Source organism: Sphingobium cupriresistens, assembly GCF_004152865.1.
GTDB classification, from domain to species: Bacteria; Pseudomonadota; Alphaproteobacteria; order Sphingomonadales; family Sphingomonadaceae; genus Sphingobium; species Sphingobium cupriresistens.
In genome coordinates this window covers 167907-223465 of sequence record NZ_SEOO01000002.1, presented here as the reverse complement: position 1 = coordinate 223465, position 55559 = coordinate 167907, and the positions used below count along the sequence as shown (strand labels likewise).

At 66.2% G+C, this 55559-nt stretch carries 59 protein-coding genes (2 of these 59 cut by a window edge); 36 read left to right on the top strand and 23 right to left on the bottom strand.

Annotated features, from left to right (window positions below; all coding sequences use genetic code 11):
* Both EWH12_RS02395 and EWH12_RS02390 read right to left on the bottom strand, forming a co-directional pair.
* On the bottom strand, positions 1–327 hold the 5' portion of the coding sequence (locus EWH12_RS02395) for a DUF3617 domain-containing protein (protein ID WP_066606795.1). The gene continues 180 nt to the left of window position 1, outside the view; the window shows 327 of its 507 coding nt (coding positions 1–327); its start codon is at positions 325–327; its stop codon lies off the left edge, out of view.
* A gap of 165 nt (positions 328–492) precedes the next feature.
* The gene (locus EWH12_RS02390) at positions 493–1056 is read right to left on the bottom strand and encodes a DUF3617 domain-containing protein (protein WP_066607496.1); all 564 of its coding nucleotides are present in this window, start codon (positions 1054–1056) and stop codon (positions 493–495) included.
* A 164-nt stretch (positions 1057–1220) separates the two neighbouring features.
* Between EWH12_RS02390 and EWH12_RS02385 the strand changes: the two genes are divergently transcribed.
* The 4 genes from EWH12_RS02385 to EWH12_RS02370 all read left to right on the top strand — a co-directional run bounded on the left by EWH12_RS02385 (position 1221) and on the right by EWH12_RS02370 (position 4393).
* Entirely contained in the window at positions 1221–1394 is a 174-nt protein-coding gene (locus tag EWH12_RS02385) for a hypothetical protein (RefSeq protein WP_201785531.1), read from the top strand.
* Between the two features lie 40 nt (positions 1395–1434).
* On the top strand, positions 1435–3618 hold the full coding sequence (gene uvrB, locus EWH12_RS02380) for an excinuclease ABC subunit UvrB (protein ID WP_066606797.1): 2184 nt from the start codon (positions 1435–1437) through the stop codon (positions 3616–3618).
* A gap of 201 nt (positions 3619–3819) precedes the next feature.
* A complete protein-coding gene (locus tag EWH12_RS02375) occupies positions 3820–4101 on the top strand; it encodes a type II toxin-antitoxin system RelE/ParE family toxin (RefSeq protein WP_082679155.1) in 282 nt (93 codons plus the stop codon).
* Positions 4076–4393 carry a HigA family addiction module antitoxin gene (locus EWH12_RS02370; RefSeq protein WP_066606800.1) on the top strand — a complete coding sequence of 106 codons (318 nt, stop codon included), beginning with the start codon at positions 4076–4078 and terminating at the stop codon, positions 4391–4393. Before EWH12_RS02375 ends, EWH12_RS02370 begins: the two co-directional genes overlap by 26 nt.
* Positions 4394–4397: 4 nt before the next feature.
* On the opposite strand, the gene EWH12_RS02365 is transcribed toward EWH12_RS02370, so the two are convergent.
* The 3 genes from EWH12_RS02365 to ruvA form a co-directional block, all read right to left on the bottom strand.
* Complete coding sequence (locus tag EWH12_RS02365) at positions 4398–6140, bottom strand: AMP-dependent synthetase/ligase (RefSeq protein ID WP_066606802.1); 1743 nt, start codon at positions 6138–6140, stop codon at positions 4398–4400.
* Positions 6141–6278: 138 nt separating this feature from the next.
* A complete protein-coding gene (gene ruvB / locus EWH12_RS02360; RefSeq protein WP_066606809.1) occupies positions 6279–7301 on the bottom strand; it encodes a Holliday junction branch migration DNA helicase RuvB in 1023 nt (340 codons plus the stop codon).
* Complete coding sequence (gene ruvA / locus EWH12_RS02355; RefSeq protein ID WP_066606812.1) at positions 7298–7906, bottom strand: Holliday junction branch migration protein RuvA; 609 nt, start codon at positions 7904–7906, stop codon at positions 7298–7300. Before ruvA ends, ruvB begins: the two co-directional genes overlap by 4 nt.
* 141 nt (positions 7907–8047) lie before the next feature.
* Between ruvA and EWH12_RS02350 the strand changes: the two genes are divergently transcribed.
* Positions 8048–8623: a Clp protease/crotonase-like domain-containing protein gene (locus tag EWH12_RS02350; RefSeq protein WP_066606814.1), complete on the top strand. Its 576-nt coding sequence runs from the start codon at positions 8048–8050 to the stop codon at positions 8621–8623.
* A gap of 40 nt (positions 8624–8663) precedes the next feature.
* Positions 8664–9290, top strand: a complete 627-nt coding sequence (locus EWH12_RS02345; RefSeq protein ID WP_129925571.1) for a DUF1345 domain-containing protein — start codon at positions 8664–8666, stop codon at positions 9288–9290.
* A 3-nt stretch (positions 9291–9293) separates the two neighbouring features.
* On the opposite strand, the gene thiL is transcribed toward EWH12_RS02345, so the two are convergent.
* The 5 genes from thiL to mnmA form a co-directional block, all read right to left on the bottom strand.
* Complete coding sequence (gene thiL / locus EWH12_RS02340) at positions 9294–10208, bottom strand: thiamine-phosphate kinase (RefSeq protein WP_129925570.1); 915 nt, start codon at positions 10206–10208, stop codon at positions 9294–9296.
* An 84-nt stretch (positions 10209–10292) separates the two neighbouring features.
* Entirely contained in the window at positions 10293–10739 is a 447-nt protein-coding gene (gene nusB, locus EWH12_RS02335) for a transcription antitermination factor NusB (RefSeq protein ID WP_066606826.1), read from the bottom strand.
* 9 nt (positions 10740–10748) lie between these two features.
* Positions 10749–12044 (bottom strand): histidinol dehydrogenase, encoded by a 1296-nt coding sequence (hisD, locus tag EWH12_RS02330; protein WP_129925569.1) that lies wholly within the window; start codon positions 12042–12044, stop codon positions 10749–10751.
* On the bottom strand, positions 12034–12696 hold the full coding sequence (gene hisG / locus EWH12_RS02325; protein WP_066606830.1) for an ATP phosphoribosyltransferase: 663 nt from the start codon (positions 12694–12696) through the stop codon (positions 12034–12036). Before hisG ends, hisD begins: the two co-directional genes overlap by 11 nt.
* 357 nt (positions 12697–13053) lie before the next feature.
* Positions 13054–14175 carry a tRNA 2-thiouridine(34) synthase MnmA gene (mnmA, locus tag EWH12_RS02320; protein WP_129925568.1) on the bottom strand — a complete coding sequence of 374 codons (1122 nt, stop codon included), beginning with the start codon at positions 14173–14175 and terminating at the stop codon, positions 13054–13056.
* Between the two features lie 232 nt (positions 14176–14407).
* Between mnmA and EWH12_RS02315 the strand changes: the two genes are divergently transcribed.
* From EWH12_RS02315 to EWH12_RS02305, 3 genes are all read left to right on the top strand, one after another.
* Entirely contained in the window at positions 14408–14635 is a 228-nt protein-coding gene (locus EWH12_RS02315) for a hypothetical protein (RefSeq protein ID WP_242495923.1), read from the top strand.
* Positions 14636–14741: 106 nt separating this feature from the next.
* On the top strand, positions 14742–15041 hold the full coding sequence (gene sciP / locus EWH12_RS02310; protein ID WP_066606838.1) for a CtrA inhibitor SciP: 300 nt from the start codon (positions 14742–14744) through the stop codon (positions 15039–15041).
* Between the two features lie 223 nt (positions 15042–15264).
* Positions 15265–15519: a GlsB/YeaQ/YmgE family stress response membrane protein gene (locus EWH12_RS02305; RefSeq protein ID WP_066607499.1), complete on the top strand. Its 255-nt coding sequence runs from the start codon at positions 15265–15267 to the stop codon at positions 15517–15519.
* A 61-nt stretch (positions 15520–15580) separates the two neighbouring features.
* On the opposite strand, the gene EWH12_RS02300 is transcribed toward EWH12_RS02305, so the two are convergent.
* The gene (locus tag EWH12_RS02300) at positions 15581–15829 is read right to left on the bottom strand and encodes a GlsB/YeaQ/YmgE family stress response membrane protein (protein WP_066606842.1); all 249 of its coding nucleotides are present in this window, start codon (positions 15827–15829) and stop codon (positions 15581–15583) included.
* Between the two features lie 231 nt (positions 15830–16060).
* Here EWH12_RS02300 and EWH12_RS02295 point away from each other — a divergent pair, with 231 nt between their 5' ends.
* From EWH12_RS02295 to EWH12_RS02285, 3 genes are all read left to right on the top strand, one after another.
* Positions 16061–17233: an efflux RND transporter periplasmic adaptor subunit gene (locus tag EWH12_RS02295; RefSeq protein ID WP_066606847.1), complete on the top strand. Its 1173-nt coding sequence runs from the start codon at positions 16061–16063 to the stop codon at positions 17231–17233.
* A 148-nt stretch (positions 17234–17381) separates the two neighbouring features.
* On the top strand, positions 17382–20546 hold the full coding sequence (locus EWH12_RS02290; protein ID WP_129925566.1) for an efflux RND transporter permease subunit: 3165 nt from the start codon (positions 17382–17384) through the stop codon (positions 20544–20546).
* Positions 20547–20602: 56 nt separating this feature from the next.
* Positions 20603–21874, top strand: coding sequence for a DUF445 domain-containing protein (locus EWH12_RS02285; protein ID WP_129925565.1), 1272 nt, complete (start codon positions 20603–20605; stop codon positions 21872–21874).
* A 116-nt stretch (positions 21875–21990) separates the two neighbouring features.
* Here EWH12_RS02285 and EWH12_RS02280 read toward each other — a convergent pair whose 3' ends face one another.
* On the bottom strand, positions 21991–22602 hold the full coding sequence (locus EWH12_RS02280) for an EF-hand domain-containing protein (RefSeq protein ID WP_129925564.1): 612 nt from the start codon (positions 22600–22602) through the stop codon (positions 21991–21993).
* 204 nt (positions 22603–22806) lie between these two features.
* On the opposite strand from EWH12_RS02280, the gene EWH12_RS02275 reads away from it, so the two are divergent.
* The 6 genes from EWH12_RS02275 (at position 22807) to ribH (ending at position 27625) form a co-directional block, all read left to right on the top strand.
* A complete protein-coding gene (locus tag EWH12_RS02275; RefSeq protein ID WP_129925563.1) occupies positions 22807–23529 on the top strand; it encodes an energy transducer TonB in 723 nt (240 codons plus the stop codon).
* 47 nt (positions 23530–23576) lie between these two features.
* On the top strand, positions 23577–24089 hold the full coding sequence (locus tag EWH12_RS02270) for a hypothetical protein (RefSeq protein ID WP_066606864.1): 513 nt from the start codon (positions 23577–23579) through the stop codon (positions 24087–24089).
* Complete coding sequence (ribD, locus tag EWH12_RS02265; RefSeq protein ID WP_272800213.1) at positions 24086–25093, top strand: bifunctional diaminohydroxyphosphoribosylaminopyrimidine deaminase/5-amino-6-(5-phosphoribosylamino)uracil reductase RibD; 1008 nt, start codon at positions 24086–24088, stop codon at positions 25091–25093. The genes EWH12_RS02270 and ribD overlap by 4 nt, the downstream gene beginning before the upstream one ends.
* A gap of 131 nt (positions 25094–25224) precedes the next feature.
* The gene (locus tag EWH12_RS02260; RefSeq protein WP_066606873.1) at positions 25225–25839 is read left to right on the top strand and encodes a riboflavin synthase; all 615 of its coding nucleotides are present in this window, start codon (positions 25225–25227) and stop codon (positions 25837–25839) included.
* Positions 25840–25909: 70 nt separating this feature from the next.
* The gene (ribB, locus tag EWH12_RS02255) at positions 25910–27190 is read left to right on the top strand and encodes a 3,4-dihydroxy-2-butanone-4-phosphate synthase (RefSeq protein WP_129925561.1); all 1281 of its coding nucleotides are present in this window, start codon (positions 25910–25912) and stop codon (positions 27188–27190) included.
* Between the two features lie 12 nt (positions 27191–27202).
* Positions 27203–27625 (top strand): 6,7-dimethyl-8-ribityllumazine synthase, encoded by a 423-nt coding sequence (gene ribH / locus EWH12_RS02250; protein ID WP_066606879.1) that lies wholly within the window; start codon positions 27203–27205, stop codon positions 27623–27625.
* A gap of 43 nt (positions 27626–27668) precedes the next feature.
* Here ribH and EWH12_RS02245 read toward each other — a convergent pair whose 3' ends face one another.
* The gene (locus tag EWH12_RS02245) at positions 27669–28763 is read right to left on the bottom strand and encodes an alkene reductase (protein WP_129925560.1); all 1095 of its coding nucleotides are present in this window, start codon (positions 28761–28763) and stop codon (positions 27669–27671) included.
* Between the two features lie 140 nt (positions 28764–28903).
* Between EWH12_RS02245 and EWH12_RS02240 the strand changes: the two genes are divergently transcribed.
* From EWH12_RS02240 to ssb, 4 genes are all read left to right on the top strand, one after another.
* Entirely contained in the window at positions 28904–29566 is a 663-nt protein-coding gene (locus tag EWH12_RS02240; protein WP_066606884.1) for a COQ9 family protein, read from the top strand.
* An 82-nt stretch (positions 29567–29648) separates the two neighbouring features.
* Positions 29649–29918 (top strand): FeoA family protein, encoded by a 270-nt coding sequence (locus EWH12_RS02235; RefSeq protein WP_129925559.1) that lies wholly within the window; start codon positions 29649–29651, stop codon positions 29916–29918.
* Entirely contained in the window at positions 29915–31771 is a 1857-nt protein-coding gene (gene feoB, locus EWH12_RS02230; RefSeq protein ID WP_066606889.1) for a ferrous iron transporter B, read from the top strand. Before EWH12_RS02235 ends, feoB begins: the two co-directional genes overlap by 4 nt.
* 27 nt (positions 31772–31798) lie before the next feature.
* Positions 31799–32359, top strand: a complete 561-nt coding sequence (ssb, locus tag EWH12_RS02225; RefSeq protein ID WP_129925558.1) for a single-stranded DNA-binding protein — start codon at positions 31799–31801, stop codon at positions 32357–32359.
* A gap of 75 nt (positions 32360–32434) precedes the next feature.
* On the opposite strand, the gene EWH12_RS02220 is transcribed toward ssb, so the two are convergent.
* From EWH12_RS02220 to EWH12_RS02210, 3 genes are all read right to left on the bottom strand, one after another.
* Positions 32435–33310: a UTP--glucose-1-phosphate uridylyltransferase gene (locus tag EWH12_RS02220; RefSeq protein WP_066606899.1), complete on the bottom strand. Its 876-nt coding sequence runs from the start codon at positions 33308–33310 to the stop codon at positions 32435–32437.
* Between the two features lie 171 nt (positions 33311–33481).
* A complete protein-coding gene (locus EWH12_RS02215; RefSeq protein WP_066607502.1) occupies positions 33482–33910 on the bottom strand; it encodes a hypothetical protein in 429 nt (142 codons plus the stop codon).
* A 199-nt stretch (positions 33911–34109) separates the two neighbouring features.
* Complete coding sequence (locus EWH12_RS02210; protein ID WP_082679177.1) at positions 34110–34283, bottom strand: DUF1674 domain-containing protein; 174 nt, start codon at positions 34281–34283, stop codon at positions 34110–34112.
* Between the two features lie 88 nt (positions 34284–34371).
* Between EWH12_RS02210 and htpX the strand changes: the two genes are divergently transcribed.
* The 11 genes from htpX to EWH12_RS02155 all read left to right on the top strand — a co-directional run bounded on the left by htpX (position 34372) and on the right by EWH12_RS02155 (position 46149).
* Entirely contained in the window at positions 34372–35301 is a 930-nt protein-coding gene (htpX, locus tag EWH12_RS02205; protein ID WP_201785532.1) for a zinc metalloprotease HtpX, read from the top strand.
* Positions 35301–35606, top strand: coding sequence for a hypothetical protein (locus EWH12_RS02200; protein ID WP_129925557.1), 306 nt, complete (start codon positions 35301–35303; stop codon positions 35604–35606). The genes htpX and EWH12_RS02200 overlap by 1 nt, the downstream gene beginning before the upstream one ends.
* A 25-nt stretch (positions 35607–35631) precedes the next feature.
* Positions 35632–36924 carry an RsmB/NOP family class I SAM-dependent RNA methyltransferase gene (locus tag EWH12_RS02195; protein WP_129925556.1) on the top strand — a complete coding sequence of 431 codons (1293 nt, stop codon included), beginning with the start codon at positions 35632–35634 and terminating at the stop codon, positions 36922–36924.
* A gap of 51 nt (positions 36925–36975) precedes the next feature.
* Positions 36976–37467 (top strand): diguanylate cyclase, encoded by a 492-nt coding sequence (locus EWH12_RS02190; RefSeq protein ID WP_066606917.1) that lies wholly within the window; start codon positions 36976–36978, stop codon positions 37465–37467.
* 78 nt (positions 37468–37545) lie between these two features.
* Positions 37546–38208 (top strand): ribulose-phosphate 3-epimerase, encoded by a 663-nt coding sequence (gene rpe, locus EWH12_RS02185; RefSeq protein ID WP_129925555.1) that lies wholly within the window; start codon positions 37546–37548, stop codon positions 38206–38208.
* A complete protein-coding gene (locus EWH12_RS02180) occupies positions 38205–39971 on the top strand; it encodes a heparinase II/III family protein (RefSeq protein WP_207212346.1) in 1767 nt (588 codons plus the stop codon). The genes rpe and EWH12_RS02180 overlap by 4 nt, the downstream gene beginning before the upstream one ends.
* Positions 39972–40138: 167 nt before the next feature.
* Positions 40139–41728 (top strand): bifunctional phosphoribosylaminoimidazolecarboxamide formyltransferase/IMP cyclohydrolase, encoded by a 1590-nt coding sequence (gene purH / locus EWH12_RS02175; protein WP_129925554.1) that lies wholly within the window; start codon positions 40139–40141, stop codon positions 41726–41728.
* Between the two features lie 232 nt (positions 41729–41960).
* Positions 41961–42293, top strand: a complete 333-nt coding sequence (locus tag EWH12_RS02170) for a UrcA family protein (RefSeq protein ID WP_066606931.1) — start codon at positions 41961–41963, stop codon at positions 42291–42293.
* A gap of 181 nt (positions 42294–42474) precedes the next feature.
* A complete protein-coding gene (locus tag EWH12_RS02165; RefSeq protein ID WP_129925553.1) occupies positions 42475–44010 on the top strand; it encodes an NAD(P)/FAD-dependent oxidoreductase in 1536 nt (511 codons plus the stop codon).
* A 5-nt stretch (positions 44011–44015) separates the two neighbouring features.
* The gene (locus EWH12_RS02160) at positions 44016–44414 is read left to right on the top strand and encodes a GtrA family protein (RefSeq protein WP_129925552.1); all 399 of its coding nucleotides are present in this window, start codon (positions 44016–44018) and stop codon (positions 44412–44414) included.
* A complete protein-coding gene (locus tag EWH12_RS02155; RefSeq protein ID WP_129925551.1) occupies positions 44392–46149 on the top strand; it encodes a hypothetical protein in 1758 nt (585 codons plus the stop codon). Before EWH12_RS02160 ends, EWH12_RS02155 begins: the two co-directional genes overlap by 23 nt.
* Here EWH12_RS02155 and msrB read toward each other — a convergent pair.
* The 3 genes from msrB to EWH12_RS02140 are packed head-to-tail and all read right to left on the bottom strand — an operon-like array spanning position 46136 to position 48820.
* Positions 46136–46612: a peptide-methionine (R)-S-oxide reductase MsrB gene (gene msrB, locus EWH12_RS02150; protein ID WP_066606950.1), complete on the bottom strand. Its 477-nt coding sequence runs from the start codon at positions 46610–46612 to the stop codon at positions 46136–46138. The two genes, EWH12_RS02155 and msrB, sit on opposite strands and share 14 nt — an antisense overlap.
* Positions 46613–46631: 19 nt before the next feature.
* On the bottom strand, positions 46632–47822 hold the full coding sequence (locus EWH12_RS02145) for an ABC transporter permease (protein ID WP_066606952.1): 1191 nt from the start codon (positions 47820–47822) through the stop codon (positions 46632–46634).
* Entirely contained in the window at positions 47819–48820 is a 1002-nt protein-coding gene (locus tag EWH12_RS02140) for an ABC transporter ATP-binding protein (protein WP_066607508.1), read from the bottom strand. Before EWH12_RS02140 ends, EWH12_RS02145 begins: the two co-directional genes overlap by 4 nt.
* A gap of 22 nt (positions 48821–48842) precedes the next feature.
* Here EWH12_RS02140 and queG point away from each other — a divergent pair, with 22 nt between their 5' ends.
* Positions 48843–49907 carry a tRNA epoxyqueuosine(34) reductase QueG gene (gene queG, locus EWH12_RS02135; protein ID WP_129925550.1) on the top strand — a complete coding sequence of 355 codons (1065 nt, stop codon included), beginning with the start codon at positions 48843–48845 and terminating at the stop codon, positions 49905–49907.
* Positions 49908–50448: 541 nt separating this feature from the next.
* Here the strand turns inward: queG and EWH12_RS02130 are convergent.
* The 4 genes from EWH12_RS02130 to hemC all read right to left on the bottom strand — a co-directional run bounded on the left by EWH12_RS02130 (position 50449) and on the right by hemC (position 53820).
* Positions 50449–51213, bottom strand: coding sequence for an esterase/lipase family protein (locus tag EWH12_RS02130; protein WP_129925595.1), 765 nt, complete (start codon positions 51211–51213; stop codon positions 50449–50451).
* A gap of 110 nt (positions 51214–51323) precedes the next feature.
* The gene (locus EWH12_RS02125; RefSeq protein ID WP_242495921.1) at positions 51324–52220 is read right to left on the bottom strand and encodes a hypothetical protein; all 897 of its coding nucleotides are present in this window, start codon (positions 52218–52220) and stop codon (positions 51324–51326) included.
* An 8-nt stretch (positions 52221–52228) separates the two neighbouring features.
* Positions 52229–52897 (bottom strand): uroporphyrinogen-III synthase, encoded by a 669-nt coding sequence (locus tag EWH12_RS02120; protein ID WP_129925548.1) that lies wholly within the window; start codon positions 52895–52897, stop codon positions 52229–52231.
* Entirely contained in the window at positions 52894–53820 is a 927-nt protein-coding gene (hemC, locus tag EWH12_RS02115; RefSeq protein ID WP_129925547.1) for a hydroxymethylbilane synthase, read from the bottom strand. Before hemC ends, EWH12_RS02120 begins: the two co-directional genes overlap by 4 nt.
* 44 nt (positions 53821–53864) lie before the next feature.
* Here hemC and tsaD point away from each other — a divergent pair, with 44 nt between their 5' ends.
* On the top strand, positions 53865–54899 hold the full coding sequence (gene tsaD / locus EWH12_RS02110; protein WP_129925546.1) for a tRNA (adenosine(37)-N6)-threonylcarbamoyltransferase complex transferase subunit TsaD: 1035 nt from the start codon (positions 53865–53867) through the stop codon (positions 54897–54899).
* Positions 54896–55559 carry the 5' portion of an NAD(P)H-dependent glycerol-3-phosphate dehydrogenase gene (locus tag EWH12_RS02105; protein ID WP_129925545.1) on the top strand. 308 nt of this gene lie beyond the right edge of the window, so the window shows 664 of its 972 coding nt (coding positions 1–664); its start codon is at positions 54896–54898; its stop codon lies off the right edge, out of view. Before tsaD ends, EWH12_RS02105 begins: the two co-directional genes overlap by 4 nt.

Here is a 55559-nt window from a genome sequence, read left to right as displayed (position 1 = left end):
GATCAACCGCCCCTTGCGCACCATCTTATCCTTGTAGGTGCAAGCCGTGCCCTCCTTGCCCGCCAGCGCATCCGCATCGGGCACGCCCTGCGCATTCACGGCGACGCATAATTTATCCTCGCCGATCTGCTTGAGCGCCGCCTGATATTCGGCTGGCGTGACGGTGGGCGTATTGTAGCCGGTGGTCTTGCGGATAATCGTCCATTCGCCCGCCTGCATCAGCACCGGCGCTTCCTCCGCCTGGGGCGCGGGGGCCGGATCGCCGCCACAGGCGCCAAGGCCAAGGGTCAATCCAAGCAGCGGCGCCGCCAGCAGTTTCATGCGCATATCCTCGTCCCCTGTCCTGTCGCTGTTCTCTGATCGGAACGGCGCCAAGGCTCTACCCGCCATCGCCAAAGCGCAAGCGGAAATGACGCATGTCCCCGATTATCGTGGAGGCGAGTGAGGCGTGGGAATCGGGGCGGCCGCGGCCTCAGCCATGGCGCGCCGCGATCATTTGTCAGCCACGCACGCCGGTCCGATCCACTTGCCCTCCGACCGGGCGGTCATCGCCATGGTCATGCCCTGCGGGCCGCCGACCATCTTCATGTCCATATCCATCGCATAGTTTTCCGGCGCATAGGTGCCGGACATGGTGGCGTTCATCGTGCCGCCCTCCGACTTGCACGACACCTGCCCCTGCACCGCGCCGCCTTTCGCCTCGAACCCGCCATAGGTGCAGTTCTTATTCTCCTGGCCGGCGAACATCTCGCCGCTCGGATTGGCGGCCTGCTCCGGCGTGACGCAATATTTAAGCGCGGTCTGGTTCATCGCGCTCTTCATCTGCTCCTTCATGTTCGCGGGCGCGCCGGGCATGTCGCCCAGGTCCAGATCCTTGACGGTGAAGCGGCCCTCCCACTGGCCGGGTTTGAGTTGCACCTTGTCGACCTGCGCCTTCACCTCCTGCTTGCTCATGGCGTCGGTGGCGGCGATATCGCCCGTTTTGTCGCCGGGCTTTTCGCTGCAGGCAGCGAGGCCGATCGTCAGAACCGCAAGCGTCAAGACTGTCCGGCGCATCATCATTCCTCCCTGTTTTCCCTGCCCTCGCCCCGATCATAACAGCGCCGCGCGGGGGTTCAATGACGGGATGCAAGGATTATAAGCTCTTGTTTTGTTCGTTCCTTCCTTGGGAAGCCTGGTAGGTCGAGTCCGACGAAGGCGGCATCAAGCGCTGGTCGATCATGGAATATGAGATCAAGGACGGGAAGTTCGACGTCAGCTTCCGATATTCTGACGAGGTGGATGTCGCAGTGATCGATGACGAACGCCGCCAAGCCGCCCTGCGCGCCCGTTTCGGCGACAAGCCGGTCATCTTTCCGCCCATGCCCAAGACCGCGTTCGAGCTGAAGCCCTGATCCCGATTGCGTCCCGGCCCAAAGACCCCATATTCGCCCCATGTCGATTCAGATCCGCACCACGCTCGATGAACCGGAAACTGGCGCAGGCTTCGTGCCCCATCGCCCGGCCCGCCCCGAAAAGAGCGAGGGCGGCCGGCCCTTCACTTTGGTCAGCGACTATGAACCGTCGGGCGACCAGCGGACCGCTATTCCCGAACTGGTCGAGCAGGCGCTGGCCGGGGAGCGGGACCAGGTTCTGCTGGGCGTCACCGGATCGGGCAAGACCTTCACCATGGCCAAGGTGATCGAGGCGTTGCAGCGTCCTGCGCTGATCCTGGCGCCCAACAAGATTTTGGCGGCGCAGTTGTACGGCGAGTTCAAGAGCTTCTTCCCCGACAATGCTGTCGAATATTTCGTCAGCTATTATGATTATTACCAGCCCGAAGCCTATGTCGCGCGGTCGGACACCTATATCGAGAAGGAAAGCAGCGTAAACGAGAGCATCGACCGGATGCGCCATTCGGCCACTCGCGCGCTGCTGGAGCGAGACGATTGCATCATCGTCGCGTCAGTATCCTGCCTCTATGGCATCGGGTCGGTCGAAACCTATTCTGCCATGACTTTCACGATGACGAAGGGGGGGATCGAGGACCAGCGTGAGATTATCCGCAAGCTGGTCGCGCTCCAATATAAGCGCAACGATGCGGGCTTCGCGCGCGGCAATTTCCGCGTAAAGGGCGACAATCTGGAGATTTTCCCGTCCCATTATGAGGATACCGCCTGGCGCATCAGCTTCTTTGGCAACGAAATTGAGGAGATTGTCGAATTCGACCCGCTGAGCGGCAAGAAGGTGGCGAGCCTCGATTATGTGAAGGTGTTCCCCAATTCGCACCATGTCACCCCCGGCCCGACGCTCAAGCAGGCGATGGAGGCAATCCGGCACGAACTGACCGAGCGGCTGAAGGAACTGGAGGCGGAGGGCAAGCTGCTGGAGGCGCAGCGGCTGGAGCAGCGCACCAATTTCGATCTGGAGATGATCGCCGCGACAGGCAGTTGCGCGGGGATCGAGAATTATTCCCGCTTCCTGACCGGCCGCCTTCCGGGCGAACCGCCGCCGACCCTGTTCGAATATCTGCCTGAAAATGCCCTGCTGTTCGTGGACGAAAGCCACCAGACCGTGCCGCAGATCGGCGCAATGGCGCGTGGCGACCACCGGCGCAAGATCAACCTGGCCGAATATGGTTTCCGCCTGCCCAGTTGCATCGACAACCGGCCGCTGCGTTTCAACGAATGGGATGCGATGCGGCCGCAGACGGTCAGCGTCTCCGCGACCCCCGGTCCGTGGGAAATGGAACAGACCGGCGGCGTGTTTTCCGAACAGGTGATCCGCCCCACCGGCCTCATCGACCCGCCGGTCGAAATCAAGCCGGTGGAAGATCAGGTCGACGACCTTATCAACGAGTGCCGCAAGGTCGCGGCGCAGGGCTATCGCACGCTCGTCACGACGCTGACCAAACGGATGGCCGAGGATTTGACCGAGTTCATGCACGAGGCGGGCATCAAGGTCCGCTATATGCACAGCGACGTCGAGACGCTGGAGCGGATCGAACTGATCCGCGATTTGCGGCTGGGCGTCTATGACGTGCTGATCGGCATCAACCTGCTGCGCGAGGGGCTGGACATTCCCGAATGCGGGCTGGTCGCGATTTTGGATGCGGACAAGGAGGGCTTTTTGCGCTCCGAAACCTCGCTGATCCAGACGATCGGCCGCGCCGCGCGCAATGTGGAGGGGCGCGTGATCCTCTATGCCGACCGCATCACCGGATCGATGGAGCGCGCGCTCAACGAAACCGGGCGGCGGCGCGAAAAGCAGGAAGCCTACAACCTCGAACATGGCATCACGCCGACCACGATCAAGCGCAACATCGGCGACATCATCGCCCATGTGTCCAGCCGCGATCAGGTGACGGTCGATACGGGGCTGGAGGATCGCCCGCATCTGGTGGGCCACAATCTGCGCGCCCATATCGAGGACCTGGAAAAGAAGATGCGCGCGGCGGCGGCCGACCTGGAGTTCGAGGAAGCCGGGCGGATTCGCGACGAAATCAGGAAACTGGAAGCGGAGGAGCTGGGGTTGCCGGTGGATCAGCAGGTCGCGGCGCCAAGGGGGCGGGCGACCGAGGGCAAGCCGGGAACGCGGAAGATGCGGTACGGGAAGACGCAGAAGAAATTTGGGCGGTGATAAATGACTTCGACAGCGACATTCGACCCTCGCCAGCTTGGCGTTCGCAAAGCAGTCTTTGATACAAGGCTCCGCTTTTCCATGACCGCTGTTCATGGTGGGCTATCTGTTTGCACTGCCTATGTCGCGGCGGGCGCGACCTACTGGACCACCGCGGCAGCGTGATTATTAGAAGGCTTGGTCTTTAGAAGAGAGCAAGCCGTGATTCGCAGCATCGATGACCCCGAAGCAGAGAAAATCTGGCACGGCCAGCGCAGCCGCAAATTGCCACCCAACATTCAGGATCGCGCACTTTATAAATTGAAGCTGCTCAACCGTGCGCGAACCCTCGACGACCTGCGCAATCCGCCTAGTAATCGGCTCCACCCGTTGAGCAGCGACCGCGCCGGGCAACATTCAATTTCCATCAACATGCAATGGCGTATATGCTTCGTTTGGAAGAACGGACACGCGCACAATGTCGAAATCACCGATTACCACTAATCCCGATTGGCTGCACAACGCCCATGCCGGCGAAATGCTGTGGCTGGAATTCATGGAGCCGCTGGGCATGACGGCTGCCGACTTGGCCGCTGCGATCGGCCTGTCCGTTGAGCGCGTGCAAACGGTGATCGACGGCGATCGGCCGATGGACGGCGAACTGGACCTGCGCCTTGCGCGCTATTTCCGCATGTCGGAAGGCTTTTTCCTCGGCCTCCAAATCGATTATGAACTGCTCGAAGCGAAGCGTGCGCTGAACGGGGAACTGGATCGCATCGTTCCCCGCGCCGCCTGACCCTTCACCCCTTATACAGCGCGTCCAGCCGGTCGGCGTACCGCTTGCGGATCACATGCCGCCTGATCTTCATCGACGGCGTCATTTCCTCATTGTCGATTCCGAACGGCTCATCGGCCAGGATGAAGCGGCGGACGCGCTCCAGCACCGACAGGTCGGCGTTCACCCGGTCCACCGCCGCGCGCAGCGCTGCCATATAGGCCGGGTTCGTCTCCACCCCGTCCACCGCCACGCCCTGCGCCGCCGCCCATTCGCGGGTCCATTCGGCGTCGGGCACGATCAAGCCGACCAGATAGGGGCGGCGATCGCCATGGACCATCGCCTGGCCGATCTCGCTCTGGAGCGTCAGCATCCCCTCGACCTTTTGCGGCGAGACATTGTCGCCCTTGTCGTTGACGATCAGATCCTTCTTGCGGTCGGTGATGCGAATGCGGCCCTTCGCGTCGAATTCGCCGATGTCGCCGGTGTGGAGCCAGCCATCCTGGAGCGCCTTTTCGGTTTCCGCCGGGTTGCGCCAATAGCCGTGCATGACCAGTTCGCCGCGGACCAATATCTCGCCATCCTCGGCGATCTTTACCTCCACCCCGTCAAGCGGCGGGCCGACCGTGTCCATCGCGATGCCCGCTCGCGGGCGATTGCAACTGACCACCGGCCCCGCTTCGGTCTGGCCATAACCCTGGAGCAGGGTCAGCCCCATGGCGTGGAAGAACAGGCCGACATCCGGGTTAAGCGGCGCCCCGCCCGACACCAATGCCTTCATCCGCCCGCCAAAGCGCGCGCGAATCTTGGGGATCAGAGTGCGCGACAGCAATAGTTTCATCGGCAGATCGAGCACCGAACCCTTGCCTGCTTGCTCCTTGGCCGCGATGCGCAACGCCTGGGCCAGCAGATAGGTTGGGAATTTTCCCTGCTTCTCGATCGACTTGATGATGCGGGTACGCAGCACTTCGAACAGACGCGGGACCACGACCATGATGGTCGGCCGCGCTTCCTCGATATTACTGGCGAGCTTCTCCAGCCCTTCGGCATAATAGATTTGCCCGCCCAGCAGGATGGGGAGGAACTGACCGCCGCTATGTTCATAGGCGTGGGACAGCGGCAGAAAGGACAGGAACACCTCATCGCCCCAGCCGAAATCCTCCGCTACGATCGTGCCCGCGCCCTCTACATTGGCCAGGATCGCGCCATGATGCTGCATCACCCCGCGCGGGGCACCGCCGGTGCCGCTGGTGTAGATGATGCAGGCTTGGTCGTTGCGGGTCGCGCACTGGGCCGCGGCGATGGCGTCCACGTCGGCCGGATGCGTCGCCAGAAGCTCGCGCCATAAATGGCAGGTGGACGTCCCCTGCGCCCCGCGCAGCGGCTCGATGCCGATGACGAAGCCGACCTGCGACCGGACGACCGCGGGCATCAGCGCCTGCGCCAACTTGGCGGTCGACACGATCACCGCGCGGGCGCCGCTATCGGTGAGGATATGCTGGTGATCGCGCGTCGTGTTGGTGGTGTAGGTCGGCACGGCGATGCACCCCGCCGCCATGATCGCCAGGTCGGCGATGCAGAATTCCGGCCGGTTTTCGCTGACCAGCATCACCGGATCGCCGGGCTTCAGACCCTGCGCCTTCAAGGCGGCGGCGAGCGACGCGACCTGCCGCGCGACCTCTGCCCAACTCTGGCTATGCCAGGCGCCGCCGCTCTTATGCCAAAGAAAGGGCGCATCCCCCTTTTCCGCCGCGCGGGCGAAGAACATGGTGACGAGGTTGGGAAATTTCTCAATGGCCCTCAAGGCTCGACTCCTGCGGTTTCCGGCGCATCTGACGCGCGCCTGAGCGTTCGGCAAGGCTATAGCGTCGCCCTGCCGTAACGGCCAAGGACTTTGACGGGTGTCTCAGTCAAAAAGCCCGTTCTGGACATCCTGCGGCGGATTGAGGCCCAGATGCTTCCAGCCCGGCCCGTTGAGGCAGCGGCCACGCGCAGTCCGGGCGATAAGACCGAGCTGGATCAGATAGGGTTCGACCACCTCCTCGATCGTGTCGCGCGCTTCGGAAAGTCCCGCGGCGAGCGTTTCGACACCCACCGGCCCGCCGCGATAGATATCGGCGATCATCATCAGGTAACGCCGGTCCATCAGGTCGAGGCCGAGATGATCGACCTCCAGCCGCATGAGCGAGGCGTCGGCGACCTTCGCATCGACCGCGGCCACACCCGCGACATTGGCGAAATCGCGCACCCGGCGCAGCAGGCGACCGGCGATGCGCGGGGTGCCGCGCGATCGGCGGGCGATCTCGACCGCGCCGTCGGATGTGATGGCAAGGTCAAGCAGCCGCGCGGCGCGGCGCACGACCAGTTCCAGTTCGTCCACCGTGTAGAATTGCAGCCGCACCGGGATGCCGAATCGGTCGCGCAGCGGCGTGGTGAGCAGCCCCTGCCGCGTGGTAGCGCCGACCAGGGTGAAGCGCGGCAGGTCGATGCGGACGGAGCGAGCGGACGGCCCCTCCCCGATCATCAGGTCGAGCGCCCGATCCTCCATCGCGGGATAGAGAACTTCCTCGACCGCGGGACTGAGCCGGTGGATTTCATCCACGAACAGGACGTCACCCTCGTCCAGATTGGTGAGCAAGGCGGCCAGATCGCCCGACTTGGCGATGACCGGGCCGGACGTCGCGCGAAAGCCCACGCCCATTTCCTTCGCGACGATCTGCGCCAGCGTGGTCTTGCCCAGGCCCGGCGGGCCGAAGAACAGCACATGGTCGAGCGCATCCCCGCGCGACCGCGCCGCCTGGATGAAGATGCGCAGATTTTCGCGCGCCGCCTGCTGGCCGATAAATTCGTCGAGCGATTTCGGACGCAGCGCCGCGTCGACATCTTCGGGACGACGCGCGGGGGTGAGGAGGCGATCATCGTCCGTCACTTCGCCGCCTTCCGCAACGCCAATCTGACCAGCGCGTCGAGACTGGCATTGTCGCCCAGTTCCTCTTCGGCGGCGGCGACGGCAGTGCTGGCCTCATGCGGTTTGAAGCCCAGATTCTGGAGCGCCGACAGGGCGTCGGCGGCGAACCCGCCAGTCGGGAGCGCGGCCAAGCCGCCGATGCCGATCGGGCCGCCGGCGGGCGCGGTGCCGATCTTGTCCTTCAATTCGTTGACGATGCGCTGGGCGAGTTTGGGGCCGACGCCGTTGGCGCGCGCGATCATCGCCTTGTCCCCCATCGCCACGGCGCGGTGCAGTTCCAGCGGTTCGAGCGCGGACAGGATCGCCAGCGCCACGCGCGATCCCACCCCTTGCACATGGGTGAGCAGCCGATACCAGTCGCGTTCCTCGGCGCGGGCGAAGCCGACCAGCCGGATCGAGTCCGCCGCGACCAGCATTTCGGTGTGGATCGTCACCGCTTCGCCGACCGACCCCAGCGCCGCCAGCGTGCGCGAGGAAGCGCCGACCAGATAGCCCACCCCGCCCACGTCGATGATGGCATGGTCGATGCCGGTGCTGTCCAGCAACCCTTTGAGTTTCGCGATCATCTGCCCTGCCCTTCGGCGTCCCGCCCTTTGGTCATGATCTGTTCTTTACAGCCTGTCGCGCCCCGCGCCAGTCAAAAGCGCGGCACCTTTTGCTGTCCCGTGCGTAGTGCAGCGCGACTTTATCGATTCAAGGACGAACAGATGCAAATGACAGCCCCCCTGCTTTCCCCCAAGGATTTCGAATTTCCCGCGATCATGCTGTCGGGCGTGGTCGACCATGGCATGTATCTGCATTTCAAGAATTGCCTCTCCACCGCTCCGCAACAGGGGCTGGTCGTGGTGGAGCTGTCCACTCTGGGCGGCGACCCGGAGATCGCCCGGCTGATGGGCGAGGATATCCGCTTTCATTCCGAACTCTATCCCGACCGGCGGCTGGTGTTCATGGGGCGCACCGCGGTCTATTCCGCCGGCGCGACCTTCATGAGCTTCTTTGCGACCGAAAATCGTTATCTGACGCGCGGCACCCGGCTGATGATCCACGAGCGGGTCATCACCAAGAATATCCAGTTGGCCGGCCCGCTTTCCACCTGCATCGCGACCCTGAAGGCGACGCTGAACGAGATCGAATCGTCGATCGCGATCCAGAATGAAGGCTTCGCCAACCTGATCCTGGGATCGCAGGTGACCATGGAGCAACTGCTCCAGCGGGCGCCGGAAAACTGGTATATGGAGGCGAATGAGGCGCAGGCGCTGGGGCTGATCGCGGCGGTTCTTTAAGCGCTTGCCAGATGGCGCGGCTGCGCCTTTGATGCGGGCCATGCGGTCCTCGTCCCTCTTCCCCTGGCGTTATGGCATGTTCCTGGCGCTGCTGGCGCTGGTCGCGCCGCTGGCCTTGTGGATGCCGTGGCATGAAGCGGTGATGGCGGGTTTCGACCTCGCCGCCATCGCCTTCATGATCGCGGTGGCGCCGCTGATCGGCGCGGCGCCCGCCACGATGCGCAAAAATGCCGCGTCCAACGACGCCAATCGCGAACTGATGCTATTGTTGACCGCGATCGTCAGCCTGGTGATCCTGGTCGCGGTGGGGGTGGCGATCAGTCAGCACGGCGGGCCGAACGGGGCGATGATCGCGCTGCTGCTGGCGACTTTGCTGATCGCCTGGCTTTTTTCCAACCTCGTCTATGCGATGCATTATGCCCATATATTCTATCTGCCGGACAAGAGCGGGAAAGATCGGGGCGGACTGGATTTCCCGGAGGAGGACGAGCCGGGCTATTGGGATTTCCTCTATTTCGCCTTCACCCTGGGCATGACCTTCCAGACGTCCGACGTGTCGGTGACGGCGACCGCGATGCGCCGGACGGTGTTGTTCCAGTGCCTGGCGGCTTTCCTGTTCAACTTGGGCATATTGGCCTTCACCATCAATGTGCTGGGCGGCAGTTAAGGCTTAGCCATGTTCCCAGCCGAGCGAGTCGGGCAACGGGATGACCGCGCCGTCGATCATCAGCGTCAGGCCCGATCCTTCCGCGACATGGCCGACCGGGATGGCCCGCACCGGCGGGGTCAGCCCGCGCGGCAGGGTGAAGAGCAGTTCATAATCGTCGCCCGCCCGCGCCGCGGCGATCTGGACCGCGGTGCTGGCGCCGCGCACCCGCTCCAGCGCCGGGGACAGCGGAATGTGGTCGATGGTGATCGCGACGCCGCTCGCTTGGCCCATGCGCGATGCGTCGATCAGCAGCCCGTCCGACACATCCATCATCGCGGTTGCATGAGGGGCCAGCAACGCGCCTTCGGCCAGGCGCGGGCGCGGGCGGCGATAGGCCTCCACCAGCGGCCCGGTCGCTGCCGGATCGGCGCTGGCGAGCGCGAGGCCGATGCCCGCATCGCCGACCGGTCCGCTCAGGTAGAGCCGGTCGCCCGGCTGCGCCCCGCTACGGGTGGGGACGGCGCCAGTCGCCTCGCCGATCGCGGTCAGGCTGTAGCTGCGGGCCGATCCGGCGGGCATCTTGACCGTGTCCCCGCCCAGCAGCGGCATGGCGTGGCGGTCGAGCGCCTCGCCCAGCCCCGCGACGAAGGCCTCATCCCACGCATCGTTGCCGGACAAGGCGTAGTTCAGCAGGCAACCGACCGGCTTCGCGCCCTTGGCGGCGAGATCGGACAGGTTTACCGCAGCAAGTTTCCAGCCGATGTCGGCGGGCGGATCGGTGGGCAGATAATGGACGCCCTCGACCATCGTGTCGCTGGTCAGGATCAGGCGGGCGTCGCCGACCGGCAGGATAGCGACATCGTCGACCAGCCCCTGCGCCGCGGGATCGTTCGCCAGCAGGCGCAACAGGGTGAGGAAGCGGGATTCGGCGGACATGGGTCATCCTACCGTTCAGGCTGAGCGAAGTCGAAGCCCATCATCGCGCGGCGCGAAATGCCCGCGCTCCGTTCGGTATGGGATTTACGTCCGCACATCCTTCGACACGCCGTCGAGCAGGCCGTTGACGAAGCCGGACTCGCGCTTGTCGTAAAAGGCGTGGGCGACATCGACATATTCGCTGATCACGGTGCCGGTGCCGACATCGGCGCGGGCCAGCAGTTCATAGGTGCCCGCGCGCAAGATCTGGCGCATCGGCTTGTCGAGCCGGTCAAGGCTCCAGCCGCTCGACAGGCGGGCGGCGATCAGCGCGTCGATCTCGTCGCGGCGCTTGTCCACGCCAGTCACGACATCGTCGAAGAAAGGCTCCTCCGCCGGGGCGTAGGTGACATCCTCGATCGTGGCGCCCAGGCGATGTTGGTGGAATTCGTGCAGCAGGACATGGACGGGCGTACCCTCCATTTCGAGCTGATAGAGCGCCTGGACCGCGGCGAGTCGCGCGGCGGAGCGGGATTTGGAGCGGTCGTTCATTATATGTCCCTATGTCTTTTTGAGGCGCAACGCCACCGAAGCAGCGTGGGCGGGCAAGCCTTCCGCCCGCGCCAGCGCGACGGCGGCGGGGCCGATCGTGCCGATCGCCGCGGCGTCGAGGCTGAGGAAGCTGGTGCGCTTCATGAAATCGAGCACCGACAGGCCCGATGAGAAACGGGCGCGACGGCCGGTGGGCAACACATGGTTCGGCCCGGCGACATAATCGCCCACGGCTTCGGGCGTCATGCGGCCGAGGAACACGGAGCCGGCATGGCGCACCTGCGCGAAATAGCGGTCGGGATCGTCCACCGCGAGTTCGAGATGTTCGGGCGCAAGACGGTCGATCAGCGGCATGGCTTCATCCAGGTCGCGGACCAGGATGATCGCGCCATTGGCGTCCCAGCTGGTGCGGGCGACCGCGCTGGTGGAGAGCGCCGGAATCTGACGATCGACAGCTTGCGCGACCGCGTCGGCGAAGGCCGCGTCGTCGGTGAACAGAATAGACTGGCTGGTCGGGTCATGTTCCGACTGGCTAAGCAGGTCTGCGGCGGTCCATTCCGGGTCGTTCTTGCCATCGGCGACGACGACGATCTCTGACGGGCCGGCCACCATGTCGATGCCGACCACGCCATAAAGTTGCCGCTTGGCTTCGGCGACCCAGGCGTTGCCGGGGCCGGTGATGACGTCCACCGGGCTGATCCGGTCGGTGCCATAGGCGAGCGCGGCGACCGCCTGCGCGCCCCCGACCCGCCAGATTTCCTCGATCCCCGCAATCTGGGCTGCGGCCAGGACGAGCGGGTTGATCTCTCCATTGGGAGTGGGCGTGACCATGGCGATGCGGCGGACGCCCGCGACCTTGGCGGGAATGACGTTCATCAGCAGCGAGCTGGGATAGGCGGCGCGGCCGCCCGGCACATAGAGGCCGGCGGCATCGACCGCGCTCCAGCGCGCGCCGAGGCGGACGCCCGCGCTGTCCACGCCGTCGCTGTCCTGCGGACGCTGCTTTTCATGATAGGTGGTGATGCGCGCCGCGGCGAGTTCGAGCGCGTCGCGGAGTTCCGTAGAGAGGCCATCGAGCGCAGCGCGGGTTTCCGCCGTCGTCACCGCCCAGCCGCTGACGTCCAGGTCATGGCGGTCGAAACGCTGGGTATAATCGGCCAGCGCGGCGTCGCCGCCGGCGCGCACGGCCTTCAGGATCGCGGTAACGTCGCGCGACACATCCTCGTCCGCTTCGCGGCGGTCATCGACCAAGGCGGTGAAGGCGGCGGCGAAACCGGCGTCTCGACTATCGAGCCTAAGCGGCATCCTGCACCCCCACGGCGGCGCGGAACGCCTCCACCAATGGCGAGAGTTCGGCAGAACGCATCTTGTAGGCGGCGCGGTTGACGATCAGGCGGGCGCTGATCTGCATGATGATGTCGGTTTCGATGAGGCCGTTGGCTTTCAGCGTCGCGCCCGACGACACGAGATCGACGATCCGGCGCGACAGGCCGAGCGAGGGGGCCAGTTCCATCGCGCCGTTCAATTTCACGCATTCCGCCTGCAATCCCCGCGCTTCATAATAGCGGCGGGTGAGGTGCGGATATTTGGTCGCGACGCGGACATGGCTCATCGCAGCCTGATCCTCGTCAGCAGCGTCGACCGGCTCGGCGACCGACAGGCGGCAATGGCCGATGTCGAGGTCGACCGGCGCGTAGAGTTCGGAATAGTTGAACTCCTCGACCACGTCGGAGCCGACGATGCCGATCTGCGCCGCGCCATGGGCGACGAAGGTGGCGACGTCGAACGCGCGCACGCGGATGATCGACACGTCGGGCCGGTTGGTGGCGAAGCGCAGCGCGCGGCTCTTCTTGTCGTGAAACTCCGCCTCCGGCTCGATACCGGCTTTGGCGAGCAGGGGCAGCGCTTCATCGAGGATGCGGCCCTTGGGGATGGCGAAGGTGAGCGGGCGAGTCATGACGCGCGGGCCTTACGCGCGGGGGCGTAAAAGGGCAAGGTTTGGGGGATATCAACAAACCTTCTCCCTTGGGGAGAAGGATATGGAGCCTTACAGAGCGAAGCGAAGTTAGGCGGAGTTGGATGAGGGGGCACGGGTGCAGCGAACCCATGCCGATCGAGCGATGCCCCCTCACCCAGCTTCGCCTAAGCTCGCTCCGCTCGCCAAGGCTGCGCAACCCTCTCCCTCAAGGGAGAAGGGCTGGAGGGAGCATCTCTACAAAAACATTCGTCAGATCGTCGATCGGCGCATCACTGGCGACGCGATAGGCCGTTCCAATGACGAGCCAATTTTGACGCTGATCCCAATCCTGTTGCATCACGCCGCTTCGGCCATCGCCGCCTGCGTGCTGGCGATCCAGCCGCCACCCAACACGCGCTCGCCCGCATACAACACAGCCGCCTGCCCCGGCGCGACGCCATATTCCGGCGCATCGAACAGCAGCCGGTCGCCGTCCAGCCGCGCCGGCACAGGCTTCGCCATCGATCGCACCTTGGCGGTCAACGGCCCGCTGAAATCCCCGCCCAGCCAGTTGATGTCGCTCAGCACCGCGCCCGATACCGCCAGCGCCGCGCGTGGCCCCACGATCACGCGCCTGGCCGCCGCATCCAGACGCACGACATAGAGCGGGTCGGGCTGGCCGCCGATGTCCAGCCCTTTGCGCTGGCCGACGGTGAAATGGATCATCCCCTTGTGCCGGCCCAGCACCCGGCCGTCGATATGAACGATGTCGCCGCCCTCGTCCGCATCGGGGCGCAGCTTGCGCACGATCTTGGCATAATCGCCGTCGGGGACGAAGCAGATGTCCTGGCTGTCGGGCTTGAGCGCCACCGAAAGACCCAATTCGGCGGCAATCTCGCGCACCATCGGCTTGGGCAATCCGCCTAGCGGGAAACGCAGATAGTCGAGCTGCGCCTGAGTCGTGGCGAAGAGAAAATAGCTCTGGTCGCGGGCGGGATCGGCGGCGCGGTGCAGTTCCGCACCATGCGCGCCTTCGACCCGCTGGACATAATGGCCGGTGGCGAGGCAGTCGGCGCCCAGATCGCGGGCGATCTGGAACAGGTCGGTGAACTTCACCCCCATATTGCACTTCACGCAGGGGATGGGCGTGCGCCCGGCCATATATTCATCGGCGAAGTCGGCGATCACCGAATCGCGAAAGGCCGTTTCATAATCAAAGACATAGTGGGCGATGCCGATGCGGTCGGCGACCGCGCGGGCGTCACGAATATCCTGCCCGGCGCAGCAACTGCCGGTGCGGCCCACCGCCGCGCCATGATCGTAAAGCTGGAGCGTGACGCCGATGACTTCGGCGCCGGTCTTCGCGGCGAGCGCGGCGACGACGCTGCTGTCCACGCCGCCCGACATGGCGACGACGATGCGCCGCTGGGCGAGCGGGCCAGAAAGCTGGAATTGGGGGAGCTGAAACTGAGGCTGCATGGGCGGCCCTATAATGCAGCGACGGCCGCGGCGCAAAAGTTAACAAAAGGTAGCGCCGCTTTGGCCATAATCGGGACGGATCGACGCGAAACGCGGGTCGGACGAGTCACGAAAGCGTCGCCGAGTTTACCGACCCTTATTCATTACCCCCTACACAGGGGCCATGGATCTGAGTTTCCTTCGGGGTGGCGGGCTGAAGCCTGGCTCCCCCAGACCCTTCAGCCGGCCGCGCGTGCCGGCCTGGCCATTCCTGCGGGCCGCTACGGCGGCCGCGCAGGCGGCCAGTCCGACCGCGCAGGCGGTAGCGGGCGTCCTGCGGGGGCAGGGCGGAAGCGACGACTGGTTCCAGGAACTGGCGGGCATTTTCGCGCCACGTTCCGGCGGCAAGATCGAAGCCGTGCGTCTCGCGGGAAGTTTCCACCCGTTGATCGCGAGCCGTTTAGCCAGGGGGCATGAATGATGAAGGCTGTGTTTACCGTTGGGCTTTAGCCGTTCTTCAGGGCTGACGCAGATAAAGGTTTCACGGTTGAATTCGGTAACGCCAGTGCCGCACTTTGAGGGTTAGAATGATCGAGAACCAGAAAATCAAACCGGCTCAGGTCGTCGGGCCGCTCGGGGAACCCCTTACCCTCGACAGCCTGCCGCCAGCCGACACCACCCGCTGGGTGGTGCGGCGCAAGGCGGAAGTGGTCGCTGCGGTGAATGGCGGCCTGTTGAGCGTGGACGAGGCGTGCGCGCGCTATAATCTGACGCTGGAGGAATTCGCCAGTTGGCAGCGCGCGGTAGATCGATCGGGGATGCACGGCCTGCGCGTGACCCGCATCCAATATTACAAGTCGCTTTACGAGCGGCAGCAGAAATACTGACCGGCCGCCAGGCCGCCAGCCCATGATCGAAAAGGGCCGCCGGATGCCGATCCGGCGGCCCTTTTACTTGCCCCCCGTCCGCGACCGCCGCGGGCGCGCGCAAAACGGCGCAAAGCCAAGATGGTTTCTAGCCCGGAATCATTTTTTGCACCGTGGAACGGGACGCCTTCTCTTCCGTTAAGACAGCACCCAACCCGCTGGGGGCGTGGTCAAGGAGAGTAACATGGGCATTATCTTGTGGCTTATCGTCGGCGGCGTCATTGGCTGGCTCGCCAGCATGGTGATGCGGACCGATGCGCAGCAGGGCATCCTGCTCAACATCGTGGTCGGCATCGTCGGCGCATTCATCGGCGGCCTGATCTTCAGCGGCGGCTCGATCAATGACGGCCTGACGCTGTACAGCTTCCTAGTGTCGCTGGTCGGCGCGATCATCCTGCTGGCGATCGTCAATCTGGTTCGTCGCGGGTCGATGCGTTAACAGCACATCCCGCACATACAAAAGGGCCGCGCCATGGCGCGGCCCTTTTTTTTACGCCTTTTCAACGCCGCGCGGCGAAAAAGCGATAGAGCGCCAGCACCGCGATTGCGCCCAAAATAGCGGCGATGAAGCCGGCGCGCTCGCCGGGCGCATAGACACCGGCGAGCCGCCCGACGAAGCCGGCCAGCAACGCCCCGGCTATGCCCAGCAATATGGTGACGATACAGCCGCCCGGATCGCGACCGGGCATGATCAGCTTGGCCAAGGCTCCGGTCAACAAGCCGACGACGATCCACCCCAGCAAATCCATGGCGCGCTCCTCTCCAGCATGGCGTCGCCGCTGCGCCACGACTGGCGGATTCGGCAAGTCAATATGCGTGCTTCAGCATAGACGAACGGCGCGTCGCACTCCACCCTCCATCCGCCCCGCAATATCGCTTTGCCGTTCCCCTTTGAACCATGATATTGGGGGTTGAGAGCGGTGCTATATTCATATAACACAGTTGCCGAAATGGCGATGCGCCGGAGAGACGAGAGCGGCATGAACTACGAAACGCAGCTGGTGGGCGACTCGATGGTCGTCATCGACGAAGATGAGGCGCGCCGACGGCGCAAACGCCTGCTGCTGATCGGCGGCGGCGTCGCCGTGCTGCTCGTCGCCGCAGCCGCCTGGATATCTATGCGCGGCGACACGGCGGCCGCTCCCGCCGCCCCGGCAGCGCAGGCGCCGGTCGTCACCGTCATTCGGCCCGGCCAGTCGGTCGTCGCCCGCACCGTCACGGCGACCGGGTCGCTGGCCGCGAGGATCGACATGCCGGTGGGCGTCGTCGGCGAAGGCGGCATGGTTTCGCGGGTGCTGGTGCAGCCAGGCGACTGGGTGCGCGCCGGCCAGCCGCTGGCGATCATCGAACGGTCGGTCCAGGTCGAACAGGTCCGATCGCTCGCTGCGCAGGTGGAGGTGGCCCGCGCCGACGCGAAGCTCGCCCAGGCCCAGCTCGACCGCGCCAAGGCGCTGGTCGGTCGCGGTTTCATCAGCGCCGCCGACATCGACCAGCGCACCGCGACCCGCGACGCGGCGGCGGCGCGCGTCAATGTCGCCGCCGCGCAGCTTGCCGAACAGCGCGCGCGCACCGGTCGGCTGGACATTCGCGCGCCCGCGTCCGGCCTGGTCCTGACCCGCGCGGTCGAACCGGGCCAGATCGTTCAGGCGGGCGGCGCCGTCCTGTTCCGCCTGGCCAAGGATGGCGAGATGGAATTGCAGGCGCAGGTGGCCGAGGGCGACTTGGCGACGCTGCGTCCAGGCAACAGCGCCATGGTGACGCCGATCGGCCATAGCGACCAGTTCGCCGGCCGCATCTGGCAGGTGTCGCCGGTGGTCGATCCCCAGACCCGCCAGGGCATCGCGCGCATCGCCATCCCCTATAATCCGGCGATTCGGCCGGGCGGCTTCGCTTCCGCGACCATCACCAGCGGATCGGGCAGCGCGCCCCTGCTGCCCGAATCGGCGGTGCAGAGCGACGCCAAAGGCAGCTATGTCTACGTCGTCAACGCCAAGAATCAGGTGGAGCGCCGCGCCGTGACCGTGGGCCAGGTGTCCGACGCCGGGGTCGCCGTGACCAGCGGGATCGACGGCGCGGAAAGCATCGTCACCTCCGCCGGCGCATTCCTGGCGCCGGGGCAGAAGGTGAAACCGGAATTGTTGAAGACCCGTTAGGAGACAGGCGCGGCCGACACCGGCCGCGCGCGTCCCTAAATGGCAGGATGCGCGCCACCGGCGCGGCGAGCAGGTTGAATGGGACGCGATGCTGCGTCCGGCACAGGTTGGACGGACGCGCCAGCGCGTCCGGTGAAGGAAGCCCGTCATGAATTTTCGCAACATTTCCGCATGGGCCATCCGCAACCCGGTGACGCCGCTCGTGCTGTTCGCCGCGCTGATGCTGGCGGGCATCGTCAGTTTCATGCGGATGGACGTCAACAACAACCCCGACGTCAGCTTCCCCATGGTCAGCGTAACCGTGTCGCAGTCGGGGGCCGCGCCGACCGAGTTGGAAACGCAGGTCACCCAACGGGTCGAGGCGGCGGTGCGCGGCATCAGCGGCGTGGACGAAATCACCTCGTTCGCATCCGAAGGCCGGTCGCTGACTAACGTCCAGTTCCAGATCGGCACGCCGGTCGATCGCGCCGTCAACGACGTCAAGAACGCCGTCGACCAGATTCGCAGCGATCTGCCCGACGGCATTTTGGAACCGCAGGTCCAGCGCATCGACATCGATGGCGGCCCGATCGCCTATTTCAGCGCCGAAGCCACCGATATGACGCTGGAGGAACTATCCTGGTATGTCGATAACACGGTCGCCAAGCGGCTGCTGTCGATCAGCGGCATGGCCGCGGTCAATCGCGGCGGCGGCGTCAGCCGGGAAATCCGCGTCATTCTGGACCCCGCCAAGCTGCAAGCCTTCGGCATCACCGCCGCGCAGGTCAATCAGCAACTCAACCAGGTCAACCTGAACGCGGCGGGCGGCCGCACCGAAATCGCCGGCGCCGAACAGTCGATCCGCGTGCTGGGCAACGCCCGCAACGCCCGCGATCTGGGCGCGACCCAGATCGCGATCAGCGGCGCCCGCACGGTCAAGCTGGCCGACATCGCGCAAGTGCGCGACATGTATGCCGAACAGCGCAGCCTGGCCCTGATGAACGGCCGGCAGGTCACCAGCTTCAGCCTGGAAAAGGCGAAAGGTTCTTCAGACGTCACTGTCTATGACGAATCGATGAAGGTGCTGGACAAGCTGAAGGCCGAAAATCCCAAGGTCCAGTTCAAGCAGCTCTACACCAGCGTCGAATATACCAAGGAACAATATCATTCGGCCATGGCAGCGATGATCGAAGGCGCGGTGCTGGCGGTCGTCATCGTCTTCCTGTTCCTGCGCGACTGGCGCGCGACGATGATTTCGGCGCTGGCGATCCCGCTGTCGGCGATCCCGACCTTCTGGTTCATGGAGATGATGGGCTTCACGCTGAACGGCATTTCGCTGCTGGCGCTCAGCCTTGTCGCGGGCGTGCTGGTCGATGACGCCATCGTGGAGATCGAAAATATCGTGCGCCATATGCGCATGGGCAAATCCGCTTATCAGGCGTCGATCGATGCGGCGGACGAGATCGGCCTGGCCGTTCTGGCCACCACCATGGCGATCGTCGCGGTGTTCCTGCCGGTCGCCCTGATGCCCGGCATATCGGGCCAGTTCTTCATCCAGTTCGGCATGACCGTCGTCGTGTCGGTGCTGATGAGCCTGGCGGTCGCCCGCCTCATCACGCCGATGATCGCCGCTTATTTCCTCAAAGCCCATGGCGAGGAAAGCCATGGCGAAGGCTGGATGATGGACCGCTATATGAGCGTGCTGCGCTGGTCGCTCGACGAGCGCCGGGCGATCGCCCATCGCGCGCGGGGCGGCTGGCGGCGCTTCACCGCCCTGTTCCTGGACCATCGCATGTGGACCGTGGGCATCGGCGCATTGGCGTTCGTCGCCACGATCATCGCCTTCGCGACGCTGCCGATGACGTTCCAGCCGGTCACCAACACCGATTTCAGCCAGGTGAAGATCGAAACGGTGCCGGGCAGCACGTTGGCGCAGACAACCGCCATCACCCGCAAGGTCGCCGAGATGCTGGCGGCCGACACCGACGTAGTGGAGGCCGCTTTCGCCGATATCGAGCCGACCACGGCCGATATTTTCCTGACCCTCAAAAAGACGCGCCCGATCAGTTCGGTCGATTGGGAGCGCAAGATCGCGCCGCAATTCCAGACCGTCGCCGATGCGCGGGTCAATTTCCAGTCGCAATCGGGCGGCGGTTTCGGCCGCGACATCATCATGATGTTCGGCTCCGATGACCCGGAAAAGCTGGAGCAGACGGCCAATCAGCTGGTGGCGGAAATGGCGCGCATCCCCGAACTGCGCGCGCCGCGCGTGCAGGGCGACATGCAGCGGCCCGAAATCATCATCACCCCGCGTCTGGACCTGGCCGCCAGCCTGGGCGTGACCACGGCCGCGCTCAGCCAGTCGATCCGCATCGCGACGATCGGCGACATCGACCAGAACAGCGCCAAATTCTCGCTGTCCGACCGCCAGATCCCGATCCGCGTGTCGATCGCCGAGGACAGCCGCAAGGATATCGCGACGATCCAGAACATGCCGGTGCCAACCGTCAGCGGCGGATCGGTGCCGCTCAAGGTCGTAGCCGACATCCATTTCGGCGCGGGACCGACGCAGATCCGCCGGTACAACCAGATTCGCCGTATCGTCGTGGGCGCGGACCTGGCGCCCGGCATCGTCACCAGCCAGGCGACGAAAAAGATCGACGCGCTGCCGCTGATGAAGGCGATCAATGACGGGAAGATTCAGGGTCTTCAGAAGATCGAGGCGGGTAACAGCAAGTTCCAGGCGGAAATGCTGGCCAATTTCATGATCGCGGTCGCATCCGGCATCCTGCTGGTGCTGGCGGTGCTGGTGCTGCTCTATAAGCGGATCATGCCGCCCTTCGTCAATTTGGGGTCGCTGCTGCTCGCCCCGTTGGGCGGCGCTCTGGCGCTACATATCGCGGGGCAGCCCATTTCCATGCCGGTGCTGATCGGCCTGCTGATGTTGCTGGGCATCGTCGCCAAAAACTCGATCCTCGTCATCGACTTCGCGCTGGAGGAGATGGAGAAGGGCGTGCCCAAGTTCGACGCGATCGTGGATGCCGGGCACAAGCGCGCCCAGCCGATCGTCATGACTACGGTCGCAATGGTCGCGGGCATGGTGCCGACCGCGCTGGCGCTGTCGGGCGATGGCGCCTGGCGCGCGCCCATGGGCATCACCGTGATCGGCGGCCTGCTGCTGTCGACGGTGCTGACGCTGGTGATCGTGCCGGCGACTTTCAGCCTGGCGGTCGGGATCGAAAGCTGGGTCGGGCCGCGGCTGGGCCGGGGTCTGCTGACCTATAAGGCCGGCGACGACAAGGATAGGCCGGCCCATCCGCACCCCGCCGAGTGAGGCTGGCAAAAGAAGGCTTTGCCTGAACGAAACGGCGGCGTAACCGTTGGACGGCCATGACGCTGTTTCGCATCCCCCGGCCCAGAGGCGAATTCGCCCCGCACCCCGCGCGGCGGATGCGGCTGGTGGCGACGGGGATGCTGGTGGCGATGGCGGTGGTGTTCATCACCGCGCGCGCCACCGTCCACCTCCACCCCGCCATCGGCTTCGTCCAGGCCTTTGCCGAGGCGGCGATGGTCGGCGGGCTGGCCGACTGGTTCGCGGTCACCGCGCTGTTCCGGCACCCGATGGGCCTGCCCATCCCGCATACCGCGATCATCCCGCGCAACAAGGACCGGATCGGCGACACGCTCGCGCTGTTCCTGCGCGACAATTTCCTGACGCCCGCCGTCGTCGCGCGGCGGATGCGCGGCATGGATGTCGCCGCCGCCGCCGGCCGCTTCCTGGCGAGTCCGTCCGAGGGCGGGGGACGGCTGCGCGAAGGCGCATCGCGCCTGATCGCCGATATATTGGAGGCGCTGGACCAGGAACGGCTGGGCGGCATGGTCAAGGGCGCGATCGGCCAGCGGCTGCGCGCGATCAATATCGGCCCGCTGGCGGGGCAGGCGATCGAGGCGGCGATGCGCGACGGCCGCCACGCTCCGGTGATGGACGGCATCATCCATTGGGCGGACCGCACGCTGGAGGCGAACGAGCATCTGATCCGCCAGATGGTGCAGGAACGGGCGGGCAAGGTGCTGCGCTGGACCGGGCTGGACGAAAATCTGGCCAACGCCATCCTGTCGGGCCTGCGCAAGATGCTGGCGGACATGGCCGCTGATCCCGGCCACAGCCTGCGCCTGAAGGCGGAGGAAGGCATGGCCAAGCTGGCCTTCGACCTGCAATTCGACCTGGAGACGCAGGCCAAGGTCGCCAAGATTCGCGACGAGATCGTCGATAATCCGGCGATGCAGCGGTGGATCGAGGGGATGTGGGAACAGGCGCGCGCCGGGTTGCTGCGCGCGGTGCGCGATCCGGGCAAGGCGATGGCCGGGCGCCTAGGCGAAGCGCTACGCCAACTGGGCGGCACGTTGCAGCAGGAAGCGCGGCTGCGGCTGGTCATCAACCGCTTCGTGCGCCGCGCCGCGGTGGGCGCGACCGCCACCTATGGCGACGCGATCGTGCGGCTGGTCAGCGACACGGTGCGCGGGTGGGATGCAGGCACGGTCACCAGCCGGCTGGAAAATGCCGTAGGGCGCGACCTGCAATATATCCGCGTCAACGGCACGCTGGTCGGCGGTCTGGTCGGCCTCGCGATCCACAGCGTCGATATGCTTTTTCAGGGATAGGGCCGCACCAGCCCTCTCCTCCAAAAAGTTGCCGGGACGTGTCGGGCCAAACGACACGCCCCGGCGGAACCAGCCGCGCAGAGGAGAGAGAGGCGGCCGATCCCTGGCTGGGAAACTCAATTCTGGGGACGCCCCTCACCGCCCGGCGGCAGCGGCAGTTCTTCGGCGGTCAGCACGCCGTCGCCATTGCGGTCCTGATCGGCGAACATGGCGAGCGCGGGGGCAAGAAATTCGGCGCGGTCGATCTGGCCATCGTCATTGCTGTCTTCGGGATAGGGCATGGCGCGGCCGGGCGGCGGCGGAGGGGGCGCAGCGTCGGCGCGATCGCCGCCACGGGGGTGGTCACCGGGCGGCGGACCGCCTGCACCATCGGGGCCACCACCACCACCACCGGGGCCACCGCCAGAACCGCCCGGACCACCTCGCCCATTGCCAGCGCCGCCTTCTTTCCCGACCCTACCCTCCGCGGTTACGCGCGCCTGCCGCTCATGGCCCAGCATCCGCTGCATCACCTGCACCGGCACCAGCCCGTCGCCGTCCTGATCCATCAGGCCGAAGCGGCGCTCCATATAGGCGCGCATCTCGTCCCGTGTGATACCGCCGTCGCCATCGGCATCCGCCGCCCAGGGACCGTTTTCAGGGTCGGCGGACGGCTGCGCCAGAAGCGGCGCGGAAGCGAGCAGCGCGACAGCGAGTGAGACAGCAGAAAGGCAATGGCGAAAACGCATGAAGGCTCCTGAAAGCGGGATCGCCTCCCTCTCGCACCCGCGCTTTGCCGCCATATGTCGCGATGCAGCCGCAATGTTGCAGGCTCGATAAATTTTATGTTGCAACATATCATAGAATAATGTTGTATCATTTCATCGACGATCAAGGTTTGGGCAAGAAGAACCGGCGTCGGCGAGAGGATGCGACAGACGAGGAGCGAGACGATGCGACTCATGACCCTATCGGCAATGGGACGGACTATAACAAATCGGACGACGGACGCGGGCGGGTCAGCACGCTATGGCGCAGGGCCCAAATCGCCGCTGGGCCTGGGCGGCACGGTGGCGGTGCATGGACTGCTGATCGGCGCCTTCCTGCTGATTCCCAAGGAAGTGATCCAGTTCGTCACGCCAACGCCCCCGATCATCGGCTCCAACATACCAATCGATCCGCCACCCCCGCCCGAACCGACGGAAGATGTTCGGACCGACCCCAAGATTCCGACCCAGCCCCAGCCACAACGGCCCAGCGCTACCGTTCCGGTCATACCCATGCCGACCAGTGACACGATCCTGACCGGCGCGCTCGATTCGGGCGACAGCATCGATCCCGGCCCGTCGATCATCCCGCCCCCGATCGATCCGCCCCGCCCGCCGGTGCTGACCGAACCGGCGATCGATCCCCGCGCAATGGGCGCGTTCCAGCCCGACTATCCCGGCGCGATGATCCGGCAAGGGCTGGAAGGCGCGGTCACGGTGCGCGTGACGATCAGCGCCGAAGGGCGCGTCACCGCTATCGAGAAAGTCTCCGCCACGGACGAGAGCTTCTGGGCGGCGACCCAGCGCCACGCCCTGCGCAAATGGCGCTTCCGCCCCGCAACCCGCGACGGCGTGGCGGTGGTCTCAACCAAAATTCTGACGGTGCGCTTCACCCTGACGGAGCGATAGGGCGAGAGCGCTGCGGGGAAGGAAAGGGAATTTCGCGGAAAGCCATCATGGACCATTTTGCATCTGCGCCCGCCCTGTCCTATAAGGGCGACATGGCGATCTTTCCCCGTCCCGTTTCCCCTAAAAGCGCGCTTGGCGATTTCTGGGGCTATTTCAGGCAGCAGCGGCAGCATAAATGGCCGTTGCTGGGCGTGTCCGTTGCGCTGACCTATGTCATCATCTGGACGTTCGTGGTCGATGCGAACACCAATACGATGCCGACGCGCAACAAGATCATCTATGTCCAGAGCTGGGACGCGAACCGGTCCGACGCCGCGATCATCCTGCAGCAGAAGATCGATTTCGCCAAGCGCGAGGCGGCGTTGCAGAAGAATCAGGCGAAGATGCAGGGCTTCGCCGATGCCTTCGGCATCGAATGGCGCGAGGAAGAAGCCCGCAACACCGCCCGTCGCAAGGAAGCGGTGAAGCAGATCGACGCGCTGCTGGACGAGCGGCTGGCCAAGGCGGAATCAACGACGAAGACGCCGGGCGGGACGCCTGCGGGAGCCGCCCAGCCCTGAGCGACGCGCCTTCGCCCCCAGAGGCGCGATCCGCACAGGATCGACGCTATATGGCGGCCGCCATCGCCCTGTCGGGGCGCGGGCGCGGCCTTTCCACCCCCAATCCCAATGTCGGCTGCCTGATCGTCCGCGATGATCGTGTCGTCGGGCGCGGCTGGACCCAGAAAGGCGGCCGTCCCCATGCCGAGGCGCAGGCGCTGGACCAGGCGATGGACCGGGCCGCAGGCGCTTGCTGCTATGTGACGCTGGAGCCTTGTTTCCATCTGTCCCCGCGCGGGCCGCGCTGCGCCGACCTGATGGCCCGCGCCGGCATCGCACGCATGGTGATCGCCCTGCGCGATCCCGATCCGCGCACCGACGGACAGGGCGCCGCCTGGCTGCGCGATCGCGGCGTGGCGGTGGACATGGGCCTCATGGCGGACGACGCCGCGCGCGCCATGGCAGGATTCGTGCTGCGCCAGACGCTGGGGCGGCCGCATGTGACGCTGAAGCTCGGCCTCTCGCTCGACGGGCGCATCGCACTCAGCGACGGATCGAGCCGCTGGATCACCGGGCCGGATGCGCGCGCCCATGCCCATATGGAGCGGGCGCGGCACGACGCCATATTGGTGGGCGGCGGCACGTTGCGGGCGGACGCACCGTCGCTGGACGTGCGGCTGGCGGGGCTGGCGGACCGATCGCCGCGCCGGGTGCTGCTGAGCCGGGGCGACGCGCCGGCAGGCTGGACGCGGATCGGCGCGCCGGAGGAGATTGCGACGCTGGAGCGCGTCGATCATCTGCTGGTCGAAGGCGGGGCGGAAACGGCCGCCGCCTTCCTGCGCGCCGGGCTGGTCGACCGGCTGCTGCTCTATCGCGCCCCGATCGTCATCGGATCGGGACTGGCCGGGATCGGCGACATCGGCTTGTTCGACCTGGCCGATGCGCATGGCCGCTGGCGCATGATCGACAACCGTGCGCTGGGGGTCGATCGGCTGGAGGTTTACGAGGCGGTTCGGAGCGCTTAGATCAGCCCCAAACTCACCCGTTCGGGCTGAGCGAAGTCGAAGCCTATCACTGAGCGAAGCGAAATGGCCTCCCATGGTCGGCCGCACCTTCGATTTCGCTCAGGACGAACGGAAGATTGGATTGGGGCAACATGTTCACCGGCATCATCACCGACATCGGGACCATCCGCAGCCATGAACAGCGCGGCGACCTGCGCCTCGTCATCGGCAGCGCCTATGATATGGACGGCGTCGCCATCGGCGCGTCGATCGCCTGTTCGGGCGCCTGCCTGACGGTGGTGGAAAAGGGCGACGACTGGTTCGCGGTGGACCTGTCGGCCGAAACGGTCGCGCGCACCGCGCCCGGCCTGTGGCGCGAAGGCGGCCGGCTGAACCTGGAACGGGCGCTCAAGGTCGGCGACGAACTGGGCGGGCATATCGTGACCGGCCATGTCGACGGCATCGGCCATCTGGTGTCGGCGGTGCGCGAAGGCGATTCGACCCGGCTGACGATCAAGGCGCCCGCCGACCTCGCCGCCGCGCTCGCCGCCAAGGGATCGATCACGCTGGACGGCATTTCGCTGACGGTCAACAGCGTCGACGACCAGGCCGACGGCAGCGTGCATTTCGGATTGAACATCATCCCGCACACCGCCACCGCGACCACGCTGGATGCGCTGCCGGAGGGTCGGACCTTCAATCTGGAGATCGACGTGCTGGCGCGGTATCTCGACCGGATGCAAAGCCTTCGCAACCGCAGCATGTGATTATAGCTTGAATTAATCACACTACAGTGTGATATGCGACACCGTCCCGCTTGTGGGAAGGAGTCGTTCCATGTCCTCTGCCCTTATCGATACCGTCCGCAATCTCGTCACCGACGGCGGCATGTCCCGTTCCGGTCTGGCGCGCGCCGCCGGGCTGCACGCCAATTCGCTGCGCAAGCTGGGCGAAAGCGACTGGAACCCGACTGCCGACACGCTGGGCAAGCTGGAATCCTACCTGCTCAAGCGCGAGGGCGGCACCGCGCTCGCCAGCCCGGAAGAAATCATCAACGAAGCCCGCAACGGCCGCATGTTCATCCTGGTCGACGACGAGGATCGCGAGAATGAGGGGGACCTGGTGATCCCCGCGCAGATGGCGACGCCCGACGCGATCAATTTCATGGCCACGCACGGCCGCGGCCTCATCTGCCTGGCGCTGACCAAGAGCCGGACCGAGGAACTGGGCCTGGACCTGATGAGCCGCAACAACGGCACCCGGCATGAAACCGCCTTCACCGTGTCGATCGAGGCGCGCGAGGGCGTGACCACCGGGATCAGCGCGGCCGACCGCGCCCGCACCGTGTCCGTGGCGATCGACGGGTCGAAGGGCAAGGTCGATATCGTCACGCCCGGCCATGTCTTCCCGCTGATCGCCAAGGATGGCGGCGTGCTGGTGCGCACCGGCCATACCGAAGCGGCGGTGGACGTCGCGCGGCTGGCCGGCCTCAACCCGTCGGGTGTCATCTGCGAAGTGATGAAGGACGACGGCACGATGGCGCGCCTGGACGACCTCATCCCCTTCGCCCAGAAACACAAGATGAAGATCGGCACGATCCGCGACCTGATCGCCTATCGCCGCCGCCACGACCATATGATCGAGCGACGCGCCGAAACCACGTTCGACAGCCGCTGGGGCGGCGACTGGAAGGCGATCAGCTTCTACAACAAGGCGACCCAGACCGAGCAGCTGGTGCTACAGAAGGGCCATGTCGATCCCGACAAGCCGACATTGGTGCGGATGCACCAGATGTCGCCGCTGAGCGACACGTTCGGCAAGCTGGGCGCGCGCACGGGCCTGCTGCCGCGCTGCATGGAGATTATCGGGGACGAAGGCGCCGGCATCATCGTCATCCTGCGCGGCGACGAACCCGACATGCTGACCCGGATGCTGCAATATAATGCCGGCATCGTGCCCGGCGACATGGACGAATTGCGCAATTATGGCGCGGGCGCGCAGATCCTGGCGGACCTGGGCGTCCACGACATGATCCTGCTGACCAACAGCCACCACAGCCTGATCGCGCTTGACGGCTATGACCTGGCCGTGGTTGGGCAACGGCCGATCGAGCTGTAAGGACATATCATCATGGCAAAATTCCTGATCGTCGAAGCCCGCTTTTACGACCATCTGAACGACCTGCTGATCGAAGGCGCCAAAGCCGCGCTGGACGAGGCCGGCCACAAATATGAGGTGGTGACGGTGCCGGGCGCGCTGGAAATCCCCGGCGCGATCGCGCTGGCGGCGGAAAGCGGCCGTTATGACGGCTTCATCGCCATCGGCGTGGTGATCCGCGGCGAAACCTATCATTTCGAAGTCGTATCGAATGAAAGCGCCCGCGGCCTGATGGCGCTGAGCATGGACGCGATCGCGATCGGCAACGGCATATTGACGGTCGAGAATGAAGCCCAGGCGCTGACCCGCGCCAAGCCGACCGAAAAGGACAAGGGCGGCGAGGCGGCCAAGGCGGCCATCGCCATGCTCGCCCTGCGCGACCGATTCGGCATGTGATGAAAAAAGGGGCTGCTTTTTTTGCAGCCCCTTTTCGACTGGATCAGGCGTCCGCCTTTGCCTGCGCCAGCGTCGGATAGTCGGTATAGCCCGTCTCGCCCGGCCCGTACCACGTCGCCATCTCCTGCGTCGGGTTGAGCGGCGCGCCGATGCGGAACCGTTCGACCAGATCGGGATTGGCCATTAACGGGCGGCCGAAGCTGATCGCGTCGGCCAGGCCGCTGGCCAGATCCGCCTGCGCCCGGCCGCAATCATAATCGCTGTTCAGGATCAGCGGCCCCTTGAAATGCTGACGGATCAGCGGCGACTGGCGCGGCACGTCGGTCGAACCGAAAGTGCCATCCGGTCCCGGTTCGCGCAATTCCAGCGATGCGATGCCGATCGCGTCCAGCACGTCGGCGGCATGGGCGAACAGCGGCGCGGGATCGCTGTCATCCACCCCCTGCGAATCGCCATTGGGGGACAGGCGCACCGATACCCGGTCCGCGCCGATCGCATCCACCACCGCCTGCGTCACTTCGCGCAACAGGCGAACGCGATTTTCGACGCTTCCGCCATATTGGTCGGTGCGGAAATTGGCGTTGTCGCGCAAAAACTGGTCGATCAGATAGCCATTGGCGGCGTGGATCTGCACCCCGTCGAACCCGGCTGCAATCGCATTATGCGCGGCGCGAACATAGGTATCGATCAGGCCGGGAATCTCGTCCACGCCCAGCGGCCGGGCGGTTTCGAACGGCGCCTTGCCCTCATAGGTGTGGGCGTCGCCCGCCGTCGCGGTCGCGCTGGACGATACCGGCTGTTCGCCGGTCACGGCGCTGTGCACCTGACGCCCCATATGCCACAGCTGGACGATGATCCGCCCGCCCGCGTCATGGACGGCTTGCGTTACGGGCCGCCATGCGGCGACCTGCTCGTCGGACCAGATCCCCGGCGCATAGGGCCAGCCCAGCCCCTGGCGCGAAATGCCGGTCGCTTCGCTGATGATGACGCCGGCCGATGCGCGTTGCCGATAATAATCGACCATGATCGGGGTGGGCACATGGTCGCGGGTGGCCCGGCCGCGGGTCAGCGGGGCCATCAGGATGCGGTTTGGCGCGGTAATGGCGCCGATCTGGACGGGGTCGAACAGGGTCGTCATGGAATCTCCCTCAATCATAGTTGCAATTTGCAACGCGACTTGATGCGTAACGCCAGCTAGGGAGCCGGCATGTCGAGTTCAACCCCCGCTCCGTCCGGCCGGCGCTTGTGCGCCCGCGATCGTGGGCCTAGATATACGACATGAGCGAAACATCGGACCTTACCCTGGACGAAATCCGCGCGCTATTGGCCCCCGTGCTGGCGCGCCATGCCGCGTTCGACGGCTGGCGACCGCAAGCTGTGGCGATGGCCGCGGCGGAAAAGGGCGTGGATGCGGACATCGCAGCGCTCGCTTTCGCCGATGGCCCGATCGCCATGATCGACGCCTGGTTCGCCAGCATCGATGCGCGCATGGTCGCGGCGCTGCCAGCGGACGAACTGGCGGCGCTGTCGATCCGCCGGAAAATCACCGCTCTGGTCGAAGCGCGCCTGACGCTGCTGGCGCCCGATCGGGAGGCGCTGCGCCGCGCGATCGCGATTCTGGCGCTGCCGACCAATGCCGTCCGCGCCGGGAAACTGGGTTGGCGCGCGGCGGACGTCATGTGGCGCGCGGCGGGCGACACCGCCACCGACTTTGCCCATTACAGCAAACGCACCACCCTGACCGCCCTCTATGCCGCCACCCTGTTGGTGTTCGTAGATGACGAGAGCGAAGGCCATGCCGACAGCCGCGCCTTCCTGGCCCGTCGGATCGAGGATGTGATGCGTTTCGAAAAGTTCAAGGCGAAGGTCAAAGGCGCGGGCGGCGGCGAGCGGCTGAGCCTGTCGCGCTTCATCGGCCGCTTGCGCTACCCGGCGATCTGAATAGGCGGCGAGCGATTCGCTCTGGCCTTTCCCAATCGGTATTGATAGTCACTCGCAGAAATAGCCCGCGAGTATCCTCCCTTTGCGTCTCACCGACCTGCCGTTGCGCCAACCCGCCTATGTCGACCTGATCGACTGGTCCGTCCTCACCCCGTCCGAAGGGCAGCGGTTGCGGGAATTTGGCCTGTGCGAAGGCGCGAGCGTCGAAGCGCTGCACCATGGCGGGATTTTCGGCAAGGGGCCGATCGCCTGCAAGATCGGCCGCATGACCGTGGCGATGCGCCGCAACCATGCCGCCGCAGTGACGGTGCGCACCGGACCGGAAGCCATTGGGCCGGAGCAGGACGCATGAGCGCGCTGCCATTGGTCGCGCTGGTGGGCAATCCCAATGCGGGCAAGAGCGCGCTGTTCAACGCGCTGACCGGCGCGCGACAGAAGCTGGGCAATTATCCGGGCGTCACGGTGGAGCGCAAGGCGGGGCGGCTGGCCCTGTCCGACGGCCGCCCGGTCGAACTGGTCGACCTGCCCGGCACCTACAGCCTCGATCCGAACAGCCCCGACGAACAGGTTACCCGCGACGTCGTGATGGGCCAGCAAACCGGCGAAAAGCGGCCCGACGCGCTGGTGATCGTGGTCGATGCCGCCAATCTGGACAATCATCTGCGCTTCGCGCTCGAACTGCTGGCGCTTGGTCTGCCGACCATCGTCGCCTTGAACATGGTCGATCTGGCCACCCGCGACGGGCTGGAACTGGACGCGGCGATACTGTCCCGCGAACTGGGCGTGCCGGTGATATCGACGGTGGCGGTGCGCAAGCGCGGCCTGGACCATCTGCGGCAGGAACTGGAAGGGCTGCTGAACGGCGCGCCGCGGGCCTATCCCACCGGCGCCGCGCAGGATTTCGACGCGGTGCGCAGGGAAGCGGGCCGCATCGCGCGCGCCGCCATCGTGCGCGAAACGCCCTCCCGCCGGCTGACCGCCGCGGTGGATCGGGTGGCGCTGCATCCCGTCTTCGGCCTTATCCTGCTGCTCGGCCTGTTGTTCGTCATGTTCCAGGCGGTCTATGCCTGGTCCGAAGCGCCGATCGCGATGATTGAGGGGTTTGCCGAAGCGATCGCCAATGCCGTGCGCGCCGCCCTGCCCGACGGAATCGTTCGATCCTTCCTGGTCGATGGCGTTATCAACGGCGTCGGATCGGTGGTGGTGTTCCTGCCCCAGATCCTGATTCTCTTCTTCTTCATCCTGATGCTGGAGGCGACCGGCTATATGGTCCGGGCCGCCTTCCTGATGGATGGGCTGATGGCCAAGGTCGGCCTGTCAGGCCGCGCCTTCATCCCGCTCCTGTCCTCTTTCGCCTGCGCCATTCCCGGCATCATGGCGACGCGCACCATCGCTGACCCCCGCGATCGGCTGACCACGATCCTGATCGCGCCGCTGATGACCTGCTCGGCGCGGCTGCCGGTCTATGCCGTCATCATCGGCGCATTCATTCCGGCGCGCGACGTGTTGCCGGGCGTGGGCCTTCAGGGCTTCGTCCTTTTCTGCCTCTATCTGGCCGGCATCGTCGGCGCGATGCTGGTCGCGATGCTGCTGCGGCTGACCGTCACCAAGGGCGCAAGCGGCGGCTTCCTGATGGAAATGCCCAAATATCAGTGGCCCCGGCCGCAGGATATATTGCTCGGCCTGTGGCAGCGCGCGGTCATCTTCCTCAAGCGCGCGGGCACGATCATCTTCACCTCGACCGTGATCCTGTGGCTGCTCCTGAGCTTCCCGCGCGTGCCCGACGGCGATCCCACCAGCCAGGTCGATCATTCGATCGCCGGCCGGATCGCCAGCGGCCTCAACGTCATACTGGAGCCGATCGGCTTCAACCGCGACATCTCGCTGGCGCTGATCCCGGCGATGGCGGCGCGCGAAGTGGCCGTATCGGCGCTCGCCACCGTCTATTCGATCGACGCGGGCGATGATGAGGCGCTGCTGGAACGGAGCCTGGGCGACCGGCTCAAGGACCAGTGGCCGCTGCCCACCGCGCTTGCCTTCCTCGCCTGGTTCATCTTCGCGCCCCAGTGCATATCCACTATCGCCGTGACCCGGCGCGAGACGAACGGCTGGAAATGGCCGTTGTTCATGGTCGGATATCTGTTTGCGCTGGCCTATGTCGCGGCGGGCATCACCTACTGGACCGCCACCGCAGCGGGTCTATAAGAGCGGCTTTAGAGTTTCGGAGGAATCATGGCAGGGTCTGTCAACAAGGTCATTCTGGTGGGCAATCTGGGCGCCGACCCGGAGGTCAAGAGCTTCCAGAATGGCGGCAAGATTTGCAATCTGCGCATCGCGACGTCCGAAAGCTGGAAAGACCGGATGACCGGGGAGAAAAAAGAGCGCACCGAATGGCATAATGTCGTCATCAACGGCGAAGGCCTGGTCGGTGTGGCCGAGCGCTTCCTGCGCAAGGGCAGCAAAATCTATGTTGAGGGCCAGTTGCGTACCCGCAAATGGCAGGACCAGTCGGGCAATGACCGCTACACGACCGAAGTCGCGCTGTCGGGGCCGGGCGCGGTGCTGACCATGCTGGACGGCGCGCCGGGCGGCGGCCAGGGCGGCGGTGGCCGTTCGCAGCAAGACGTGAGCGACTGGGGCGCATCGTCGGGCGGCTATGATGATTTCGGCGGTGGTTCTTCGGGCGGCGGCGGCTTTGGCGGCGGACGTTCGCAGGGTGGCGGCGCGTCGGGCGGCGGCCGTGCGGGCAGCCCCAATTTCGACAATGATTTGGACGATGAAGTGCCGTTCTGAACGCTTTGCGTCACGGATATGAAAAAGGACGGCTTCCCATGGGGAGCCGCCCTTTTTCATTCGTTCCGTCGCGCTTTACCTGGCCAGTTCCGCCGTCGCGAAGGCGCGGATATGCGCGCCCAGATCCTCGCGCTCCAGCGCCAGCGCCAGATTGGCCTCGATATAGCCCGCCTTCGACCCGCAGTCGAAGCGGCGGCCGTCGAAGGTCACGCCGTGGAAGGGCTGGCTGCCGATCAGCGACGCCATCGCATCGGTCAGCTGGATTTCGCCGCCCGCGCCCTTTTCCTGCGTTTCCAGGATCTTCATGACTTCGGGCTGGAGGATGTAGCGGCCCGGCAGGATCAGGTTGGACGGCGCGGTGCCGAGCTTTGGCTTTTCGACCAGTCCCTTCACCTCCGTCAGCGCGCCGTCGCGCGCGCCCGGATCGATCACGCCATAGCTGGGCGTCTGATCCATCGGAATTTCGAGCGCGCAGACCAGATTGCCGCCGACCTTCTCATAGGCGTCGACCATCTGCTTCATGCACCCCTGTCCCGGCGCGCCCTTCATAAATTCATCGGGCAGCAGGATGGCGAAGGGTTCGTCGCCGATGATGTCGCGCGCCACCCATATGGCGTGGCCCAGACCCAGCGATTCCTGCTGGCGCAGGAACACCGCATTGCCCGGATCGAGCCGCGTCCCTTCCAGCGCCGACAGATCCTTGCCGCGCTCGCGCTGCAACGTCTCGCATTCGAAGGCGATGTCGAAATAATCCTCGATCGCGCCCTTGCCGCGACCGGTCACGAAGATGAACTGCTCGATCCCCGCTTCGCGCGCCTCGTCCACCGCATATTGGATCAGCGGGCGATCGACCACCGGCAACAATTCCTTTGGCACCGCCTTGGTGGCGGGCAGGAAGCGCGTGCCAAGGCCGGCGACAGGAAAAACGGCTTTACGAATCGGCTTGGTCAAGTTGGAATCCCCTTCACGCGGACGCGATCGGGCCTTGGATTGCCGCCCGTGCAAAAAAAAGGTCAAGCGTCGCGCGCGCGTTAGCATATTCTAGCGTCGGCGGAACGGCCGAAGACGCAAAAAACTAAGATGGAAGGGGCCGCGACCGATCAAGGCCGACCGGTCACCGCCCTATACGGCGAGAAGACGGCTGGCGACACCTTCCAGCGCCGCGATTTCGCCATCGAGATGGTCTAACGCGACGTGCTGGATATTGTTGCGGCTGTCGCGACAGGTGAAACCGCCTGATTCGGGCTGATGAAAACCCTGGATGATGAGCGCGCGGAAGCGATCGATCCGCTGCATGTCGCGCTCGATCGCGGAAATCTCGGTCAGCGCGCTGGCGTTGCGCCGGTCGCGCATCGCCACCATCGTGCGCAATTCGGTCATCAGCTTGGCCATGCTTGGCCGGGTTCGGGCGCCCACGGTGCGCACGTCACCCATGGCGTCGCGCAACAGCCCGATCTTCGCCTCCAGACTCTGCTCCAACATCGTCCAGGCGCACACCAGCCGCCCGACCGCGCAGAGCAGCGCCGCATCTTCCGGCGCATAATCCGACACCGCCCGCACATTCACGTCAGAAACCAATTGCACGCCCACGCCCCAATATCTCCTCTTGGCCCAAGGCTTCAGGCTTTGAGCGGGAAAAGGCCAGAGCGGGGCGCTTGGCTCCCCGCAGCGGCGGCACGGGCCGTCGGCAGCCGTGCAAAATCGGCGGCGAGCCGAGACGGGCCAGCAGGATCAAGGATTTAGAACCAACTCAGAAATCGATCGCGATGCCCTTCCGTTCCCAATCGCCATAACGGACCGGACTCATCGCCTCGTCATGGGGCGTGGGCTGGTCCAGCGGATCGGGCTGCGGCACCGGCGGGCTTTTGGAGAGGTGCGCGGGCGGCTTCACATGTGCGGGGCGCTTGCCGTTGAAGGTTCCCATGGTGGCGGCCTTTCGATTGCGAAGGGGCGACATCACCCCCATATTCAGGACTGACAGGCTATCTGGGCCGACAAGGAGGCAAGTGCAAGTGAATGGCATGAAGACGACCATGCTGCTGGCGACGCTGACCGCGCTGTTCATGGCGCTGGGCTATACGCTGGGCGGCAGCGGCGGGGCGGTGATCGCGCTGCTGGCGGCGGCGGGCATGAATCTCTTCACCTTCTGGAACGCCGACAAGATCGTGCTGCGGATGCATGACGCGCGCGAGGTCGATGCGCAAAGCGCCCCCGATTTCTACAATCTGGTGCGTGACCTGGCGCAGCGGGCGCAACTTCCCATGCCGCGCGTCTATATCATCGACCAGGACGCGCCCAACGCCTTCGCAACCGGGCGCAACCCGCAAAACGCCGCCGTCGCCGCCACCAGCGGTCTGCTGGCGACGTTGAGCCGCGACGAGGTGGCGGGCGTTATGGCGCATGAACTGGGCCATGTGCAGAATCGCGACACCCTCATCATGACGATGGTCGCGACGATCGCGGGCGCGATATCGATGCTGGCCAATTTCGGCCTGTTCTTCCGCGGCGGCGACCGGGAAAGCGGCCATGCCAATATGATCGCCAGCCTGATGGCGGTGGTCGTCGCTCCCTTCGCCGCGATGATCGTGCAGATGGCGATCAGCCGCACCCGCGAATATGGCGCCGACCGGGCCGGAGCGGAAATCAGTGGCGATCCCCATGCCCTCGCCTCCGCCCTCGCAAAGATTGCCGGGCAGGCGCAGCGCATCCCCAATCCCGTGGCGGAGCGCAATCCGGCCGCGGCGCAGCTTTATATCGTGCCGACCCATGTCAGCGAACTCTTCTCCACCCACCCCGCCACGGAAAAGCGCATCGCCGCCTTGCAGGATATGGCGGCGCAGATGGGCGCGCCCGCAATGACGTCGGCGGCCCGCGCCTCCGCCCTCTCCCCGGCCGCGCCACCCCCGCGCCGCCGCAGCGCGCTCGACCCGCACGGCCGCTGATGGTGGACGAGATTGTCGGTGAAGCGGCCAGCTTCCTGTTTCGGCAGGTCGGCGGCCTCGCCGTGGAATTGACCGTCAATCATATCTTTTCCCGCCACACCGCCCGCTTCTTTCATGGCGTGGGGCGACGGTTTATTGCGGTCGCGACATTCGGCGCCAATCGCATCCCCTCCTCCCTGCGGGTGGTGCCCAAGGGCGCCCGCCCCAAGCCACGCCGGTCGGACTGGCTGGCGCTATGGGTCGGCATAGTGTCCTGGATCGCGCTGTTCCTGGGGCTGGGCTTTGGCGTCTCCCATTTTCTTTAAGGGCGAAAGCGCGTAGGGGCCGCCCATGTCTCGCCGTCCCGCAATCCGCCCCGAAGATGTTCCCGGCCTTCCCGCCCGTCGCGCGGCGCTCAAACTGCTTGATGCGGTGCTGCGCCGGGGCGATCCGCTGGAACTGGCGCTGCATGGCGCGGCGCAGGGGTTGCCGCCCGCCGACCGCGCGCTGGTCCATGCGATCGCGGCCGAAACGCTGCGCCACCTGCCCGATCTCGACGCGCTGATCGACGGCGCGACCAGGCAGATTTTGCCGCCTGATGCGAAGGCGCGGATGGTGCTGCGCATCGCGCTCGTCCAGACGCTGGTGCTCGACACCCCGGCCCATGCCGCCATCGCCACGGCACTGCCGCTGGTCGATGGCGGGCCGCGCAAGCTGGTCCATGGCGTGTTCGGCACGGTGACGCGCGGCGACCCCGCCCTGCCCTCGCCCCCCACCCTGCCCGCGCAGGTCGCCGAACGCTGGAGCGCTCAATGGGGCGAGGCGATGCCGCAGGCCGCCGCCCATGCCTATGCGATCCGGCCGCCGGTCGACATCAGCCTGCGCGATCCGGCCGAGACAGCGAAGTGGACAGCTGAACTGGATGGCGCGTCGTTCGCGCCCGGCCATGTCCGCCTGTCCGAAAGCGCGGCCATACCCGCCTTGCCCGGCTTTGCGGACGGCGCCTGGTGGGTGCAGGATATCGCCGCTTCCTGCGCCGCGCGGCTGCTGGGGCCGGGCGAAGGCGGCCATGTGCTGGACCTGTGCGCCGCGCCGGGCGGCAAGACGATGCAGTTGGCGGCGGCCGGCTGGCGCGTCACCGCGATCGACCAGTCGAGCAAGCGGCTGGAGCGGCTGACGGAGAATCTGGCCCGCACCGGCCTGACCGCCGAGGTTACGACCGCCGATCTGCGGACATGGGAGCCGGACGCACCGGTGGACGCGATCCTGCTCGACGCGCCCTGCACCGCGACCGGCATTTATCGCCGCCACCCCGATGTGCTGCACCGCATCGGCCCGCGCCAGATCGCAGAGCTGGCGGAATTGCAAAGCGCCCTGTTGGCCCGCGCCGCCAACTGGCTGAAGCCCGGCGGCCGCATCATCTACGCCACCTGCTCCCTGGAACGGGCCGAGGGCGAAGAACAGGTCGAACGCTTCCTGGCCGCCCACCCCGACTTCGCGCTGCTACCGATCGAAGCTGGCGAAACACCCGAAGGCATCGCCCCCGCGACACAGGGCTGGCTGCGGACATTGCCCGACACGCTGGCGGCGCAGGGCGGCGCGGACGGATTTTTCATCGCCAGGCTTGCCAAGAGGGCGAACTAAGCCTTAACCTTGATCAGCTTAGAGAGGGTTTTCCCGCGTAAAAGGTGCCCCGTGCGTCCGATCGAGCCTCTTCCTCTGAATCATAGTTGGCCGCTCTACGACCTGCGGGAACATCTTGCCCCGGTGCTGCTCGATTCCAGCATCGCCCGCAACGATGCGGCGCTGGCGGAACGGGGGCTGGGGCTGTGGCATTGCAACCTGGCCGACAATGCACTCAACTGGACCGCCGGCGTCTATGACATATTCGGGCTGGAGCGGGACAGCCCGGTATCGCGGCCGCTGTCCGTGTCGCTTTACACCCCGGAATCGCGCGACGCGATGGAGCGACTGCGCGCCTACGCTATCCGCCACAAGCGCGGCTTCACGCTGGACGTCGATATCAACCAGATCGACGGCGCGGGCCAATGCGCGATGCGGCTGATCGCCGCGCCGGTGCTGGACGATGACGGGGCCGTGGTCGGGCTGCATGGCGTCAAGCAGTTGCTGCCCCGCGGCGCGCCCGCGTCGCAGCGGCTGGACCCCACGATTTTCGTGATGCTCTGATCCGCGCGGACGAAGATCGCGACACGCCTGCAAATGTCCGTTGCCCTCGCCTCCGGCGGCGATTAAGGCGAACGGTTAATGACCCGTTCCATTCTCATCTCGCCCTCCATCCTCTCCGCCGACTTCGCCCGCCTGGGCGAGGAGGTGCGCGCCATTGACGAAGCGGGCTGCGACTGGGTGCATATCGACGTCATGGACGGCCATTTCGTGCCGAACATCACCATCGGCCCGAATGTGGTGAAGGCGCTGCGCCCGCACACGCAGAAAACCTTCGACGTCCATCTGATGATTTCTCCGGTCGATCAGTATCTGGAGGCGTTTGCCGCCGCCGGGTCCGACATCATCACCGTCCATCCCGAAGCCGGGCCGCACATCCACCGTACCGTCCAGCATATCAAGTCGCTGGGCGTGAAGGCGGGCGTGGTGCTGAACCCCGGCACCCCGGCCAAGATGCTCGACTATCTGATCGATGACGTCGATCTGATCCTGGTGATGAGCGTCAACCCCGGTTTCGGCGGGCAGAGCTTCATCGAAAACCAGCTGCGCAAGATCGAAGCGATCCGCAAGATGATCGACAAGTCGGGCCGCGATATCCATCTGCAGGTCGACGGCGGCATCGATTTCACCACCGCGCCCAAGGCGATCGACGCGGGCGCGGACGTTCTGGTGGCCGGCACCGCCACCTTCCGTGGCGGCCCCTCCGCCTATGCCGACAATATCAGGAAGCTGCGGGGCGGGTGAACGACTATCGGCGCATCGCCAGCCGCTCCACCCCCGACGCTGCACCGGAAGCCGGCGACGATGGCATAGAGCAAGGCAAGCGTCTCATCCGCGTCGCGGATGACAAGGGGCTGTCATTGGCCCAGAAGATCGCCAATCAATTCTATCTACTCAGCTGGAAGACGCCGATCCACGGCCGCAAGCTGCGCGGCAAATATCCGCTGAAGCTGCTGGCGGTGCCCGACGACGCCATCCCCGGCGACGGCCGGGCGGGCGCGGCGATGCGGGCGGGTTATTTCCTGTTCCGCGGCCACAAGCTGCCGGTCGATGCGCTCGATTTCGCCAAATTGTCGGTCGGCCCGGCCTTTGCCGACTATCTCCACGGCTTCCGCTGGCTGCGCGACCTGGCCAGCAGCGCAAGCCGTGAACAGGGTGCGCCGATCGCCGAAAGCATAATGCGCAAATGGCTGGCGGCCCATCATGAAACGCCCAGCGAACCGGCCTGGCGCGCGGACAATGCCGGCTGGCGGCTGCTCTTCTGGACTGCCCATGCGCCGCTGATCCTCTCGTCCAGCGACCTCGTCTACCGCTCGCTGGTGCTGAACTGCATCGCCCGCACCGCGCGCCACCTCGACCGCAGCGCCGACAAGGCGCCGATGGGCCTGCCCCGGCTGGTCGCCTGGTGCGGCATCGTCGCCGCCGCGCTGCTGATCCCCGGCGGGGCGGCGCGCAAGCTGTTCGGCGAAGCAGGCCTGAAGCGCGCGATCGACAGCGGCTTCCACCCTGACGGCGGCATCGTGTCGCGCTCCCCGCTGGCGCAACTGGAAGCGGTGATGCTGCTGTCCATGCTGCGCGCCGTCTATGACGTGCGCCGCGAAGCCCCGCCCGCCTGCCTGACCGAAGGATTGAACCGCGCGGTCCCGGCGCTGCTGGGCCTCGCCCATGGCGATGGTGGCCTGGGCAACTGGCAGGGTTCCGGCGCGATCGACCCCGACCTGGTGTCCTCCGTGGTCGCGGCGAGCCAGGTGCGCGCCCGACCGCTGCGCCAGGCGCGCGACTGGGGCTATCAACGGATCGCAGCGGGATCGACCGTGCTGCAGATCGACGCCGCCCCGCCCCCGGTCGCGCGCCTCGCCGAGGCGGGCTGCGCCTCAACCGGCGCGATCGAGATCAGTGACGGGCCGCTGCGGCTGGTGGTCAATTGCGGCGGCGCGGCGCTGGAGGGGGCGTGGATTCCCCGCGACCTGGCGCAGGGGCTGCGCACCACCGCCGCGCACAGCACGCTGATCCTCAATGACAATAATTCGACCGCGCTGCTGCCCGACGGGACGCTGGGCAAGGGCGTGACAGAGGTCGAGCTGAACCGGCAGGAGCTGGACAATGGCAGCCGGCTGGACCTGTCGCATGACGGCTATGTCCGGCGGCTGGGCTATGTCCACCGCCGCCTGCTGATGATGAGCGGCGACGGCAAGGAAATCCGGGGCGAGGATATGCTGACCCCCGCCGAACGCCGCCGCAAGCGCGGCAAACAGCCGGTGCAGTTGCGCTTCCACCTCGCGCCGGGGGTCGAGCCGACGCTGACCGCAGACAATATGGGGGCGCTGCTGCGCATCGACCAGGGCGCGCTGTGGCAATATCGCACCGGCGCAGGCGTGTTGAGCGTCGAGGACAGCCTGTGGGTCGACGGCGACGGCCGCCCCCATCCGACCAAGCAGCTGGTCGTGACCAGCGAAGCGCTGCCGGGCGGATCGAGCATCGGCTGGCTGTTCAAGCGGGTCGGATGACGACCCGCGGCTGATCCTGGGCTATAGGCGCACGGACGCTTTGGCCCTCACCCCAATCTCTACGCAACAGCCTTTCGCCGCGCTGTCGCTTGCGGGCTGTATTTTTCCGACGTCGGGCCTTATGGACCGGCGCAAAGCCGTCTCGTAAACCAGAAAGCGCCTTCCTCATGACCGACTACCCCATCAAACGCGCCCTCTTGTCCGTGTCCGACAAGGCCGGGCTGATCGAACTGGGCACGGCGCTGGGCAAACATGGCGTCGAACTGGTGTCGACCGGCGGCACCGCCAAGGCGCTGCGCGAAGCAGGCCTTGAGGTGATGGATATTTCCGACCTTACCGGCTTCCCCGAAATGATGGACGGCCGCGTCAAGACGCTGCACCCCAAGGTCCATGGCGGCCTGCTCGCCGTCCGCAACAACCCCGAACATGTCGCGTCGATGGACGAACATGAAATCGGCGCGATCGATCTGGTGGTCGTCAACCTCTACCCCTTCGCCGCCACGGTCGCCAAGGGGGCGGAACGCGAGGAGATCATCGAAAATATCGATATCGGCGGCCCGTCGATGGTCCGTTCCGCGGCCAAGAATCACGAGAGCGTGGCGATCGTCACCGATCCCGCCGACTATGCCCGGCTGATCGCCGAAATGGCGGAGAAGGGTGGCGCGACCAGCTACGATTTCCGCCGGATGCTCGCGGCCAAGGCCTATGCCGCCACCGCCGCCTATGATTCGATGATCGCCAGCTGGTTCGCCTTCGCCGATCAGGGCATGATGTTCCCCGATACGCTGGCCGTAGCCAGCACGCTGTCCACCACGCTGCGCTACGGCGAAAACCCGCACCAGTCCGCCGCGCTCTATCTGCCCACCGGGCCGTCCGCCAAGGGCATCGCCCAGGCGCAACAGATCCAGGGCAAGGAACTCAGCTACAATAATTATAACGATGCCGACGCCGCGCTGGAGCTGGTCAGCGAGTTTCGCGATGGCCCGCCGACCGTGGTGATCGTCAAGCACGCCAACCCCTGCGGCGTGGCGACCGGCGACACCCTGATCGAAGCCTATGAAGCCGCGCTCGCCTGCGACAGCGTGTCGGCGTTCGGCGGCATCATCGCCGTCAACCGCCCGCTTGACGGCCCGACCGCCGAGGCGATCAGCGGCATCTTCACCGAAGTCGTCGCCGCGCCCGATGCTGATGACGCGGCCAAGGCGATCTTCGCGAAGAAGAAGAATCTGCGCCTGCTGCTGACCGGCGACCTGCCCGATCCCGCGCGGACCGGCCTCCAGATCAAGAGCATCGCCGGCGGCCTGCTGGTGCAAAGTCGCGACAATGGCCAGGTTGACCGCGACGCGCTGAAGGTCGTGACCAGGCGCGCCCCGACCGATCAGGAACTTAAGGACTGCCTGTTCGCCTGGACCGTCGCCAAGCATGTGAAATCGAACGCCATCGTCTATGCCAAGGACGGCAGCACCGCGGGCGTGGGCGCGGGCCAGATGAACCGCCTCGAATCCGCCCGCATCGCCGCGTGGAAGGCGAAGGACGCCGCCGAAAAGGCCGGCTGGGCCGCACCGCGCACGATCGGTTCGGCGGTCGCCTCCGACGCCTTCTTCCCCTTCGCCGACGGCTTGCTGGCGGCGGTGGAGGCCGGCGCGACGGCGGTCATCCAGCCGGGCGGATCGATCCGCGACGATGAGGTCATCGCCGCGGCGGACGAAGCGGGCCTGGCGATGGTCTTCACAGGGATGCGCCACTTCCGGCACTAAAAGCAGGTCAGCGTCGATCCCTTATGATCAACGATTTGGGAAATGCAGCGACGAAAAGCCTGATGCGGGTGCGAACAAAATCTCTTCGCACCCGCAAAATCGCGGAAAACCGCCACTTTTTATCAACTGGCCTCTTTTCAACAACCCCCTGTGCGCTTATTTAGAGCGGGACCCTGTTTCCACGTCAGACGCGGGGCAGACAATCCGAACAATGTTCGACAGGAGATACAGGATGACCAAGAAAACCTGGGTGGCCATGGCCGCCGTTATGGCCCTTGCGCTGCCCGGCGTGGCGAGCGCCGGCAGCAATGACATGGATGTGATCGTGGACGGCCGCGCCGGCACTGAAACACGTACGCTCGCCGTGTCCGTCGCCGATCTCAACCTGGCCAGCGCCAATGGTATGCGCCGCGCCGATTCGCGCGTGACGCGCGCCGCCAAGCAGGTGTGCGGCTATGTCAACGGCTCCATCCTGCCCGTGACGGAGGATTATCGCGCCTGCTTCGGCAGCGCGATCGACGGCGCGCGCAGCGACCTGAGCACGCTGGCCCAGCGCCAGAGCTGAGAAGATTCCGCTTTCCCCGCACGAAGGGGAACTGCAGGGGGCCGTTCCATGCCCATGGAGCGGCCCTTTGTCATGCGCGCCATCTGACCCGCCTTGTCATCCTTACCGCGCATTAACCACTCCTTAGAAGATTTCCTTCACTCCGGCAGGGACGAACGATCTTCCGGGGGAATTGCCTGCCATGCCGCGTACCGATCAAAGCGTAGATGTTGCCATCATAGGCGCCGGCCCTGCGGGCCTGACCGCTGCCTATCTGCTGACGAAGCAGGGCCTGCGCGTGACGGTGGTCGAGAAAGACCCGGTCTATGTCGGCGGCATCAGCCGCACGGTGGAACTGGACGGCTTCCGGTTCGACATTGGCGGGCACCGCTTCTTTTCCAAGTCGCAGCAGGTCGTGGACCTGTGGAATGAAATCCTGCCTGACGACTTCATCCAGCGGCCGCGCATGAGCCGCATCTATTATGAAGGCAAATTCTACAGCTATCCGCTGCGCGCGTTCGAAGCATTGTGGAATCTGGGCATCTGGCGCTCGACCCTCTGCATGGCGAGCTTCGCCAAGGCCCGGCTGTTCCCGAACCGCAACGTGCGTTCGTTTCAGGACTGGACCGTCAACGCCTTCGGCCACAAGCTGTTCTCCATCTTCTTCAAGACCTATACCGAAAAAGTGTGGGGGATGCCCTGCGACGAAATGTCGGCCGACTGGGCGGCGCAGCGGATCAAGGGCCTGTCGCTCTGGGGCGCGGTGGTCGACGGGCTGAAACGCTCGCTCGGCCTCAACAAGCGGCCCAATGACGGCATGGCGACCAAGACATTGCTGGAGACGTTCCGCTATCCGCGCCTTGGCCCCGGCATGATGTGGGAAGCCGCGCGCGACCGGGTGGTGGAAGGCGGCAACCAAGTGCTGATGGCGCATAGCTTCAAGCGGCTGGAGGAAGACCAGGCGAACGGCGCATGGCGCCTTGTGGCGCAGGGGCCGGAGGGCGATGTCGTCATCTATGCCGCCCATGTGATCTCGTCCGCGCCGATGCGCGAACTGGCCGGGCGTATCCACCCGTTGCCGGACACGCTGCCCCAGGCGATGGACCTGAAATATCGCGACTTCCTGACCGTGGCGCTGATGGTGAAGGGGGAGGATATCTTCCCCGATAACTGGATCTATATCCACGACAGCAAGGTGCAGGTCGGCCGCATCCAGAATTTCCGCAGTTGGTCGCCCGAAATGGTGCCCGATCCTTCGCTCGCCTGCGTGGGTCTGGAATATTTCTGTTTCGAGGGCGATGGCCTGTGGTCCGCGTCCGACGCCGACCTGATCGCGCTCGCCACCCGCGAAATGGCGCAACTGGGCCTCTGCAACCCCGACGATGTCGTGGGCGGCGCGGTGGTGCGGCAGGAAAAGGCCTATCCGGTCTATGACGACGACTATGCCGCCAATGTGCTGGCGATGCGCAGCGAACTGGAATCGCGCTATCCCACGCTGCACATGGTCGGGCGCAACGGCATGCACCGCTATAACAACCAGGATCATGCGATGATGACGGCGATGCTGACCGTCCGCAACATCGTGGCGGGCGCCCGCGTCCATGACGTGTGGAGCGTGAACGAGGACGCCGAATATCATGAGGCCGGCGAGGAGGGCCAGATCGATGGTGCTGATGCCGATACGCAGGCCGCGCTGGCCAGCGTCCGCGCCGTACCCTCACGATTGAAGGCCGCCTAACCGCCATGGCGGAGCGGATCGGCGCGCTGGTCGCGCGGTTGATGTTCGCCCGCTATCTGCTGGCGAGCGTCGCCGCGCTGGCAAGCGACTTCGCCGCCTTCCTGATATTGGACCATGGCGGCGCGGCGCCGATGATCGCCGCGCTGGGCGGTTATCTGGTCGGACTGGTGGTCCATTGGGTCATCAGCATCCGTTTCGTCTTCGACTTGGCGCGGGGTCCGACGCACGGCCAGCGCATCGGATTCGTGGTCAGCGCGGCTGTAGGCATGGGCATCACCATGGCGCTGGTCGGCGCGCTCAGCGCCCTAGGCCTGCCGCCAGCGCTGGCGAAGCTGCTGTCGGTCCCGGCCAGTTTCCTGACCGTCTATGCGATCCGCAAATATGGCATATTCGCGCGCGCCTGACGCCCCGCGCACCGCGCTCTGGGCGCTGCTCGCCTGGCTGCTGTGCAGCATGGCGATGCTCTGGCTGTTCCGGGGCGATTTCTCCACGCTCGCCTTTCGCGATCCCGACGATGCGATGCGCCTGGCGCAGGTGCGCGACTGGATCGGCGGGCAGGGTTTCTGGGACGTCAGCCAGCATCGGGTGAACCCGCCGCTTGGCGGGCCGATGCATTGGTCGCGGATCGTCGATATGCCGATCGCGGGCGTGATCCTGCCGCTGACGCCGATGATAGGCGCGGCGGGCGCGGAACTGATCGCCTGCGCGCTCGTGCCGCTGCTGCTGCTCGGCGGGCTGACCGCTGCGCTGGTCGTAGCGGCGCGGCGCGTGGCGGGCAGCGGCATCGCCCTGCTCGCCGTCGCGCTGCTGCTGACCAGTCCCAGCATCCTGGTGCAGTTCACCCCGCTGCGGATCGATCATCATGGCTGGCAGATCGCCATGGCGACGCTGGCTCTGTGCGGCGCGCTCGACACGCGGTCAGCGCGCGGCGGGATGGTCGCGGGGCTGGCGCTGGCGCTCTGGCTCCAGATTTCGAGCGAGGCGCTGCCCTATGTCGCGCTCTTCGCCGCCGCCTTCGCCCTGCGCCACTGGATGGCGCGGGAGCAGGCGGCGCGCTTCCTCAGCTTTGCGGTCGTGCTGGGCGGGGCCGCGCTCTTGTTCCTCGCTTGGCTGCGCGGACCGCAGGCGTTGTTCGACAGCCGGTGCGACGCCCTGTCTTTCGTTTATCTCTGGCCGCTGGTCGCGCTGGCGTTGACGACGGCGATCGCGGCGCGCCTGATCGGAACGGCGACCGCGGGCCATCGCCTGGCCGTCGCCGCGATCGGCGGTGGAACTGCGCTGGCGACCTTTCTCGTCACCGGCGGGCCGTGCCTGTCCGGCGATCCCTTCGCGGCGCTTGGTCCGATCGCCTACAAGCTCTGGTATCTGCATGTGATGGAAGGGCGACCGATCTGGGAACAGAGCCTGTCGCTGCAAGGGGTGATCCTGCTACCCGCGCTGCTCGGCCTCTATGCCAGCCTGATGGCAGCGCGTGGCGCTTCGGGCGAAGCGCGGATGCGCTGGCTGATGCTGGCGCTGCTGCTCGCCGGGGCGACCATGGTGGCGCTGCTGGTGATGCGGGCGCTGTCGGTCGCTCATGTCTTCGCGCTGCCGGGCATTGCCTGGCTGGTCGCGCGGCTGTTCGCCAGGGCGCAGGCGTCGCGCGCCGCGCTGGTGCGCGTGACCGGATCGGTCGCGCTGGTGCTGCTGACCCCGGCTGGCCTGTGCGCCGCCTGGGTGGCGGTGACGGCCCAGCCCGAACCGGCCAAGGCGGCGAGCGCCAATTGCCGGGCCGCAAGCGTGCTGGCCCCATTGAAGGCGCTCCCGCCCGCGACCCTGTTCGCCCCGCTCGACCTTGGCCCCGACATTCTCGTCCAGACGCGCCATGGCGTTATCGGCACCGCGCATCACCGCAATGCGGCAGGCATTACCGCGGTGATCGAGGGGTTTGTCGACGCGCCGGACAAGGCCCGCGCCGTCATCGCGCAGACCAGCGCCACCTATGTCGTGGCCTGCGACGGGCTGACCGAATATCGGCTCTACGGGCAGGAGAATATGCAAGGCCTCGCCGCCCTGCTGGCCAAGCGATCGCCGCCTGACTGGCTGGAGCCGGTCCCGACCAAAGCCCCGCTCCGCATCTGGCGGATCAGGCGAGACTGAACTTCATCGCCACGCCGTTCATGCAATAGCGCTTGCCGGTCGGCTTTGGCCCATCGTCGAACACATGACCCAGATGACCGCCGCACCGCGCGCAATGGACTTCCGTGCGGGCATAGCCCAGCAGGCCGTCGCGGCTAGTGCCGACCGCCCTGGGCAGCGGCGCATAAAAGCTGGGCCAGCCGGTGCCGCTGTCGAACTTGGTCCTGGAACTGAACAATTTCTGATCGCAGCCGGCGCAGGCGAACACGCCCGCGCGATGTTCATCGTTGAGCGGACTGCTGCCGGGATATTCGGTCGCCTGCTGGCGCAGCACCTTATAGGCCCAAGGGCTGAGCCGCTTCTTCCATTCCGCATCGCTCAATGCGAAGGGGTAGGCCGCCTGCGCTTCTTCGGGCATGAACTGCCACAAAGCCAAAGCCACCGCGCCGCTCGTGAGGCCACCCAGGAAATGCCGTCTGTTCATGGCGCCGGGTCTAGCCATCTCAGCCTGTCGCAGGCCTGAACAGCCGTTTCCACCAGCGCCCGCCCGACTGCATCACATGGCGGCGGAACAGCAGCACGCCGACGCGGATGATGAGCGCGACGAACGCGCCCTGCCAGACCAGCGCCACCAGATGCGGCCAGATCGCCCCGTCCTGCGCCGCACGGGCGATCATGGCGAAGGGCGAACTGAACGGGAAGATGCAGGCCGCAAGTTCCGCCGGCGATCCCATATGATCGACCGCATAGCTGGCGAAGAAGAAGATCAGCATTTGCCCCATGGTGACCGGCATGTTGAGCGTTTGCACCTCGCGCACCGTCGCCGCCTGCGCGCCGATCCCCAGGAACAGAGAGCCGAGCAGCGTATAGGCCATGGCGAAATAGAGCACCGCCAGCATCAGGAACAGCGGCCATCCCACCGCCGGCGTCGGCAGCGCCCCGCCGCCATCATGCAGGGCGACGAAGATCGCGAAGGCCGTCCCGCCCCAAAAGGCGATGCCCACGAAACTCATCGCCAGCATCGCCATCAACTTGCCCAGGAAAATCGCGTCGATCGGCACGGCGGCGGCTAGAATCTCGATGATCTTGTTGGTTTTTTCCTCGACCAGGTTGGACAGGATCATGCCCGCCAGCAAGATGGTGAGAAAGAACATCACCACCTGCGCCACCCGTCCGATCAAAAGCTGCGCCTGCGCCTGCGCGCCCAGGCTGGTGGTCGCTTCCTGTCGCTCCACCGTCACGAATTGCAAGGTCCGTTCGGCCAGCGCCGCGGTGGACAGCAGGCTGATATCGCCCTGCAATGTGTCCAGATCGTTCGCCTTGCCGGTCAGGGTCGGGCGGAGAAGCGTGCCAGACATGATCGCCACCACCTCCGAATCCGGGCGCGCCAATTGTATCCGTGGGCTGGGCGTAGACGCCACGGGGCGCAGCCGGGGCAGCGCCTGGTCGCCCATCCGCTTCGTCAGCCGATCATGCGCCCGCTCCAGCGCCGCGCTGTCGCGCGCGGACATCGCGACGCCCACGACCGGGCGCAGGTCAGTGCTGGAAATCCGGTCGCCAAGGCCGCCGAAAGCGAAACCGATCAGGATCGGCAGCAATGGCCCCAGCAGAAAGAGGATGAAGGTGCGCGACAGCACGACCGCGGTGAAATCCCGCCGGGCGATAACCAGCGCGGCGCGGAGCAATTCCATCATGCGTCCTCCTCCGGCGCCGGCGCATCCTGCATTTGTTTGGCCGCAGCCGCCCCGGCGATCGCGACGAAGGCGTCGTGCAGTCCGGGCCGCTCGATCGACAGGCTCTCAATCCCCGCCTGCCCGTCCAGCAAAGCACGCAGCAGCGGCTCTATGCCTTCATCGGGCAGCGCGAAATGCCATGCGCCATCCTCCGCCACCGTATCGGCCGGCAGGGCGCGCCGCCAGCCGCCGTCGCTGACGCGCGTGCGCAGCCGCACCTGAGATCGCAACTGGTCGCGCGCCTGCCCCGGCGTCCCTTCGAACCGGATGCGGCCGCCCGCGACGATGGCGATCCGCTCGCACAACCTGTCGGCATGGGCGATGACATGGGTGGAAAAAAGGATGGTGACGCCCTGGCGCGCCTGCTCCCGGATCAGCGCCTCCAGCTTTTCCTGGTTGATCGCGTCCAGCCCGGAAAAGGGCTCGTCCAGCACGATCAGCCGGGGTTCGTGGATGATCGTGCCGAACAATTGCACGGTCTGGGCCATGCCCTTGGACAATTGCCGGATCGGCTTGTCGGCCGACGCGCCCATGCCATGCCCCTCCAGCAACGCCCGCGCCCGCACCCGCCCTTCTTTGAGCGGCAGGCCGCGCAGCGCGCCCATGAAGGCGATCGCCTCAAACGCTTTCATCGACGGATAGAGGCCGCGCTCTTCGGGCAGATAACCCACCTGCCGCGCCATGCGCAGCGGCTGCCCCTCGCCCAGCAGCGTGCGATGCCCCTCATCCGGGTCGATAATGCCCAGCAGGGTGCGCAACAACGTGGTCTTGCCTGCGCCGTTGGGACCAAGCACCCCATAGATGGCGCCCGCAGGCACGGCGATGTCGATCCCGTCGACCGCCCGAAAGCTGCCGAATGTCTTGACAAGCCCATGGCCTTCGACGGCATAGGAAGCCGCCGGGACGGGCGCGGAAGCAGCCGGTGAAACGGGGGATGGAGCCGGAGTGTCGCCGATCATCCCGCCCTGATAGTCTGGACCCATGTCTGTGGAAACCGAAACCTTGGAACAGCGGCTGAAGGAAGAGGCCGCCAGGCTTGGCTTTGCCGCCTGCCGCGTCGCGCCCGCCGACGCTGCGCCGCTTGCCGGGGCGCGACTGCGCCAATGGCTGGACGCGGGCCATCATGGCGACATGCTGTGGATGGAGGAACGGGCGCAGCAGCGCGGATCGCCCAAGGGGCTGTGGCCCCAGGTGCGCAGCGTCATCATGCTGGGGATGAGCTATGCGCCGGGGCGCGATCCGCTTGCGCTGGCCGATGTGCCGGACCGGGCGCGCTTTTCGGTCTATGCCCAGGGCAAGGATTATCATGACGTCGTCAAGAAGGCGCTCAAAGCCCTGGCCCGCTGGCTGGTGGAGCAGCAGCCCAGCAGCCTCAAGGTGTTCGTGGATACAGCGCCCGTGATGGAAAAGCCGCTGGCGCAGGGCGCGGGGCTGGGCTGGCAGGGCAAGCACAGCAACCTCGTCAGCCGCGACCATGGCAGCTGGCTGTTCCTGGGGGCGATCTATACCGAATTGGCGCTGGCGCCCGACGACAGCGAAACCGATCATTGCGGCCGCTGCACCGCCTGCCTGAACGCCTGCCCGACCGACGCCTTCCCCTCGCCCTATATGGTCGATGCGCGCCGCTGCATCTCCTATCTGACGATCGAACATAAGGGGCCGATCCCGGATGACTTGCGCGCCGGGATCGGCAACCGCGTCTATGGCTGCGACGATTGCCTGGCCGTGTGTCCGTGGAACAAATTCGCCGACGCGGCCGCTGCGAACCGGGCGTTTGTGGGCCGCGCGGAACTGGCCGCGCCCGAAATCGCCGACCTGCTGGCGCTGGACGATGCGAGTTTCCGCGAGATTTTCTCCGGCTCGCCCATCAAGCGCATCGGACGCAACCGCCTGGTCCGCAACGCCGCGATCGCGGCGGGCAACAGCGGCGACGCGCGCCTGCTGGCGCCGCTGGAGGCGCTGGTGCGCGATGACGACCCGGTGGTGGCGGAAGCGGCGACCTGGGCGATTGGGCGATTGTCGGGCGGAGATGAATCGGTCGGCTGATGACGAGAGGGGCGTGACCGCCAGCGACCACGGGCGGACATTCTCTCCCCTGCCTTTCACGGGAGGGGCTGATGTCTTGTTTCCACGCACATGGTCATGAGAAACAGGCCATCATCTCTTCTCCCTCCGCGTCATCCTTGGCTTCGCGCGAAAAATCCGAATCGTGCGGAGCCGCGGAAAATCCGGTGAAATAAAGCGCAAACATCGCCTCGCCCGCCGGTTGGCCAGCACCGCTGCCGCCTCTCCTATTCCCCTTCCAATGTAGGATTTATTCTGATCTATCCTTGGCGATGGACCCGCACGCCCTTCCCCTGCCGGTCGCTCCAGCGCCGCCGCCAGCCTGTGACCCACATGGGCGTTCCCGTTGCATGGGCGTGACCCGGCAGGCGCATCGCGGTGTCGTCGGCGATACTTGGCCGGGTCGTTTCGGGCACTATTGCCGCGAAAAAGCGCAGAAACGCGCTTCCAACGATGGTGTGAACTTTGGAGCTGTGACCCTGTCGGTCGCGTCAACGTGCCCGAATCGCCCGGCAGGACAGGCTCAGGCGGCGATCGCTTCCAGCGCTTTCCCTACCGCGGCAATCCCCTCCGGCGCGGCGGCGAAGCCCATATGGGTGCAGTCCACCTCGATCGCCCGGTCGCGCTCGCCCGCGCGGCCTCTGGCACATGCGGGCAGGATCACGCCGTCACGCGGCGACCACAGCGCCACGGTCGGCACCGGCGGCTTGGCTTCGCGGGTGCAGGGGAAGGGCGGCCGGTCGACCGGGAAGCCCGACACCAGTTGGTACAGCCGCCAGGCATGATTGGCGCGCGGATCGCCGGAAAAGGGCGTGCCCATCGTCACCACGCCGCCAACCTTGTGCGCCGCGAACTTGGCATATTCGCGCGCATACAGCCCGCCCAGGCTCCATCCTACCAGCGTTACCGGCGCGCCGCTCTCCCGCCGGATCGCGTCGACCCGCCGGTCGATCTGCTCCAGACTATCGGGCTTCGGCCCGAAATTGCGGCCCATGCCCCATCCATGGGCGACATAGCCGGCCGCGCCCAGCACCGCGCGCAGCGGCTCCATCCGCTGTTCGGACGCCAGCAGGCCGGGGATCAGCAGCACATGCCGTCCATCGCCCCGCATCCCCTGCGCCAGCATCGCGCTCTGCGCGCGGGTGCGCGCCAGGTCGAACGGCACCGACGCATTGCCCAGCAGATGGGAAAGCGACGGCCGCTCCGCCGCACGCGGCCCTCCGACGATACGGTCTTTCCAGCTATGGACTTTCCAGAAACTGGCGATGGCATCGGCGTAAGGCGGCACGAACAGATGGTCCTCTTTCGAAATCGAAAGATGACATTCCCATGACATGATGGTCCGCGTCCATGCCGTTTATCGATACCGACAAACGGTTCGTCGTTTGTGACAGAGGTTTAAGGCGCGAGCGGCGACATTTGGGTCACGGTCGCGCCTTGTGCGCCGCGCAACTGGCGCGGTTCCAGGATCGCGGCCGTCTCGATCAGGTCCAGCGCGCGCCGCGCCTCCAGATAGCGGCGGGCATATTGCATCCACCGGTCCGCCGCCGCCTTGCCCGGCATCCGCTCCACTTCGCCCAGCGCCGCGCTCACCCGGCCGCCGTCGATATAGCGCAGCGCCCGGTCCATCGCCGCCTGCGGCCGGGGCGATGGGGTCGATGCCTTGCGGATCGTGACGAGTTCACGCGCCTCATGTTCCAGCGCATCCCACCAGCCGGATGCGGCCGGCGGCGTGACCACCCGGTCCGCCACTTCGCCCAGTCCGCCGCGCAGGTCAGCGAGCGTGATCGGATCGCGCGCCGCATTGATGACGGCGGCGACGGCGCGCGGCTGCGCCTGGCCGAAGCGCAGCCGCAACTGCCCCTCGACATAGCCGAGCGGCGTCCCGCTATCGAGCGCGCGCCGGGCGGCGAAGGCGACCAGCAGCCCTTCGGCGCGCGCCGCATTGCCCGACGCGGCCTGCGCCTCCACGGTGATGCGATTGAGCCGCTCCTCCAACTGGATGACGCGGGTATCGAGCATCTGCGCCGCATCGGCGGTCAGCGGTCGGACGGTCGCGCGCGCGCCGGTCCCGGTGATCAGTCCCTGCGGTTGGGTCGGGACGGTCGGCTGCGGTTGCGGATCGCCCCAGCGGCGCTGGATTTGCGGCCAGGCCCAGACGGTAAGCGCGACGCCCAGCGCAAAGGCGAGCAGGATCAGGATCAGGAGCGGCAGGATCGTGCGTCGGCGCGGCGGCATCACGGTCGCGTCGCCAACCCCATCCTCGTCGATCATGCCGGCCCTTTCGTCTGTCATTATGCCCGTCATTCGCACAATCGCGCGGCGAGGGCCAGCATCTCGTCATCGACCGGCCGGGCAGCCGCCTGCGTGCTCGCCCAGCCCGCACCGCACGCCGCGAGCGCCGCCGGGCTGATCGCGACGATATGCAACGCTGCGCGCCCATCCGGCAGAATCCGCGCCGCCAGCCTTTCGCCCGCGCGGGGGGAATGGACCAACAGCACCGATCCGGGCGCCGCATCGGCGACCAGCGCCGGGTCCGGCGGCAGGGCGATCATGCTGTAAACCGCGACCCGCGTCACGTCGATCGCCGCCGCCATCGGCGCGACGGTGGTCCCGCCCAGATGGAGCAACCGCCGATGACCGTCCGCCGCCGCCCGCGACGCGATCGCGCTACCGTCGCCCGCGCCCGCCACGACATCGGCAAAGCCTGCGTCGCGCAGCGCCTGCGCGGTCGCTTCCCCCACAGCATAGGTCGGCAGTCCCCGATAGGCGGTCAGCCCCGGTCCGGCCAGGCGCACGCCATGGGCGCTGGTCAGCAGCAGGGCGTCAAATTGGCTGGCTGGCGGCGGCGTCCACGCGAACGGCCGGGGCGCGAACAGCGGATGCACCCGCACGTCCAGGCCCAGCGCCGCCGCCTTGGCCGCCGTCCTGCCCGCCGCCGGTTCGGGGCGCAGGATGAGAACGCGGTTCACGCCTCGAACAGCGCTCGCAGCGCCGGGCTGGCCCGCTCCAGCAGCGCATGGCCGACCGCCTGCGCCGCCGCGCCGTCGCCACGCGCCAGCCGTGCCTCTTCACGTATCGTTTCCTGCCCGTCGGGGCTGATGATCTCCGCGATCAGGCGCAGGCTTTCGCCCTCGACCCGCGCCAGCGCGGCGATCGGCGAATGGCAGGTGCCGCCCAATCCCTTGAGCACCCCGCGTTCGGCCATCACCGCGTCGCAGGTGTCGCGGTCGTTGATCGCCCGCAGCGCGCTCATCATCGCGGCATTGTCGCCCAGCGTCTCGATCCCCACCGCGCCCTGCGATGGCGCGGGCAGCATGACGTCGATGGCGATGGTCGCGCCAACGTCCTGCTGGTTCAGCCGGTCCAGCCCCGCCGCCGCCAGCAGCGTGGCATGGACCTCCCCCGCCGCCAGCTTGGCCAGCCGGGTCGCGACATTGCCGCGGAACAGGGTGATGGTCGCGTCCGGGCGCAGCCGCTTGACCTGCGCGGCGCGGCGCGGCGAGCTGGTGCCGACGATCGGGTTGGCGGGGAGCGCGGCGAAATCATCGGCGCCCACCAGCCGGTCGCGCACGTCCGCGCGCGGCAGCATCGCGGCGATATGGAATGCGTCCGGCCGCAGCGTCTCCACATCCTTCATGCTATGGACCGCGAAATCGATCTCGCCTTCGACCAAAGCCCTGTCCAGTTCCTTGGTCCATAGCGCCTTGCCGCCGATATCGGCCAGCGCCCGGTCCTGTATCCGGTCGCCGCTGGTCTGGACGGTGACGATGGTCACGGCGTCGTCGGGCCAGCCATGGGCGGCGCACAACGCGCGGGCGGTCATATGGGCCTGGGCCAGCGCCAAGGGCGATCCTCTGGTGCCGAGGCGCAACGGTCGATCGGGCAAAAACATATGCAGCTTGCTCTAATGACCACGGGCATTAGATGGAAGCGGCAATGACAATCATCCTTGGCCTGGAATCGAGCTGCGATGAAACCGCGGCGGCGCTGGTGAGCGCCGACGGCCGGATTCTCGCGCATCGCCTTGCCACGCAGGAGGAAGCGCACCGCCCCTATGGCGGCGTGGTGCCGGAAATCGCCGCCCGCGCCCATGTCGAGGCGCTCAGTCCCCTGATCGCCGCGGCGCTCGCCGACGCGAAGCTGACGCTGGCAGACGTGGACGTCATCGCCGCCACCGCCGGGCCGGGCCTGATCGGCGGGGTCATGGTCGGCCTCGTCACGGGCAAGGCGCTGGCCCATGCGGCGGGCAAGCCGCTGATCGCGGTCAATCATCTTGAAGGCCATGCCCTCTCGCCGCGCCTTGCCGATCCGACGCTACAATTCCCCTATCTGCTGCTGCTGGTGTCGGGCGGCCATTGCCAATTGCTTCATGTGAAGGGGCCGGGCGCCTATGTCCGCCTCGCCACCACCATCGACGATGCGGCCGGCGAAGCCTTCGACAAGACCGCCAAGCTGCTGGGGCTGGGCTATCCTGGCGGCCCTCAGGTGGAGAAGGCGGCCGCGCTGGGTGATCCCAAGGCCGTTCCCCTGCCGCGCCCGTTAATCCACACCGACGAACCGCATTTTTCCTTCGCGGGCCTCAAGAGCGCGGTGATGCGCGCAGTCCAGTCAGGCCAATATTCGACCGAGGATATCGCTGCGAGCTTTCAGCAGGCGGTGATCGATTGTCTGGTCGACCGCACCCGTCGCGCGCTGGGGCGAAGCGAGGGCGTCACCGCGCTGGTCGTGGCGGGCGGGGTCGCCGCCAACACATCCGTCCGCGCCGCGCTCGAATCGCTCGCCGCCGATCATGGCCTGCCCTTCGTCGCGCCGCCGCTCTGGCTGTGCACCGACAATGCGGCGATGATCGCCTGGGCCGGGGCGGAGCGCTATGCGGTCGGCCTGATCGACGATCTCACCTTCCCCGCCCGGCCGCGCTGGCCGCTCGACCCGGCGGCCGAAAAGGCGCGTGGCGCAGGAGTGAAAGCATGAAGGCAGGAGTCATCGGTGCGGGCGCCTGGGGCACGGCGCTGGCGCAATTGCTGGCCAGCGACGGCCAGCCGGTCGCGCTCTGGGCACTGGAGCCGGATGTAATCGACGCGATCAATGGGCGGCAGGAGAACCCGCTCTATCTCGCCAATATTCCGCTTTCAGCGTCGATCCGGGCGACGGGCGCCATGACCGACCTCGCGACCTGCGACCTGTTGCTGGTCGTCAGCCCCGCCCAGCATCTGCGCAGCGTCGTCGCCCAGGCCCCGGCCGGCGTGCCGCTTGTTCTCTGCTCCAAGGGGATCGAGGCGGGCACCAGTCTGTTGATGTCGGAGGTCGCGCAGCAGGCGCAGCCGACCTCGCCCATCGCGGTCCTGTCCGGCCCGACCTTCGCCCATGAAGTGGCGAAGGGCTTGCCGACCGCCATCACGCTGGCCTGCGAAGACCGGGCACTGGGCCAGCGCCTCGCCGCCCGCATCGCCCGCCCGTCCTTCCGCCCCTATTTGTCCGACGATGTCATCGGCGCGGAGATTGGCGGCGCGGTCAAGAATGTGCTCGCCATTGCGTGCGGCGTCGCGGAGGGCGCGGGTCTTGGCCTCAACGCCCGCGCCGCGCTCATCAGCCGCGGTTTCGCCGAAATGACCCGCTTCGGCCTGGCGCGCG

Coding starts and splice junctions, on each gene's coding strand:
- EWH12_RS02390 (WP_066607496.1), bottom strand. CDS start 1,056: ATGCGCCGGACAGTCTTGACGCTTGCGGTTCTGACGATCGGCCTCGCT.
- EWH12_RS02385 (WP_201785531.1), top strand. CDS start 1,221: ATGGAATATGAGATCAAGGACGGGAAGTTCGACGTCAGCTTCCGATAT.
- uvrB (WP_066606797.1), top strand. CDS start 1,435: ATGTCGATTCAGATCCGCACCACGCTCGATGAACCGGAAACTGGCGCA.
- EWH12_RS02370 (WP_066606800.1), top strand. CDS start 4,076: ATGTCGAAATCACCGATTACCACTAATCCCGATTGGCTGCACAACGCC.
- EWH12_RS02365 (WP_066606802.1), bottom strand. CDS start 6,140: ATGTTCTTCGCCCGCGCGGCGGAAAAGGGGGATGCGCCCTTTCTTTGG.
- ruvA (WP_066606812.1), bottom strand. CDS start 7,906: ATGATCGCGAAACTCAAAGGGTTGCTGGACAGCACCGGCATCGACCAT.
- EWH12_RS02350 (WP_066606814.1), top strand. CDS start 8,048: ATGCAAATGACAGCCCCCCTGCTTTCCCCCAAGGATTTCGAATTTCCC.
- EWH12_RS02345 (WP_129925571.1), top strand. CDS start 8,664: ATGCGGTCCTCGTCCCTCTTCCCCTGGCGTTATGGCATGTTCCTGGCG.
- thiL (WP_129925570.1), bottom strand. CDS start 10,208: ATGTCCGCCGAATCCCGCTTCCTCACCCTGTTGCGCCTGCTGGCGAAC.
- nusB (WP_066606826.1), bottom strand. CDS start 10,739: ATGAACGACCGCTCCAAATCCCGCTCCGCCGCGCGACTCGCCGCGGTC.
- hisD (WP_129925569.1), bottom strand. CDS start 12,044: ATGCCGCTTAGGCTCGATAGTCGAGACGCCGGTTTCGCCGCCGCCTTC.
- hisG (WP_066606830.1), bottom strand. CDS start 12,696: ATGACTCGCCCGCTCACCTTCGCCATCCCCAAGGGCCGCATCCTCGAT.
- mnmA (WP_129925568.1), bottom strand. CDS start 14,175: ATGCAGCCTCAGTTTCAGCTCCCCCAATTCCAGCTTTCTGGCCCGCTC.
- sciP (WP_066606838.1), top strand. CDS start 14,742: ATGATCGAGAACCAGAAAATCAAACCGGCTCAGGTCGTCGGGCCGCTC.
- EWH12_RS02305 (WP_066607499.1), top strand. CDS start 15,265: ATGGGCATTATCTTGTGGCTTATCGTCGGCGGCGTCATTGGCTGGCTC.
- EWH12_RS02300 (WP_066606842.1), bottom strand. CDS start 15,829: ATGGATTTGCTGGGGTGGATCGTCGTCGGCTTGTTGACCGGAGCCTTG.
- EWH12_RS02295 (WP_066606847.1), top strand. CDS start 16,061: ATGAACTACGAAACGCAGCTGGTGGGCGACTCGATGGTCGTCATCGAC.
- EWH12_RS02290 (WP_129925566.1), top strand. CDS start 17,382: ATGAATTTTCGCAACATTTCCGCATGGGCCATCCGCAACCCGGTGACG.
- EWH12_RS02285 (WP_129925565.1), top strand. CDS start 20,603: ATGACGCTGTTTCGCATCCCCCGGCCCAGAGGCGAATTCGCCCCGCAC.
- EWH12_RS02280 (WP_129925564.1), bottom strand. CDS start 22,602: ATGCGTTTTCGCCATTGCCTTTCTGCTGTCTCACTCGCTGTCGCGCTG.
- EWH12_RS02275 (WP_129925563.1), top strand. CDS start 22,807: ATGCGACTCATGACCCTATCGGCAATGGGACGGACTATAACAAATCGG.
- EWH12_RS02270 (WP_066606864.1), top strand. CDS start 23,577: ATGGACCATTTTGCATCTGCGCCCGCCCTGTCCTATAAGGGCGACATG.
- EWH12_RS02260 (WP_066606873.1), top strand. CDS start 25,225: ATGTTCACCGGCATCATCACCGACATCGGGACCATCCGCAGCCATGAA.
- ribB (WP_129925561.1), top strand. CDS start 25,910: ATGTCCTCTGCCCTTATCGATACCGTCCGCAATCTCGTCACCGACGGC.
- ribH (WP_066606879.1), top strand. CDS start 27,203: ATGGCAAAATTCCTGATCGTCGAAGCCCGCTTTTACGACCATCTGAAC.
- EWH12_RS02245 (WP_129925560.1), bottom strand. CDS start 28,763: ATGACGACCCTGTTCGACCCCGTCCAGATCGGCGCCATTACCGCGCCA.
- EWH12_RS02240 (WP_066606884.1), top strand. CDS start 28,904: ATGAGCGAAACATCGGACCTTACCCTGGACGAAATCCGCGCGCTATTG.
- feoB (WP_066606889.1), top strand. CDS start 29,915: ATGAGCGCGCTGCCATTGGTCGCGCTGGTGGGCAATCCCAATGCGGGC.
- ssb (WP_129925558.1), top strand. CDS start 31,799: ATGGCAGGGTCTGTCAACAAGGTCATTCTGGTGGGCAATCTGGGCGCC.
- EWH12_RS02210 (WP_082679177.1), bottom strand. CDS start 34,283: ATGGGAACCTTCAACGGCAAGCGCCCCGCACATGTGAAGCCGCCCGCG.
- EWH12_RS02200 (WP_129925557.1), top strand. CDS start 35,301: ATGGTGGACGAGATTGTCGGTGAAGCGGCCAGCTTCCTGTTTCGGCAG.
- EWH12_RS02195 (WP_129925556.1), top strand. CDS start 35,632: ATGTCTCGCCGTCCCGCAATCCGCCCCGAAGATGTTCCCGGCCTTCCC.
- rpe (WP_129925555.1), top strand. CDS start 37,546: ATGACCCGTTCCATTCTCATCTCGCCCTCCATCCTCTCCGCCGACTTC.
- purH (WP_129925554.1), top strand. CDS start 40,139: ATGACCGACTACCCCATCAAACGCGCCCTCTTGTCCGTGTCCGACAAG.
- EWH12_RS02170 (WP_066606931.1), top strand. CDS start 41,961: ATGACCAAGAAAACCTGGGTGGCCATGGCCGCCGTTATGGCCCTTGCG.
- EWH12_RS02165 (WP_129925553.1), top strand. CDS start 42,475: ATGCCGCGTACCGATCAAAGCGTAGATGTTGCCATCATAGGCGCCGGC.
- EWH12_RS02160 (WP_129925552.1), top strand. CDS start 44,016: ATGGCGGAGCGGATCGGCGCGCTGGTCGCGCGGTTGATGTTCGCCCGC.
- EWH12_RS02155 (WP_129925551.1), top strand. CDS start 44,392: ATGGCATATTCGCGCGCGCCTGACGCCCCGCGCACCGCGCTCTGGGCG.
- msrB (WP_066606950.1), bottom strand. CDS start 46,612: ATGAACAGACGGCATTTCCTGGGTGGCCTCACGAGCGGCGCGGTGGCT.
- EWH12_RS02145 (WP_066606952.1), bottom strand. CDS start 47,822: ATGATGGAATTGCTCCGCGCCGCGCTGGTTATCGCCCGGCGGGATTTC.
- EWH12_RS02140 (WP_066607508.1), bottom strand. CDS start 48,820: ATGATCGGCGACACTCCGGCTCCATCCCCCGTTTCACCGGCTGCTTCC.
- queG (WP_129925550.1), top strand. CDS start 48,843: ATGTCTGTGGAAACCGAAACCTTGGAACAGCGGCTGAAGGAAGAGGCC.
- EWH12_RS02125 (WP_242495921.1), bottom strand. CDS start 52,220: ATGACAGACGAAAGGGCCGGCATGATCGACGAGGATGGGGTTGGCGAC.
- hemC (WP_129925547.1), bottom strand. CDS start 53,820: ATGTTTTTGCCCGATCGACCGTTGCGCCTCGGCACCAGAGGATCGCCC.
- tsaD (WP_129925546.1), top strand. CDS start 53,865: ATGACAATCATCCTTGGCCTGGAATCGAGCTGCGATGAAACCGCGGCG.